Genomic DNA, 53,547 nt, shown 5'->3' on the forward strand with positions numbered 1-53,547 from the left:
TCTTTCCTCCATCACTCGAGTTCGTGTTTTCCCTAGGATGTTAACTTGAGGCTTAATCTTTCGCCTGTTGCGATGGGTGTTTATCAGGGCTGTGGTTTGTCGGCTTTATTACTGAAGTTTTTGAATCGTAAATCTTCTTCTACGGTAACGGTAAGCTTGAGTGGTTTGCCATTACGCAGTACAGAGACGGAAACCTTAGTGCCAGGTTTTGCTTCCGCTATGGCGTCCATCGCTGAGCGAACCCCTTCCAGGGCCTTATTATCTAGTTTGGTCAGAATATCTCCGGTCTGTAACCCCGCTTTGGCTCCTGGACCATTTGGGTCGAGATTTTCAATCACCAAGCCGCGCAGTTCTCCCAGATTCATCAGTCGGGCCGTCACCGGATCCACATCTACCGTCGATATGCCTACATAGCCGCGAGACACCCTGCCATTAGCGATGAGCTCGAGCATGATGCGGTGGGCCAACTGGTAGGGGATGGCGAAGCTGATACCCGCAGAGCTATCGGCATTATTCAGCTGATACGATGCGGCATTAATGCCGACCAGTTCCCCGTTAGTATTGACCAGCGCACCACCGGAGTTTCCTGAGTTGATGGCGGCGTCCGTTTGTAATAGATCCTGGCGTCCATTGCTGTCAGGACCCATGGTGCTGAGGCCTATGCGACCCGTGGCGCTGATGATGCCCTGGGTAATGGTTTGTCCTACGTTATAGGGGTTGCCTATGGCGAGAGCCACATCCCCGACCTGGGGGGCTTGCGACTCATTCTGGGGCATGACGGGAAGGGAGTCGGCTTTGATGACCAGCACGGCTAGATCGGTGGGCAGATCGGCGCCTACCAGCTCACCGGTAAAGAGCCGACCATCCTGCAGTGCCACTATGATCTGATCAGCATTGGCGATGACATGATAGTTGGTCAGTATATGTCCCTTCTCAGTCATGATGACCCCAGAGCCGAGGCTTTGGGGTCGTAACTCAGACGTTTGGGTCAGATTAGATTTTTGGAAACTGCGGGTATAGATATTGACCACAGCCGGACCAGCCAGACGGGCAGCCTTGGCATAGCTTAGCGGTGCCTGAGTACGTTGGGGTTGTGATTCGCTGGATGGTGAAATACGCAGGTCAGGGAATAGCAATAGCATGGTGGCGGCAACACCGGCACCTAAGAGTACTGACTTCGTCAGATAAGTTAAGGAGAGCGGTCGTTTCATGTTGTGTTTTCACCAGGCTTTAATAGGCCCAGAATACCACATCATACCTGTTAATGCGTGACGACCTGCGGCAGGGCCTGCCGCAGGTCGAGTCATGGTCTAGCGCAGGACGAGGTACAGGGAAGTACTGCCTCGTTTGATGTTAAGCGCCAGCACATCTTGGGATCCCTTGATGGCTTTGCTTAACTCATTCAGGTTAGCCGTGCGCAGTCGGTTCACTCCGACAATCACATCCCCCTTGCGTAAACCTACGGCCGCGGCGGGTGAACGAGCTTCAATCTCTTTCACTTCGACGCCAGCAGGCTGCACATTGGCTCCAGTATTGCCGAGTTGAGCACCGCGCAGGGCAGGGTGTAAGGTTGTCGCCTTGACTTCCCCAGCCTCCGCTTGCATCAGCGTAACTTTAGCGGTTTGCTCTTTGCCATCGCGGATGATGCCTAAATCCACCATTTTGCCTGCGCCCATGGTCGCAACTTTGGCGCGTAACTCGCCGAAGGAGCGAACATTATTACCGTTGATGCTGATTATGATGTCACCAGCCTTGATGCCGGCCTTGTCGGCAGCAGAGCCGGGCATGACTTGGCTGACAAAGGCGCCATTTTGCTTGTCATAACCAAAGGCTTTGGCCAGGTCCGTGGTGAGCTCACCGCCCATGATGCCCAGGACACCGCGACGGACTTCACCAAACTTGATGATCTGCTCTATCAAGTCCTTGACCATGTTGGAGGGAATGGCGAACCCAATACCAATATTACCGCCGTTAGGGCCAAGGATGGCGGTGTTGATACCGATCAACTCACCTTTCAGGTCGAGCAGGGCGCCGCCTGAGTTACCGGAGTTAATGGCCGCATCTGTTTGGATAAAGTTCTCCAGATTTTCGATGTTCAGGCCGCTACGGCCTAAGGCACTGACAATCCCTGACGTAACTGTTTGCCCCAGGCCAAAGGGGTTACCGATGGCGATGGTAAAGTCACCGACTCTGAGTTTATCGGAGTCGGCTAACTTGATAGCCGTGAGTTTATCGGCCTTGATCTGCAGCAGGGCTATGTCAGATTGCTGGTCTTCGCCCACTTTCTTGGCGACAAATTCACGCCCATCTTTCAAGGTGACTTTGATCTCATCGGCTTCCTGGATCACATGGGAGTTGGTGATCACATAGCCTTTATCGGCATCTAGGATGACACCCGAGCCCAAGGCCTGGAAGGGCTGCTCCTGTACCTGCTCGGGAGGCATATCAGGGCCGAAGAAGAAGCGGAACTGTTCAGGTATAGCTTGGCGGGTAACTTTCTTACCGGATACCGAGATATTCACCACGGCTGGGGTTACCTGTTCAAGAACCGGCGCCAGACTGGGGAGTTGTTGGCCATCAACGGCCAAAGGCAAGGCTGCTTGTACTGGGATAGAGGATAAGGCGAGACCCATGCTTAAGGCTATGGTGCTCAGGATCATGCGAGGTAAACGGATCATCAATTACAACTCCTAATAAAAGCCAGTAATCAAAACTTCACTACATTATGACTATCGGTTGTAAAAAATAGTTCCTAGCCCAGTTTATTTTGATCATTCAGCAGGCCGGAGCGCTCTCCTGAATAATCGAGAGGCTGAGTCTCAGGGACTGCTTCTACGCTGTTCATCAGGTTACTGTCGGTGGGTTCAGTACGAAACGCGCTCTGTTGCGGAGCCAGTTTCTGGCTTTGGTCACTCATGTGCTGAAACAGGCGCTGATACTGTTCGTCAAATTGTTCCATCATGACGGAGGTACTGGCGAAGTGGTCTGCCATTTCCCGTTTGTACAGTTCCAACTCCTTGCGATTCTTGGTGAGCTCTTTGTGTAACTTGGCGGCATCACCAGCCCGAGAAGTAGCGCGCCCAGCCACAAAGCCGAGAATGACGCCGATCAGCACAAAGAGAATGGTTGTGAATTCAGTCATGACTGCACCTTTGTATATACATGGCTATAAGTTGAAGACCTGCTAACTATACCTGCAGGAATGGCAGCAGGGTACTGTCTCACCGCAGACGCGCTCAATTGCTCACAACAAAAGACGGGGATTTTCTGTTGATGAGGGCCAATTGCGCTTTTATATGCTCTTGAACGCATGAATACCTTGCCAGAGTGTGCTTTTATTCGTCAAAATATTGCGCCTTCCGATGTAGGGGCATCTGCATCTGGAGGTGGGCTGGGCGACTTGCAAATTTCATGGGCAATGAAATCTGCAGGTGATTTCTTGGGCGACTTCACTTATAATCGCCCAGCCCACGTTACAGGCCGCCGATTTGGCGGTACTAGCAATCGCGATCTGACTTGTATTCGAAGGGATACGGGTGGTCTTTAATTTGTTATGTGCGGCATGAGCCGAGCATAATGTCATCTTTCAAACAGTAATTTGGGTTAACTGTAATGAAAACTTTCGTTGCCAAGCCAGAAACCGTAAAGCGTGACTGGTACGTTGTGGACGCCGAGGGTAAGACCCTGGGGCGCATTGCCACCGAGATTGCCAGCCGTCTGCGCGGTAAGCACAAGCCGGAATACACTCCTCACGTAGATACTGGCGATTACATCGTCGTTATCAACGCAGAGAAGGTTGCCGTTACCGGCAAGAAAGCTTCCGACAAGATGTACTACTCTCACTCCGGTTTCCCGGGTGGTATCAAGTCCATCAGCTTCGAGAAGTTGATCGACCGCAAGCCTGAGATGGTTATCGAAGCTGCTGTTAAAGGCATGCTGCCGAAGGGCCCGCTGGGTCGCGCCATGTTCCGTAAGCTGAAAGTTTACGCTGGTGGCGAGCACAACCACGCTGCTCAACAACCTCAAGTTTTGGACATCTAATTCGGGATCTGGCAAATGGCAGAAAATCAATACTACGGTACTGGCCGTCGCAAAAGCTCAACCGCTCGCGTGTTCGTAAAGCCAGGCAAGGGTAACATTGTTATCAACAAGCGCTCTCTGGAAGAGTACTTCGGTCGTCCTACTGCCCGCATGGTAGTTCGTCAGCCGTTGGAACTGGTTGAGATGACTGAAAAGCTGGATCTGTTCATCACCGTTGCTGGTGGTGGCATCTCCGGTCAAGCTGGTGCCATCCGTCATGGTATCACCCGCGCCCTGATGGAATACGACGAGAGCCTGCGTCCGATCCTGCGTAAGGCTGGCTTTGTTACTCGTGATGCCCGTAAGGTTGAACGTAAGAAAGTCGGTCTGCACAAGGCGCGTAAGCGTCCTCAGTACTCCAAGCGTTAATACCCCTTGGGTATACAAAAACCCGGCCCTATGGCCGGGTTTTTCTTTGGTTCATCGCTCACTCCCTTATTCACTTCGTTTCAGTTTCCGTCGCAAGCCTGTACATCAGTTTTTCACATGGTTAAGCAGGTTACAGGGGTGAATGCAATTGATTCTGCTGGAAATGGCGAATTAAATGACGAAGATTATGATCAAGCGTCTCGAGATCTGGTAGACTTACCGTCCTATTCTGTGGGCCGCAGCTCTATATCAGGGCCCTCACTATAATTCTGGCAATGCAGGCTGAGGCTTCCGTTGCTTTTCTGTTGTTCGTAAATGGAGGGGTCGATGGCTTTCGCTGCCAATAAACGCTCTATCATGACTCTATTTTCCGGGGCTAACGATATGTTCAGCCATCAGGTGCGTATCGTGCTGGCCGAAAAAGGGGTTAGCGTAGATATTTGCCAAGTTGATGTGAACAATCTGCCGGAAGAGCTGTTGGAGTTAAACCCCTATGCTTCCGTGCCAACCTTGGTTGACCGCGATCTGGTGCTCTACACTTCCCGCATCATCATGGAATATCTGGATGAACGTTTTCCTCATCCACCATTGATGCCTGTCTATCCGGTGGCTCGTGGTAACAGTCGCCTGATGATGCATCGTATCGAACTGGATTGGTATTCACTGGTTGCCAAGATTGTGGCCAATGGTGCTGATGCCGATGGCGCTCGCAAGGAGTTGCGGGAAAGTCTGCTGGCCATAGCGCCGATCTTCAACGAGTACCCTTACTTCATGAGTGAAGAGTTTAGCCAAGTTGACTGCTTCATGGCTCCGCTGTTGTGGCGTCTGCCGCAGCTGGGAATTGAGCTCAGCGGCAAGGGGGCGAAAGAGCTGAAGGGCTATATGACTCGCCTGTTTGAACGGGACTCCTTCCAGGCTTCGCTGACGGATGTCGAGCGTGAACTGCGGCATGGTATCTAGTCATGGCTCTTGATATGACCCCGAGTCGCCCTTACCTGTTGCGCGCCTTTTACGATTGGCTGCTGGATAATGAGATGACGCCCCATCTGCTGGTCAACGCTTCGTTGCCTCATGTGCGGGTGCCCCAGCAGTTTGTCCGTGATGGTCAGATAGTGTTGAATATCGCGCCGCAGGCGGTGATGGCCTACACACAGGACAATGAGGCAATTAGCTTCAGTGCTCGTTTTGGTGGTACACCCTTCCAGGTGTATGTCCCCATGGCTGCCGTTGTGGCTATCCATGCTCGCGAGAATGGTGTCGGCACCTTCTTCCCCGCGGAGGAAGCATATGCGGCGTGGGAGGAGGCTGGGTCGGCTTTAGCCGATGAGGTTGAAGGCGAGGCTTCGGTGCAGCCAGAGCCTGATCCTGCGCGTCCGGTCGGACGTCCCACTTTGCGGGTCATCAAGTAGCATAAAAAAACGGCGCCTCGGCGCCGTTTTCCATGGTCTCATTGCCCCATCAATATTTGATCACCTCATCAGCGGTTCCACCCATCTGTACATCGCCAGCAGAGGTCGCATTGCTGGCTGCGTTGCTCTCTGTGCTGATGGCGGGTGTGCTGCTAGCTGACCCGGATGAGCTGTCGCCCTGCACATACTCCAGCACCTTGACTACCTTCTTGACACCAGAGACATGTCTGGCGATGTTGATGGCCTTATCGGCCTCGCTGCGCGTTACTAACCCCATCAAGAATACTTCACCATTCTCGGTGACCACCTTGAAGCGGGTGCTATCCACACCCTTGGTGGTCAGCATCTGGGATTTGATCTTGGAGGTGATCCATGCATCCGCGCTCTGTACATCAAAGGGTATGGGCTTACGGATGCGCAGTTCATTGTAGACATGTCGCACCCCTCCCACTTTGGCGACCAACTGTTCGCTCTCTCGCTTGAATTGATCATAGGGTGTTTGACCAACCAGTAACACCATACCGTTCATGCTAGTTGCACTGATGCGGCTGGCTTTGGTGATGTCCTTGCGTTCAGTAATGACATTCGCAGCTTTCAGTTCAATATTCTGGTCATCGATAACAGAGCCAAAAGTCCGTCTATCATTGGCTACAACGGCTGTTGTGGCGGCGCCAGCGACAACTAGACCGGCACATCCATGCAACAGGGGAAGGGTGGCCAGTAGGCTCCATAACAGCTGTTTCTTCATGCAGGCTAGCTCCGATTATTGAGGGAACAGAGTGCGATCGATGAGATCGCACAGGCATTGGAGGCAAAGTAGATTGACCTCCAGGATACGTGAGATATTGGCTGAGGGGACGCGAACCTCCACGTCACTGGGGCCCAGCAGCCCGGCGATTTCCCCACCATCTCCCCCTGTCAGGGCTATGATGGTCATGTCCCGGCTCAGTGCCGCTTCCGCCGCTTTGATGAGCACCCGATTATTGCCATCGCCGGCCAGGACCAGCAATATGTCGCCCCGCTGTCCGAGGGCGCGGATCTGCTTGGCGTAAGCCTCATCGAAGCCACAATCGGCGGCTACTGCGCTGATGAGGCTGCTGTCTGCATTCAGTGCCAGCGCCGGCAGGGCGGGACGCTCAGTCTCGAAGCGATGAACCAGTTGGCTGACAAATAACTGCGCCAGTGCCGCCCCAGGCCCACTGCCACAAGCCAGTATCTTGTTGCCATTTAACAGACAGATGGTGAGCATCTGGGCTGCGGTCTGAATATCGTTCGGCAGGGCCTCGGCGGCTGCGATCTTGGTCTGGATACTCTCGGTGAAATTTACTTTGATGCGATCCAACTTAGCTCCCCTGAAAGGCGTTGATATACCATTGGCACTGCTCTGAGCCTTCATAGGCTACCACATCGAAGCGACAGGCTTGTTGTGACTCGTTGAAACCGTGAGTTTGCAGATAGTGGCTGGCCGTCATGCGAATTTTTTGTTGTTTGGTTCGGGTCACCGATGCCGCTGCTCCGCCGTAGCTCCTCCCGGCGCGAAAACGTACCTCCACGAACACCAGATAGTCATCCTGCTGCATGATGAGATCGATCTCACCGCCCCGGCAGCGGTAGTTGCGGGCAACCAGGCGCAGCCCCTGGTTTTGCAGAAACCGTAGGGCTGCGTCTTCATACTCGGCCCCTTTAGGGCTGAATAGTGGCTGTAGCAGCAGAGGCAGGCGCATTGGTTGCTGAGGTGCTGTTCTGGTAGGTCACCCAGCTCAGGTTGCGCACTATGCCTCCGGTGGGCGCTATGCTCAACTCCCCGGTCAGACCGGGCTGCTGTTGGTTGGGATCGGCGCGTAACTCGGATAGGTGTGGTACCAGTCGCGCCGCATCATAGCCCATGGCAAAGAAACGTAGCAGGTCATTATTCATCTGCGGCCACAGGGCGGTCACCTTATTGCGCAGCTCTGATTGTTTATCCAGCATCCAGGGCATGTCGCCAATCTGCATGCCGATAACATTTTGCCCCACACCCGGGTTATTCAGGCCGGGATTCCCTTTGGCGCCCAGATAGTAGGTGGGCGGCTCAGCAAAGGGACTCTGGCTGATGTCCAGAAACGATTTGATGATGCCGGCCTCCAGGGGCGAGGCATACAAATAGATGGCATCCACATCTTGGCGGTTAAAGGGTTGGGCGAAGACTTTCTGGCCCAGGGTGCGTTGCAGGGAGTCGATGCGTTGCTGGCTGGATGATACACCCATGGCTTGGCTGAGTACGGCCTGCAGGCTTTGGCGATCGGTGAATCGCGCAACCAGTGGTTGGGTGTCATGGGTCTGTTGCCAACGGCTGGTGAAGCCATCCACTACGCGCTGGCCCTGCGCGCCTTGCGGCGCCAAGATCAGGGGGAGACGCTTGTTATCCTGGCTGATCTTCAGGGCGGCCTGTTCGGCATCGGCGGCGGGGGAGAGTGCAAAGTAGAAGAGCGACGGGCTGTTGGGCGTGCCATTGGGTTCATTCAAGGCCAGAACCGGCAGCACAGGCTTGAGGCTGAGTAGCGATTCAACCTGCTCCTTGATCAAGGGGCCGACTATCATCTCGGCGCCATCGGCCTGGGCTTGCTGATACAGAGTCGGCATGGTCTGGCTGGCACTGTCATAGAAACGCATGTCGCCTTGCAGTCCCGCATCCTTGTAGCCGGTCAACAAACCGTTGCGCAGAGCGTCACCATGAGCGGCCAGATTGCCGCTCAGTGGAATGAATACCGCTATCTTGCCAGGCATGCCTGAGGGTGATACGGGGGTTTTCCCCTCTATGGGGGTACTTGGCAAGGTGGCAAATAGGGCGCTGGCGGGGTGGTTTGGATACTGCTTTTGCCACTGCAGGAATTGTGCCTGGAACTTAGCCTGGTCACTGCCGCTGCTCAGGCGTAGGCCCGCCAGGGCTAACCAACCGCGATAGGTATCACTGTTCGCCTTGGCTTTTTCTTGTTGCAGTGTCGCGCCATCCAGCCCGCTCAGTAGTGTCCACACCGCCTCGGAATTGTGCTTGAGGGCGTCGCCTTGCAGGAAGCGGCTTTGGGATACATAAGCCTGGCAGGCTGGTAGAGCAGAGCCTTGTTGTGCCAGTGCATCACCTTGCAGGCCATAGTAAATGGCGACGGCATCGCTGGAGAGGGGGCGCAGGTCAATCTTGCTCAAGCGACTCAAGGCTTCGGCATACTGCCCTTGTTTATTCAGCAATAGGGCCGCAACCAGCTGCTGTTCATGTTTTTGCCGTGGCGTATAGGCTTCCTTCGCCAATTGCTGCTGGATGGCGCTGGCTTGTTGCAGATCGCCCTTGGCGATCAGGCTGCGTGCCGCCAGGATTTCCCAACTGAAACGGTAAGCCGCATCAGTTTGGGCCAACTGCGCCAGATACCAATCCGGTTGCTGTTTCAACTCGGAAAAGGCGCTGGGCGGTAGCTCTTTGCCTACCTGCGATTCATCAGGCGTACTTGCGCAGGCCGACAGCAGCAGAGCAAGCAAAAACAGACGCAAGAACTGTGATACGCTAAAAAGCTTATTATGCAGAGACAAAGTATTTCCCCGACCGCAGTGTGGTGTGGTGCATAGTGTAATCGGGTCAATTTTCCGACACAATTGTTAGGCGAGAAGAAGCGATGCAATCTACCCCTTGTTTATACATAGTTCCAACTCCGATAGGTAATTTGAGTGACATTACTCAGCGAGCCATTGAGGTATTGGGCATGGTGGATGTGGTTGCGGCCGAAGATACCCGTCACTCGGGTATTTTGCTCCATCATCTGCAGATCAAGGCGTCGTTCTTTGCGCTGCACGATCATAATGAACAACAGCGTGCCGATGCGCTCATTGCCAAGGTGCAACAGGGGCAATCGGTGGCCTTGATCTCGGATGCCGGCACTCCGCTCATCAGCGACCCGGGTTACCATCTGGTGACCCGTTGTCGAGAGGCTGGGGTGAAGGTCGTACCTTTGCCTGGCCCCTGCGCCGCTATCACAGCCCTGAGCGCTGCCGGCTTGCCTACCGATCGTTTTGCCTTCGAAGGGTTTCTGCCCGCCAAGGAGAAGGCGCGGGATGACAAGCTGACCGAGCTACTGGACGACCCCCGGACTCTGGTGTTCTATGAATCGCCTCGTCGCTTGCTGGATACCATGAGTGCCATTGCCCGACTCTATGGTGAGCGTCAAGTGGTGGTGGCGCGCGAACTGACCAAAACCTTTGAGACGATTCACTCACTACCCGCCGGGGCCATGTGTGAGTGGCTGGCCGCGGATGAAAACCGCTGCCGTGGCGAGATAGTCCTGATGCTGGCTGGCGCCAGGCCGGATGCCGATGCACTTCCCAGCGAGGCGTTACGTACCTTGGCGCTGCTGCAAAAGGAGTTGCCGCTCAAGCGTGCAGCGGCCTTAGCCGCAGAAATTCATGGCGTGAAGAAGAATGCGCTCTATAAATATGCCCTGGAGCAGGCTTCTATTTGCGCTGATCCGGAGTAGGCCCTATAATCCGCCACGGAGTTGGCCAGGCAGTCGCCGCTTTGTCGTTGTGTCTTCGGGCAGACGGGCAAGGGGGAGGAAAGTCCGGGCTCCATAGGGCAGGGTGCCAGGTAACGCCTGGGAGGCGTGAGCCTACGACCAGTGCAACAGAGAGCAAACCGCCGATGGCCCGCAAGGGATCAGGTAAGGGTGAAAGGGTGCGGTAAGAGCGCACCGCGCGACTGGTAACAGTTCGTGGCACGGTAAACTCCACCCGGAGCAAGACCAAATAGGCCCCTATTGGCGCGGCCCGCGTTGGGGGCGGGTAGGTTGCTTGAGCCAGTGAGCGATTGCTGGCCTAGAGGAATGGCTGCCACCGAGGCAACTCGGAACAGAACCCGGCTTATATAGTGCCAACTCCCTCGATTCAAAAAAAACACCGGCTTCGGCCGGTATTTTTTTGGCTGTTTGCTAGAGAGCGAGCGGTTAATCGCGCAAGGCGAAGATGAAAAGCCAGATTAGAACAATTGCTCGCCACCTGGCCGGGGATCAATAACGCGAAGCCGCTCGCAAAATAGAAAATTCTGCATAACTGAATACTCTGCTGAAAAATAAGTCTCTTTTCGTGTCATCACCCTAGGAGCACCAGATATATCGCGGCTTGGCGCAGGTTGCTCCCTTGCAATGCGGGGGCCCCATCCTTACACTCTAGCGTGGATAAAAGTGGTTAATTGTGGAATAAAGTAGATTAGCAGGTAGGTAAATCTCATGTTACGTGGTGCTCATGCCATCACCCTGGATTCCAAGGGGCGACTGGCGCTACCAACCAAGTATCGAGATTGGCTTCGCGATGAGAGCGAGGGCCAGCTGATCTGCACCATAGATATCACCCATCCTTGCCTGCTCCTCTATCCATTACCAGAGTGGGAGGCGATTGAAAAAAAACTTAGGGCTCTTTCGACTATGGATCCGCTGGAGCGACGCCTGCAGCGCTTGTTGTTGGGTCATGCCAGTGAATGCGAACTCGATGGCAATGGACGTTTCCTATTGCCGGCCCCTCTGCGCCAACATGCCAAGCTGGACAAGCAGGTGATGTTGGTTGGGCAGCTGAACAAATTCGAGATATGGAGCGATGCCGCCTGGTTGGCTCAGGTCGACGAGGATCTTGGCGCCTTGCCAGATATGGACTGGTCGCAGTCAGACACTTTACGGGATTTCTCTCTCTAGCTATGGAACAGACTTTCAGTCATGTCACAGTGTTGCTGCATGAAGCCGTTGATGCACTGGCGCTCAAGCCTAACGGCATTTATGTGGATGGCACCTTTGGCCGCGGTGGTCATTCGCGCCTGATCCTCTCCCGTCTCGGTGCGGAGGGGCGCCTGCTGGGCATAGATCGGGACCCCCTGGCCATAGCCGAAGCCCGAACGATTAACGACCCGCGTTTTGAAATCATTCCCGGTGCTTTCTCCGGTTTGGCCGATTACCTGAGCGAACGGGGTCTGGCCGGCAAGGTGGATGGTTTGCTGCTGGATTTGGGGGTGTCATCACCCCAGTTGGATGATGCCGAACGGGGCTTCAGTTTTCAAAAAGATGGTCCTCTGGATATGCGCATGGACCCTACCTCCGGACTCAGCGCCGCAGCGTGGTTGGCCAAGGCGGATGCCGACGACATCGCCTGGGTGCTCAAGGAGTTTGGTGAAGAGCGCTTTGCCAAGAAAATTGCCCGCGCCATAGTCCACGATCGAGTGGAGCGTCCATTCGTGCGAACACGTCAGTTGGCCGAATTAATTGCGCGCCTGATCCCGACCCGTGAGAAGAATAAGCATCCGGCGACCCGCAGTTTTCAGGCAATCCGCATCTATATCAATTCCGAGCTGGAAGAGGTGGAGCGCGCGCTGCATGGCGCATTAAAGGTCTTGGCGCCGCAGGGTCGACTGGTGGTCATCAGCTTTCACTCGCTGGAGGATCGCATCGTTAAGCAGTTTATCCGCAAGCAGGAGAAGGGGCCGGAAGTGCCACATGGCCTGCCGTTGACGGAAGCTCAGCTAGCGGGAGGTCGCACCCTGAAGAGTATCAGTAAGGCCCAGAAACCCTCCGAGGCCGAGATTGAAGCAAATCCACGCTCCCGCAGTTCGGTATTGCGGGTGGCCGAGCGATTGGAGAGTTAAGCCATGGAGACGCGGGTCAATCTGGCATTGGAGATACTGCAGGATCTGGGGCGCCACAAATTTCAGATCCTGCTTGCCCTGGCCATACTGGGGTCGGCCATGACGACCATAGTGGTAACGAATGAGACTCGACTGCTGACCATTGCCCTCAATGAGATGATGGATGGTCGCGACAAACTGGATATTGAGTGGCGCCATTTGCTGTTAGAGCAAAATGCGCTGGCCGAGCACTCCCGAGTCAGTGATATCGCCAAGAGCAAGCTGCTGATGGCGCGTCCGGCTCCTCTAACGGAAAAGATTATTAACCAGCCATGAGTGTAAAACGCAAAGCCAACAAGAAAACCGAGTTCAGCATTCCCCAGTGGCGTTTTTTTACGGTACTGGGATTCATTTTGCTGGGTTTTCTCGGTTTGGTTGCCAGAACGGCCTGGATCCAGGTCATTCAGCCGGATCGTCTACGTCTGGAGGGCGATCTGCGCTCCTTGCGCACCACAGCGGATGCCACCGGGCGTGGCATGGTGACCGATCGCAATGGCGAGCAACTGGCGGTCTCCGTGCCCGTGCAGGCGGTGTGGGCCGATCCCAAGACGGTTCATGACAGTGGTGCTCTGGATAACAGCAAAGCCTGGCAGGCCTTGGCTGAGGTGTTGGGGCTGGATATCAAGGAGTTGACGTCGCGCATCGCCGATCCGCGACGCCGCTTTGTCTACTTACAGCGTCAGATCACCCCCTCTGTGGCCGAATATATTGGCAAGTTACGCTTGCCTGGTGTCTACCTGCGCCGGGAGAGTCGCCGTTACTACCCCAGTGGTGAGATCAGTGCTCACATAGTCGGCATGACCAACATAGATGGTAGTGGCATCGAAGGGGTGGAGCGCAGCTTCAACGAGTGGCTCACCGGTGTGCCAGCCGAGCGCAAGGTGCGCAAGGATCGCCAGGGGCGTGTCATCGAAAATATCGGTGTGGTGAAAGAGGGCAAGAAGGCCAACGACCTGATGCTCAGCATAGATCAGCGTCTACAGTCCCTGGCGTATCGCTCGCTCAAATATGCAACCGAGGTGAACAAGGCCACCTCCGGCTCCCTGGTACTGCTAGATGTGGTTACCGGGGAGGTGCTGGCCATGGTGAATACCCCCTCCTACAACCCGAACAATCGAGGCCAGTACCAAGGCTTCCGGGCTCGTAACCGGACCGTGACCGATACCTATGAGCCTGGTTCGACGGTGAAACCTCTGGTCGCCGTCAGTGCTCTGGAGCATGGCGTCACCAACTGGAGCGAGGTGTTTGATACCCGCCCCTTTAACATTGGGGGCAAGCGGGTTACCGATAGCCATCGTATGGCGCAAGGGGCCCTGGGTGACATTCTCAAATTCTCTTCAAACATAGGTATGGCACACATCGCCTTACGTATGCCGGCGCAACAAATACTGGATACCTTGAGTCAGTTTGGCTTGGGTTCGGACTCCGGTACGGGGCTGATGGGCGAAAGCTCTGGCATGTTACCCATTCGTCGTCGCTGGTCAGACATAGAGCGTGCCACCCTGGGCTTTGGTTATGGCCTGCGTGTGACACCGCTACAGCTGGCTTCGGCCTATGCCACGCTCGCCAACAAGGGGGTGCGCAAACCGGTATCGATCCTGAAGGTCACTGAGCCGCCGCAAGGTGAGCAGGTGGTGTCACGCAAGGATGCCGAGGCTGTGATGTTGCAGCTGGAGTCAGTGGTCGAGCAGGGGGGAACCGGGACCAAGGCCGAGGTGCCTGGATATCGGGTGGCCGGTAAGACAGGGACTGCCAAGGTCGCGATAGCCGGGGGTTATGGTAAGGATTATGTGGGGGCGTTTGCCGGTTTTGCACCAGTCTCGAATCCCCGCTTTGCCATGGTGGTGATCATCAACGAGCCCCATGGCAGTGCTTATTATGGCGGTATGGTCGCGGGCCCCGCCTTTGCCGAGGTGATGGCCGGAGCGCTGCAGCTTTACAATGTGCCGCCAGATGCACCGCAGACCCTGAGTGCAGCCAAACCCCAAGTCAATCTGGTGCGCCAGGAGGTTAAAGTTGTCCCTCACACTTGATCGGTTACTCGCACCGCTGGGCATCATGGCTCCTGCTGTGGCCCTGGGTGAGATGCAGTTGGATAGTCGGGCAGTGCAGCCTGGTGATCTGTTTATTGCCCTGAAGGGGCATGCGGTCGATGGCCGCAGCTACATTCCGGCCGCCATCCAGCAAGGAGCGGCTGCCGTTCTCTATGAAGCGGATGAAACCTTTATCGCCGATGTGGCGCAGCCTGTTCCCCTGTTTGCCATCGCCGATTTACCCGCCCGTCTCTCTGAACTGGCGGGGCGTTTCTATGGTGAGCCAGGTAAGCAGCTGCAACTGGTGGGCGTAACCGGCACCAATGGCAAGAGCACCACGACCCAGTTAATCGCTAACTGGCGTGCTTTGCTGGGTGGCACGGCCGGGGTGTTAGGCACCCTGGGTAATGGTTTGTTCGGTCATCTGACGCCCTGCGCCAATACCACGGCCAGCGCGGTGGAGATCCAGCGTGAGCTGGCGCGGCAACAGCAACAGGGCGCCGATCTGGTGGCCATGGAGGTCTCCTCCCATGGTCTAGTGCAACATAGAGTCTCGGCCTTACCCTTTGCCGTGGCGGCCTTTACCAACCTGAGTCGTGACCATCTGGATTATCACGGCACAATGGACGAGTATGCCGCCGCCAAGCGACGGCTGTTCACTCTGTTGCCTGCCGCATCGTGCGTCTTCAACGCCGATGACCCGGTCGCTCAGCAGTGGTTAGCCGAATTACCCAATGCCGTGGCCTACAGCCAGACTCGCTCCCTCACGCATCTACCCGGTCGTTATCTCTTTGCCGACCAGGCGCAGTTCCACGATCGTGGATTTTCAGCCGAAATTACCTCCTCCTGGGGAATGGGTGTATTATCCGCCCCTTTGCTTGGCGCCTTCAATGTGGCCAACATCCTGGCCGCGTTGGCTTGTCTGCTGGTGCTGGGCTATGACCTGAAGGCCCTGTTGGCCGCAGCCCCTCGGTTGCAGTCGGTCACCGGGCGTATGGAGTGCTTTGGTGGTGGCGACAAGCCCCTGCTGGTGGTGGATTACGCCCATACCCCGGATGGCCTGGAGCAGGCGTTGTTGGCGGCTCGTCAGCATTGTCTCGGTCGACTCTGGTGTTTGGTGGGGTGTGGTGGCGATCGTGACCGAGGCAAGCGCCCCATGATGGCCGCCATTGCCGAGCGGTTAGCGGATCGTTTCATCCTCACGGATGACAACCCCAGGACCGAGGCGCCAGAACAGATAGTGGCCGATATGTTGGCTGGGTTGGCTGCGCCGCAATTGGCCTTGATTGAACATCAACGGGAGGCGGCCATCCGTCGAGCGTTGAGTGAGGCCCAAGCCGGCGATCTCATCCTGATCGCCGGCAAGGGACACGAAGAGTATCAGATAGTGGGTAAGCAGAAGTTGATGTATAGCGATCGCGATACCGTGGTTCGACTCCTGGAGGTTGGCGCATGATCCCGCTTTCACTCCAGGAAATAGCCAATGCGCTGGATGCCACCCTATTGGGTGAGGATAGGCTCATTGAGGCCGTAACGACCGATAGTCGGCAGATAGCCCCTGGCGCGCTGTTTGTGGCCATCAAGGGGGAGCGGTTTGATGCTCACCACTTCTGTGCCGAGGTGGTGGCCAACGGCGCTGGAGCCCTGTTGGTCAGTGAGCCCCAGCCCCTGGCTTGTCCTCAATTGCTGGTCAACGATACCCGTTATGCGCTGGGCCAACTCGGGGCGCTCGTTCGTTCCCGTTTGCAACCCAAGGTGGTGGCAATCACGGGTAGCTGTGGCAAGACCACGGTCAAAGAGATGTGTGCCACGATTCTCAGTCTGCGCGGCCCGGTGCTGGCAACGCAAGGTAACCTGAATAACGAGATTGGCGTTCCCTTGACCCTGCTGCGATTGACTCCTGAGCATGCGTTTGCGGTCATGGAGCTGGGAGCCAATCATCCGGGTGAAATCGCCTGGACCACGTCGCTGGTGAAGCCGGATGTGGCGCTGATCAACAACGTGGCGGCGGCTCATCTGGAGGGCTTTGGCTCGCTACAGGGCGTGGCGCTGGCCAAGTCGGAGATTTTTACCGGGCTGGGTGAGCAGGGGATGGCCATAGTCAATGCCGACAGTGAGTTCTTTGGCTTCTGGCAGGCCGATCTCGAGCCCAACATGCACAGCTTCGGCATTGAGAACAGTGCCGCAGACTTCTTTGCTCGAGATATTCGTTGCGACGCGTTGGCGCGTTGCAGTTTCACCATGGTGACGCCCGTGGGTGAGGTGGATATCACCCTGCCGCTGCCTGGGCGGCATAATGTGGCCAATGCTCTGGCGGCGGCGGCCCTGGCTCAGGCCCTGGACACAGGCCTGATGACCATCAAGCGTGGCCTGGAGTCGTTGCAACCGGTCAAGGGGCGGCTCTGTCTGCAGGAGTTGTCTGGCCTGACCCTGATCGATGATACCTACAATGCCAGTGTACAGTCTGTGCTGGCGGCTATTGATATGCTGGCGACACTGCCCGGTTTTCGGGTGCTGGTTTTTGGCGACATGGGTGAGTTAGGGCAGGAGGCGGAAGCCTTGCATCGTGACGTGGGCGTGCACGCTAAAGCGGCGGGACTCGATGCCGTCTTTACCGTCGGTCGCTTGGCCGAGCATGCCGCCCAGGCCGCGGGTGGTCAGCACTTCGCCGATAAGGCTGCGCTGTTTGCTGCCTTGGCTCCGTTGCTGAGCCGCCCGGAACATCTCACTCTTCTGGCTAAGGGGGCTCGCAGCTCCCGGATGGAAGAGGTTATCGAATTTGTGAAAAACAGCAAGGAGCAGGCATGTTAGTCTGGCTGGCGGAATATCTGACGCCCTATTTCTCTCTCTTTAACGTGGTCTCTTACCTGACCTTCCGCGCCATCATGTCTATTTTGACGGGGCTGGGTTTTGCGTTGTGGATTGGTCCGCATCTGATCCGCCGTCTGCAGTTGCTGCAGATTGGTCAAGTGGTGCGTAACGATGGACCTGAGTCCCACTTCAGCAAGCGCGGCACGCCGACCATGGGGGGCCTGCTGATCCTTTCCTCCATCCTGGTGTCGGTGCTGCTCTGGGCGCGGCTCAACAACCCCTATGTTTGGGTCATGCTGTTTGTGCTGGTGGCGTATGGGGTGATTGGTTTTGTCGATGATTACCGTAAGGTGATCCGAAAAAACAGCAAGGGCTTGATCGCGCGCTGGAAGTATTTCTGGCAGTCAGCAGTGGCACTGGCCGTGGGCATCTATCTCTTCTGGTCAGCCGGTTCGGCTGCAGAGACCACGCTGGTCGTCCCCTTCTTCAAGAACCTGATGCCTGAACTGGGGCTGCTATTCATTCCCCTCTGCTATCTGGTGATTGTCGGCTCCTCCAATGCGGTGAATCTGACCGATGGTCTAGATGGCCTCGCCATCATGCCGACTGTCATGGTGGCGGCGGGTTTGGCGTTGGTGGCTTGGGCTACCGGTAACGTTAATTTCGCCAACTATCTGCATATTCCCTATGTGGTGCATGCCTCTGAGCTGGTGGTGGTCTGTACCGCCATAGTCGGTGCCGGATTGGGCTTTCTCTGGTTTAACACCTATCCGGCCCAAGTGTTCATGGGGGATGTCGGCTCGCTATCGCTGGGCGCGGTATTGGGGGCGATTGCCGTGCTCATCCGTCAGGAGTTCCTGCTGGTGATCATGGGGGGCATCTTCGTGCTGGAGACGGTTTCCGTCATCCTGCAGGTGGGGTCATATAAATTACGGGGCCAGCGTATTTTCCGCATGGCACCCATTCATCATCACTATGAGCTGAAGGGGTGGCCTGAGCCTCGGGTCATAGTGCGGTTCTGGATCATCACCCTGGTGCTGGTATTGCTGGGGCTGGTGACGTTGAAGTTGAGATAAGGCAAGCAGATGAGCAAGGTTATCATCCTGGGATTAGGCAAGACGGGTCTCTCGTGCGTGAACTACTTCCTGCGCCGCGGGGTAACGCCCATGGTGCTGGATACCCGAGCCAATCCGCCGGGCGCTCAGGATCTAGCGGCGGGAGTCGAACTGCGCTGTGGCCCGCTGGATGAAGTGCTGTTGACTCAGGCTGAGCTCATCATCGCCAGCCCGGGGATTGCCTTGGCGACCCCTGCACTGCAGGCAGCAGCCGCAGCGGGTGTGGAGATCATAGGGGATATTGAACTCTTTGTGCGCGAAGCCAAGGCGCCGATAGTCGCTATCACCGGCTCCAATGGTAAGAGCACTGTGACCACCCTAGTGGGCGAGATGGCGGTTGAGGGCAGTTTGGCGGTTGGTGTGGGGGGTAATATCGGCATACCGGCGCTGGATCTGTTACTGACGCCTGCGGATCTCTATGTGCTGGAACTGTCCAGTTTTCAGTTGGAAACCACTCATTCACTGCAAGCGGCGGCAGCCACCATCCTCAATCTCAGCGAAGATCACATGGATCGCTATGCGGGCATGGCCGATTATCTGGCCGCCAAGCAGAAGGTCTATGTCGGTGCCAAGCACATTCTGTGCAATCGCGATGATATGGCGACCGCTCCGGTTGCGGGTCAGCTATGGCAGAGTTTTGGTCTGGATGAGCAGGCATATGGTCGGGTGGTGCGTGATGGTCAGCTTTACTTGGCCGTAGCCGGTGAGCCGGTGCTGGCGGTGGAGAAACTGCACATAGTCGGTGCCCACAATCAGATGAATGCACTGGCCGCCATGGCGCTATGCGATGCGGTTGCCATCCCGCGTGCCGCCCAGTTGGCGGTGCTTGAACGATTTACCGGATTACCCCATCGTTGCCAGTTTGTACGCGAGCATCTTGGGGTGCGTTGGGTTAATGACTCAAAGGCAACCAATGTGGGCTCAACTTTGGCGGCGGTAGCGGGTCTGGCCGAGGCGGTGCAGGGTAAGCTCATCCTGATCGCGGGTGGTCAGGGTAAGGGGCAGGACTTCGCCCCACTGCAGGCGCTGCTAGGCACTCAGATCGATCAGATGCTCTGCTTTGGCCAGGATGCCCAGCTGCTCTGCGAGCTGGGGCCCCAAGCCGAGCGGGTAGCCGATCTGACTGCGGCAGTTCACAGGGCACAACAGTTAGCGCAACCAGGTGATTGGGTGTTGCTAGCTCCAGCCTGCGCCAGCCTGGATATGTTCAAAAATTTTGAAGTGCGTGGCCAGCAGTTTACGGCCTTGGTGGAGGCCCTATGACACTGATGGCGCGAGCGGGTATGAGTGTCTGGCGCTGGCTGGTGCCAGCGCGCCCCTCTTTCTATGATCGTCAATTGTTGGCCCTGGCCATCACCCTGATGCTCATTGGTATGGTGATGGTCTCATCTGCCTCCATTACCGAGGGGATCTCGCTGCGTAATGACGGCTTCTTCTTCCTCAAACGCCACCTCATCTTCCTGGTGCTCTGCGTGCTGGCGGCAACCGCCACGCTCTATGTGCCGGTGCAGAAGTGGCAGCAGTGGAGTGGCCATCTGCTGATCTTCTCTATCTTCCTGCTGTTTGTGGTGTTGGTGGCTGGCCATAGCGTAAATGGCGCCAGACGCTGGCTTCCTCTGGGGCCGTTTAATTTGCAGCCCGCCGAAATGGCCAAGTTGGTGCTCATCACCTATCTCTCCAGCTACCTGTTGCGGCGCATGGAGGAGGTGCGGGGGCAAATCTCCGGCTTCCTCAAGCCCTTGGGGCTGGTCTTCTTCATGGCGCTGTTTCTGCTGGCTCAGCCTGATCTAGGTTCTGTGGTCGTGCTGTTCGTGACTACCTTGGGGCTGCTGTTCCTTGCCGGAGCCAGACTTATTCAGTTCATCATGATGATCATGATGGGCGTAGCCGCCCTGGTGATGTTGATCCTGTTCGAGCCCTATCGGATGCGCCGGGTGACCTCCTTCCTGGATCCTTGGGCCGATCCCTTCGGCAGCGGTTATCAGTTGACTCAGTCGTTGATGGCGTTTGGTCGAGGTGGTTTCTTTGGTCAGGGATTGGGTAATTCGGTACAGAAACTGGAGTACCTGCCTGAGGCTCATACTGACTTTGTGTTTGCCATTTTGGGCGAGGAGTTGGGTTATTTTGGCGTCTTGGTGGTACTGGTGATGCAATTGGCATTGGCCCTCAAGGCCTTGCAGATCGGTCGTTTGGCGCTCAATGACAAACGCCTGTTTGAAGGTTATGTGGGCTGCGGCATTGGCATCTGGTTCAGCTTCCAGACCGTGATCAACGTAGGCGCTGCCGCCGGCATGTTGCCGACCAAGGGGTTGACGCTACCGCTTATCAGCTATGGCGGCTCCAGCCTCATCGCCATGAGTATTGCCGTGGCTTTGCTGTTACGGATCGATTTTGAGATGCGTCTGACGCGCAGCCAGGTGCCGCAACGGAGTACGGAATGAGCAAGAGACTGCTGATCATGGCGGGTGGCACAGGTGGACATGTCTTCCCCGGCTTGGCCGTGGCACATCAGCTGGCCGCAGAAGGGTGGCAAATCCACTGGCTCGGCACCGCCGACCGCATGGAGGCCCAACTGGTGCCTGCTCATGGCTATCCTATCTCCTTCATTGATATTCAAGGGGTGCGTGGCAATGGGGTGTTACGCCTGTTGATGGCCCCCTGGCGAGTAGTGAAGTCTGTGGTGCAGGCCAGCAGGATCCTCACGGCATTCCAGCCCGACTTGGTGTTGGGGATGGGCGGGTTTGCCGCCGGCCCCGGTGGCGTGGCCGCTTGGTTACGGGGTATCCCTCTGGTGTTACATGAGCAAAATGCCGCGGCGGGTATGACCAATCGCCTGCTCTCTCATCTGGCTAAGCGGGTGCTGATGGGATTTGCCGGTGCCTTTGCTACCTCCAGCAAGACGGCTGTGGTGGGTAACCCGGTGCGGGCTGAGGTGGTGGCTCTGGCTGCGGAGCATAGTCATACCATTCAGGGTGACAGACCCCTGCATGTGTTGGTGGTGGGCGGCAGTTTGGGGGCGCGACCGCTGAATGAAGTGGTGCCCGTTGCCTTGGCTTCATTAGAGAATATTGCCGTCCATCACCAGACCGGTAAGCACAACCAGGAAAAGGTAGCCATGGTCTACCGAGATTTGGGGGTGGCCGAGGTGGAGGTGAGTGAGTTTATCTCCGACATGGCGGCAGCCTATGGCTGGGCCGATCTGGTGATCTGTCGGGCCGGCGCGCTGACGGTGGCCGAGGTGGCCGCAGCGGGGTTGCCAGCCATCTTTATTCCATTGCCCCATGCGGTAGATGACCACCAGACCCGCAATGCCGAGAGTTTGACGCGCGTGGGCGCGGCGCGGCTGTTGCCTCAGGCCAAACTGACCGCCGAGAGTTTGGCTCGCCAGGTTAGCGAGCTTAACCAGAAGCGAAACACATTAACCGAGATGGCCCAGGCTGCGCGCCAGGCGGCCATCCTCGATGCCACTGCGCGGGTAGCCGCCGTGTGCAAACAACTAGTCGAATGATGAGAGAGTGACATGACCAAGGTTGAACTGGCAAAACTTCGCACCATGATCCCGGAAATGCGCCGGGTGCGCCGTATTCACTTCATCGGTATCGGTGGCGCAGGTATGGGCGGGATTGCCGAGGTGCTGGCCAACGAGGGTTATCAGATCAGTGGTTCAGACATCGCCAAGAACCGGGTCACCGAGCATCTCTCCTCTTTGGGGGCGACTATTTTCATCGGTCATGAAGCAAACCATGTGGCGGGCGCCAGCGTGGTCGTGGTCTCTACCGCCATCAAGAGTGATAACCCGGAAATCCAGGCCGCTCGTGAGCAGCGCATCCCCGTGGTGCGTCGTGCCGAGATGTTGGCGGAGCTGATGCGTTACCGCTATGGCATCGCGATAGCCGGAACCCACGGCAAGACCACCACCACCAGTCTGGTCTCCAGTATCTATGCCGAGGCCCAGCGCGATCCGACCTTCGTCATCGGCGGCTTGCTCAACAGTGCGGGCACCAACGCCCGGCTGGGTAGCAGTCGTTATCTGATCGCCGAGGCAGATGAGAGTGATGCCTCGTTTCTGCATCTGCAGCCCATGGTCTCTATCGTTACCAATATTGAAGCCGACCACATGGATACCTATGGTGGCGACTTCAATAAATTGAAGGCGACCTTCATCGAGTTTCTGCACAACTTGCCTTTCTATGGCTTGGCTGTGCTCTGTGTCGACGATCCCGTGATCCGCTCCCTGCTGCCGGAGATTGGTCGCGCGACTATTACCTACGGCTACAGTGATGATGCCGATGTGCAGGTGCTCGATTTTACCCAAGAGGGCCATTGCAGTCGTTTCAAGGTGCGGCGTCAGGATGGCTCTTTACTGGCTGTGACCCTCAACCTGCCTGGGCAGCACAATGCATTGAATGCGGCGGCGGCGATTGCCGTGGCCACCGAGGATGGGATTGACGATGACGCTATCACCCAAGCCTTGGCGCGTTTCGAAGGGGTGGGGCGACGCTTCCAGCAGTTTGGTGAGTTTGAAACCGGTAATGGTAAGGCCATGCTGGTGGATGATTACGGTCATCACCCCAGCGAGGTACGCGTTACCATCAATGCGGTGCGGGCGGGTTGGGCTGAACGGCGTCTGGTGATGATTTTCCAACCTCATCGCTACAGTCGTACCCGTGACCTGTATGATGATTTTGCCGATGTGCTCTCTAAGGTCGATGTCCTCATTATGCTGGATGTGTATGCCGCCGGTGAGGAGCCCATTCCAGGTGCGGATGGCCGCGCCTTGTGCCGGTCCATCCGTCAGCGTGGACAACTGGACCCGATTTTTGTCGCCACACCGGCCGAAGTGCCTTTCGTGTTGGCGGGGCTGCTCAAGGAGGGCGATCTGGTTTTGACTCAGGGGGCAGGCAACGTGGGGGCCTTGGCGCGCACTCTGGCTGAGATGAAATTGAATATAGAGCTAATGAAAAGTACTGGATCGGCATAAACTGTGGTCTGCCAGACAGAGTCGCGTCACTAAGACTCATGGATTTTGACCGGACGTGGTGGGTCTATATAATGGCGCACCTGATTTTTCCTCAGCTGATCGTCTATTGGCGGCTGAAAACAGGCTAGTACCTGGTGTGAGCCGGGTGGGGGAAGTTCCGTGACAGGAGTGGCCGCAGCAAGATGAGTGAAGTAGCGACACGCACCCGCGGTGAATTTCTGTTTGGGGTGGTGTTTTTCGTGGCGGTTGTCGCCGGGTTGAGCTCAACGGCTTCCGATCTGAAACGCTGGTTTTTTGAGGAAGACAGGATCCCGGTAGATGGGCTGGTGGTCCAGGGTAAGCTGGAATATGTCACAGTCGATGATGTGCGCAAGGCTCTGCTCAACGAGCCGGCCATCAGCAATTTTTTCAAGCTGAATGTGGATAACATTCAGAAGACGGTGGAGGCCTTGCCTTGGGTTTATCAGGCCTCTATCCGCAAACGCTGGCCCGCGCTGCTCTATGTCTATGTGGTTGAGCAGACGCCGCGGGCCCGTTGGGGCGAAGATCGGCTATTGAGTGACAAGGGGGGGATTTTTAAGGCGCCGCTGGAGCGCCTGAAGCGACCTCTGGTCAAACTCTCGGGCCCGGATGATATGGCGAACCGGGTGTGGGATGAATACAAACGATATGAACGCATATTAGCCCTGAACGGGTATCATGTTGCCGCATTGAATCTGACGGCTCGCCACTCCTGGGAGTTGCAGCTGACAGAGGGACCGGTGCTGATACTGGGTCGGGGAGATGCATTGACACGTTTACAGCGGTTTATCGATGTCTATCCGCAGCTTGAGGCACATGAGCGTATTGCTTATCTCGATCTGCGTTATGACACGGGAATCGCTGTGGGATGGAAACCAAACGAAGGGACTGGTAATGACCAAGACCGCAGACAGAAACCTAATAGTCGGACTTGATATTGGCACCACCAAGGTGGCCGTATTGGTGGGAGAGGTCTTGCCTGATGGTGAGATCAATATTATCGGGTTGGGCACCCATTCCGCGCGCGGAATGGACAAGGGTGGCGTTAACGATCTGGAGTCGGTGGTCAAATCGTTGCAGCGTGCGGTCGATGAGGCCGAGATGATGGCCGATTGCCACATCAGCTCTGTGTTCCTCGGCGTCTCTGGACGCCACATCGAATGCCGCAACGAGAAGGGTATGGTGCCTATCTCCGATGAGGAGGTGAGCCAGGAGGATGTGGATAACGTCATCCATACCGCCAAGTCGGTGCGTTTACCGGAAGATCACCGGGTGCTGCATGTGTTACCACAGGAGTACTCTATTGACTACCAGGAGGGGATTAAAAACCCCATCGGGCTCTCTGGTGTACGGATGGGAGCCAAAGTGCATCTCATCACCTGCCATAACGACATGGTGCGAAACATCGAAAAGTGTGTCGAACGGGTGGGATTGCGCGTCGACCAACTGATCTTCTCGGCCTTGGCTTCCAGTTATGCTGTGTTGACCGAAGATGAGAAAGAGCTGGGGGTCTGTGTGGTCGATATGGGCGGTGGCACCATGGATATTGCCATGTTTACCGCTGGCGCTCTACGTTACAGCAAGGTGATCCCTTACGCTGGCAACACGGTTACTAGTGACATTGCCTACGCGTTTGGCACCCCGCCTGTGGATGCTGAAGCCATCAAGGTGCGCTATGGCAGTGCCTTGGGTCGTCTGGTTAGCAAAGAAGATGCTATCGAGGTCCCTAGCGTTGGCGGACGTCCGGCTCGAAGCCTGCAAAGACAAACCCTGGCCGAGGTTATCGAGCCTAGATATAGCGAGTTGTTAGGCTTGGTGCAGGACGAGATAGTCAAGATGCAGACCGACCTGCGCGCTCAGGGGGTCAAGCATCAACTGGCCGCAGGCGTTGTGCTCACAGGCGGTGCCGCCCAGATTGAAGGCATAGTTGAATGTGCCGAACAGATTTTCCAGTGCCAGGTGCGTGTGGGTGAACCCGAAAACGTGCGTGGTCTGACGGACTATGTGCAGGCTCCGGTCTTCTCGACGGCAGTGGGTCTGCTGCAATATGGCAAGCTTCACCAGTCCAAAGGAAGCAGGGACAGCAACGTCAAAGTCAGTGTCGGTGGCCTGTTCCAGCGGGTCAGCAACTGGTTACGTGGCGAGTTTTAATTTTGCTAGCAAGCAAATAGTGTGGAGAGAGAATCATGTTTACTTTTGAACCGGTAGGAAGCCAGGGTGATGATGCCGTCATTAAAGTGATTGGTGTCGGTGGTGGTGGTGGTAATGCGGTAGAGCACATGGTGCGTGAAAGCATCGAAGGGGTGCATTTCATCGCCATCAATACAGATGCTCAAGCGCTACGCAATTCAGGCGCCGAAACCACGGTGCAGATTGGTAACAATATTACCAAGGGGCTGGGTGCTGGCGCTAACCCCGAAATTGGTCGCGAAGCCGCGCTGGAGAACCGTGAGGAGATCCGTCAGATGCTGGAAGGCTCTGACATGGTCTTCATTGCTGCCGGTATGGGGGGCGGTACAGGTACGGGTGCCGCGCCTGTGGTAGCAGAGGTGGCCAAGGAGCTGGGCATTCTGACGGTCGCCGTGGTGACCAAGCCCTTCAACTTCGAAGGCAAGAAGCGCATGAGCTATGCTTTACAGGGGATCGAAGAGCTTTCCAAGCATGTGGATTCACTCATCACTATCCCTAACGATAAGTTGCTGAAGGTGTTGGGTAAGGGCGTCAGCTTGCTGGAGGCCTTCAAAGCGGCCAACGATGTGTTGCTGGGTGCCGTTCAAGGTATTGCCGAGTTGATCACCCGTCCTGGCCTCATCAACGTTGACTTCGCCGATGTGCGCACCGTCATGCGTGAGATGGGAACGGCCATGATGGGTACCGGTTTTGCTCGTGGCGATGATCGTGCCGAAGAGGCCGCCGAGAAAGCCATCTCCAGCCCGCTGCTGGAAGATGTGGATCTGGCTGGCGCTCGCGGCATCCTGGTCAACATCACTGCCGGTATGGATGTCACCATGGAAGAGTTCGAGATCGTGGGTAATGCCGTCAAGGCCTTTGCCTCGGAAAATGCCACAGTGGTGGTGGGTGCCGTCATCGATCCGAACATGCAGGATGAACTGCGCGTGACCGTGGTTGCTACTGGTATTGGCCAGGATCGCAAGCCGGAGATCACGCTGGTGAAGAATGCGCAGAAGAGCGAGCGTCCGCTGCGTTCCCTGTTGCAAGAAACTCAAGCCCAGCAGTACGAAGAGCCGCGCTCCAAGGTGGTGAATGCCGAGCCAGCCCAGAGCCGTGCCGAGCCTGACTACCTGGATATCCCGGCGTTTCTGCGCAAACAGGCAGATTAAGTCAGGAACAAGTCAGAACTGTGACGTGATTAGCATTTGTGCAATGACTATGCTACGATCCTGCTCATAGGTTGGTCTGACCACCCGATTGATCGAGGTAACTATATGATTAGACAGCGTACTCTCAAGCAAAGCATACAGGCTACCGGGGTTGGATTGCACTCCGGGCGCAAGGTCTCCGTGACCTTCCGCCCCGCACCTGCCAACACGGGTATACTGTATGTGCGTAGCGATCTTGAGCCTGCAGTAACCATCAAGGCGGAAGCCTCGGCGGTGCGGGATACTATGCTGTGTACCGCCCTGGTCAACGAGCAGGGCGTGCGGATCTCCACGGTCGAACACCTGTCGGCCGCGCTCTCTGCACTGGGTATTGATAACCTGATCGTCGAGGTGGATGCGCCGGAATTGCCGGTAATGGATGGTAGTTCACACCCGTTTATCTACTTGCTGCAATCGGCTGGCATTGAAGAGTTGAATGCCGCTAAGCAATTCATTCGTATCAAGAAAACGGTACGAGTGGAAGAGGGTGATAAGTGGGCTGAGTTGCGACCCTATAACAAGGGCTTTCGCATGGACTTGCGCATCGATTTCCAACATCCGGTGTTTGATCCCCGCAAGCAGCGGTTGCGTATCGATTTTTCCGGGACAGCTTTCGTCAAGGAGTTAAGCCGTGCTCGCACCTTTTGCTTCATGAAGGATGTGGAGTACATGCACTCCAAGAACCTGGCTCTCGGCGGCAGTCTGGAAAATGCCGTCGTCCTGGATGAATATCGTGTGCTGAACGAAGAGGGCTTGCGTTATGACGATGAGTTCGTCAAACACAAGATGCTGGATGCGGTCGGTGACCTCTATATGTGTAACCACAATATTCTGGGTGACTTTGCGGCATACAAGACAGGACATGCGGTCAACAACATGTTGTTGCGCAACCTGCTGGCCGATGCCGAAGCGTGGGAGATGGTGACCTTTGAAGATGCGGTTGCCAAGTCCCCCATCACCTTCTTCGATCATCCACTGGTCTATGCCTGATTAGTTAGGCGTCATGTTACAAATTAAACAGGCACCGGTCTCTCTCCCCGGTGCCTGTTCTGTTTTAGCGTTATTCTCCCTTTCGCTACGCCTAAATGCTCTGCCACCCCGTGATAGTTGTGATACCCTCGATGGCCGTAAGGATCTGTGCGTTTGCACTGACCAGTAATTACCCATGCCCGCTTGAATAATGAGGATTAGCCCCCACATCACTTCAAGGAGTGTGATATTGGTTTGCTTTCGACTAACAGATAGTCTACCGGTGGCGGGTCTTGGCTCGCGATAAGGTAAGATAACTTGCCGTTTGAGATGCTTAAGCTAATCACTTTCCCTTTGCTCTCATGGCTCAGACGGCTGAGTACCCCGAGTGTCGCCGGATGTCGATGACTTCTTCGGCTCCCCGTCAACAGATGTGATCTGAGTGGCGTCTTGATTGAGTGGCTTGTTTCCCCTTATGTGGAACAATAAATACAACCAGAGAGTTGGTTCGGAATGATTACAAACTTATTGACCAAAATCGTTGGTAGCAGCAACGAACGCACCCTGAAAAAGCTGCGCAAAATTGTTAAACAGATTAATGCCATGGAGCCAAATTTTGAGGCCATGAGCGATGCCGATCTGAAAGCCAAAACGGTGGAGTTCCGAGCTCGTATCGAGCAGGGTGAAAGCCTGGAGCAGTTGCTGCCCGAGGCGTTTGCCACGGTACGTGAGGCGTCCAAGCGGGTCTTTGGCATGCGTCACTTCGATGTACAGTTGATGGGCGGTATGGTGCTCAACAACAATCAGATTGCGGAAATGAAGACGGGGGAGGGTAAGACCCTGACTGCGACTCTGCCGGCGTATCTGAATGCCCTGACTGGGCGCGGTGTCCATGTGGTGACGGTGAACGACTACTTGGCCCAACGTGATGCGGAGTGGAATCGTCCCCTGTTTGAATATCTGGGTCTGAGCATCTCCTGCAACCTGGCAGGTATGAGCCATACCGAGAAGCTGGCGGCCTATGCCGCTGATGTCACTTACGGAACCAACAACGAATTCGGTTTCGACTATCTGCGCGACAATATGGCGTTTTCCCCTGAGCAGCGCGTGCAGCGTCCGCTCTACTATGCGCTGGTGGATGAGGTCGACTCCGTGCTGATTGATGAAGCGCGGACACCGCTCATCATCTCCGGTGCCGCCGAAGATAGCTCCGAACTCTACCTCAAGATGAACGAACTGATCCCTCTGCTGCAGAAGCAGGACAAAGAGGATTCGGAAGAGTATCAAGGTGAGGGCCACTATACGGTCGATGAGAAGGGCCGGCAGGCATTTTTGACCGAAACGGGTCAACTCTATGTTGAAGAGTTGCTCAAGCAGAATGGCTTGATGGCAGAGGAGGACTCCCTCTTCTCTGCAGCCAATATCACCCTACTACATCACGTCAACGCCGCCTTGCGCGCTTATACTCTGTTCGAGCGTGACGTGGACTACATAGTCAAAGATGGCGAAGTGGTCATAGTCGACGAGCACACAGGTCGAACCATGACTGGGCGTCGCTGGTCAGAAGGCTTGCACCAAGCCATTGAAGCCAAGGAAGGGGTCAAGATCCAGAATGAGAACCAGACTCTGGCTTCCATCACCTTCCAGAACTTTTTCCGTCTGTATGAAAAACTGGCGGGGATGACAGGTACGGCCGACACTGAGGCCTTCGAGTTCCAGCAAATCTATGGTTTGAATACCGTCGTTTTGCCAACTAACCGCCCCATGGTGCGCAAAGACGCGGGTGACCTTGTCTATTTGACCGCCGAAGAAAAGTACGCGGCGATAGTTCAGGATATCAAGGATCGCGTGGCGGAAGGTCGGCCTGTGCTGGTGGGGACTATCTCCATCGAAAACTCTGAACTGATCTCCAATGTCTTGAATAAGCAGAATATCAAGCACCAGGTGTTGAACGCCAAGTTCCATGCCATGGAAGCGGATATCGTCGCGCAAGCGGGTCAGCCCGGCGCCGTAACCATTGCCACTAACATGGCGGGTCGCGGTACGGACATAGTGCTCGGTGGTAACTTGCAGGCTGAACTCGGCAAGCTGACTAATCAGACGCCTGAACAAATTGAGGCCGTTAAAGCCGAGTGGCAGAAACGTCATGATGAGGTCATTTCGGCTGGTGGTCTGCACATCATAGGTACCGAGCGCCACGAGTCTCGTCGTATCGATAACCAGCTACGTGGCCGTTCTGGTCGCCAGGGTGACCCAGGTTCCTCTCGTTTCTATCTCTCCATGGAAGATACGCTGATGCGCATCTTCGCTTCGGATCGTGTCACGGGCATGATGAAGAAGTTGGGTATGGAATATGGCGAGGCCATCGAACATCCTTGGGTGACCAAGGCGATTGAGAATGCGCAACGCAAGGTGGAAGGTCGCAACTTCGATATTCGTAAGAATTTGCTCGAGTTCGATGATGTGGCCAATGACCAGCGTAAAGTGGTCTATGAACAGCGCAATGCGTTGCTGGATGCCAGTAATATCAGTGAGACCATCCAGGTCATTCGCGCCGACGTACTCAATAGCATGATGAATGACTATATCCCGCCGCACTCCTTGGATGAGACCTGGGATATTGCTGGTCTGGAACAGCGTCTCAAGGGTGATTTTGCCCTGGAGCTGCCGATTGCCCAGTGGCTGGCGGAAGATGACAAGTTGTATGAAGAGCTGCTGCGCGAGCGCATCGTGACTGAGGCGGAAGCCGTCTATGGTCGCAAGAAAGCGCTGGTGGGTGAGGAGGTCATGCAGCAGTTTGAGAAGTCTGTGATGCTGCAGAGTTTGGATACCCTGTGGAAGGAGCATCTGGCGGCCATGGATCACCTGCGTCAAGGGATCCACTTGCGTGGTTATGCCCAGAAGAATCCTAAGCAGGAGTACAAGCGCGAGTCGTTTGAGCTCTTTACTCAGCTGCTGGAGACCCTCAAGCAAGATGTCGTCGCTATCCTGAGCCGTGTGCAGGTTCAGGAGCAGGATGTTGATGCCATCGAAGAGCAGCGTCGCCGTGCCGAAGCGGCTCCGCGCACCTACACTCATGCCGAGAGCAGTGCGTTGGCCGAAGAGGATACCGCCGAGGAAGCAGGTACTCCTGTTCAAGCCGTCCCCTTTGTCCGCGGTGACAAGATAGGGCGTAACGATGCCTGTCCATGTGGTTCAGGTAAGAAATATAAGCAGTGTCATGGCAAGCTAAGCTGATAGCGACTCTGACTCATTCATAAAGGCGGCCTTGGCCGCCTTTATTGTTGGTTGTCGTAGACGGTTTCATTCTACTTCTAGCTGAGCACCCTGCAGTCTGTCCAGGGCATACCTCTCATCGGGTGAAAGCCCCAACTCATCACACGCCTCATCGAAGCTCTTTCCCCATTGACACATGATGTGCTCAATCGCGGGTAGGTAATTGGCTAGTTGCTGATCCATAGGGACATCCTTCGATATTTTTACACTGTTATTGGCTATCTGAACCTAGCGCGAATGAGCAGTCGCTGACAACGAACCAGCCGGGGCTCTGTGAGCGCTATGTAGGCTACTACGTGTCAGGCTATGAAAGGAGCATCTGGCGCTTGGCAGCGGTAGCGGGCATGTTATAACATGCCAATATTAAGCACGTTATAGCGCGAGGAGAGTACAATGACAACATCGATCCATGGCCATGAAGTGATGCATTTGATGCTGGAGCTTGGCGGACAGTTTACTCAAGCGAGCCTGCAGGCGGCGATAGACGAACGTTTTGGTCAGGCGGCTCGGTTCCATACTTGCAGCGTTCAGGATATGGATGCCGCAAGCTTGATCGCTTTTTTGCGTGAGCGCGGTAAGTTTGTTGAGTCGGCCGAGGGATTCAATACCGAAGCCGAGCGGATCTGCAATCACTAAGGCATGAGATAACGGCAGCTTCGGCTGTCGTAATTGAATCTTTGCTCTGCTATATTCGCGGCAGTATATTGTTCTGCTAAATGCCCGAGTATAGCGAAGATGGATATTATCAGCGCCGCAGCCATGTTGTTCCTGATCATGGACCCCCTTGGCAACCTTCCTGTGTTTCTCTCCATACTGCGTTCCCTGCCCAAGGAGCGTCGGCGCAAGGTGATGGTGCGTGAGTTGCTCATCTCCTTGGTGGTGATGTTGCTGTTTCTCTATGCCGGACAAGAGATCCTCAACCTGCTCAACCTTAAGCAGGAGGCGGTGAGTATCGCGGGTGGCATAGTGCTGTTTCTCATTGCCCTGCGCATGATCTTTCCCAGTGAGGGGGGCGTGACCGGCTTACCCGAGGGGGAAGAGCCACTGATAGTACCCATGGCCATCCCCATGATTGCCGGCCCTTCTATCTTGGCGGCCTTGCTACTCCTGGCGCATCAATATCCGAACCAGATGACCGATTGGACTCTGGCGCTGCTGCTCTCCTGGGGGGCCAGCTCGATCATTTTGATGTTTTATGAGCAGGTGCATCGCATTCTGGGTGAACGGGTGCTGACGGCATTAGAGCGGCTGATGGGCATGTTATTGGTGATGATCTCGGTGCAGATGCTATTGGATGGCGCTTTGCACTACCTCTCTTGAGCATAACGTTATCGGGCCGCAACTTGCGGCCTGATAACTTTGCAGTATCAGGTGGCGAGGAGTACTCGCGCCGTCTTCGGCGGTATGGTGATCTGAATTTCCCCCTTCACCACTTCAAATTTTTCTCGGGTTTCCGGATCGGTAAAACGGTTGGCCAGACTGCCGGTTTGCCAGATGGGCAGCACCATGGTCCGGGCCTTGGTCGGGTGGCGGTTGAGAGCCGTAATGACGGCGTCACTGGCCAGGGTTCTGGCAAAGACGAAACTGTGCTCGCCAGCGTATAGGGTATGAATATCACCCCGTCGCAGTGCCGGATGGGTTTTGCGCAGCCGGATCATGCGACGGTAGTGATCATGCAGCAGGTGGTTCCACTCTGTGCTGTCCCAAGGGAAAGTCCGTCGACAATCGGGATCATTTCCTCCTTCCATGCCGATTTCATCACCATAGTAGACACTGGGCGCGCCTATGTAGGTGAATAACAGGGTCACAGCGGCGCGCATCAGGGCGATATCACCGCCCAGGATCGAGAGAAATCGCGCCGTGTCATGGCTATCCAGCAGGTTGAATTGGGCCAGCTGGTTGGCAAAGGGGATCTGGGCGCGGGCTTGCTTCAGCCAGTTATCCAGCTCCTCTGCCGAGATCTGGATTGGTTGATAGGCTATGTCCTTGCCTGCCAGAAAGGCGCGCACCGGGTGGGCAAACCCATAGTAATTCATGGCGCCGTCTTCCTGCTCGCCCTGCAGCCATTGGCTGGCTTCGGAGAAGTGTTCACCTAGCATGTAGGCATCAGGATTTTCCTGTTTGACCGCGCGGCGAATCTCTCGCAGATGGTAGGCGTTCCCCTGTGCCGTACCATGTTCGCCCAGCATGTGGGCTACGTCGAAACGCCAGCCATCAATGGCATAGGGGGGGCGCAACCAGTGTCTCAGAATGGCATTCTCGCCACGATAGACCACCTCCTGGACCTCAGGTGCGGCAAAATCGAGTTTGGGTAGATGAGATAGCCCCTTCCAGCCCACATGGCCGCCTTGGGCATCAAAGGTATAGAAACGGCGATAGGGGGAGCCTTCGTTGCCGTAGGCGCCCTCCTTCTGGCCTGTCCGATCAAACCAGGGGTGTTGATCTGAGGTGTGGTCGACGACGGCATCCAGAATGATCCGCATCCCTCTTTGGTGCAGGGTATTGGTCAGTTCGGCCAGTTTCTCATTGCTCCCCAGATGCGGATCGACCTGGTAGAAGTCCACTGTGTCGTATTTATGGTTACTGGGTGAGGTAAAAATCGGGTTGAGGTAGATAGCTGTAATACCAAGCGACTGCAGATAGTAGAGTCGATTCTGAATCCCTGCCAGATCACCGCCGAAGAACTCGGTCGCACCCGTTGAGGTGTGGCTCTGGGCGACGGCTTCTCCCCACTGCTTGGCTATGATGGGATGGCTGCCATCGCCATATTGATATTCATTGGTTTTGACGCTGATGGCTGGGTCTCCGTCGCAGAAGCGGTCGGGGAAAATTTGATAGAAAAGTTGATCCTGGATCCACTGTGGCGGCTTCTGTTGCAGGTTGTAGCGGAAGTGCTGCTGCCGCGTGGGAATATAGGGAGAGACGCCGGCGCCATGAACCCACCACTGTTGTTGAGCCTTGATGGCCTTGAAGGTATATACAGACAGGCCTTCTTTGGGTAGTGGGATCTCTCCTTGCCAGATAGCCAGCTCACCTTGCAACCCACTCTGGCGCATGGGGCATAACGCTTCCTCATTATCCATCTCATGGCGAATATAGAGTGCATCCAGGGCCAATTCTTTATGGGTGAACAGAGTCAGGATGAGGCGACTTGCACTGCATTTAAACCAAGGAGCAACTTGAGGGTGAAAAAAAAATGGCTCTGACATCGGCACTTCTCTATTAATTAGTCAGCATGGCAGCCAGTTCATTGCCCTGCTGATGTAACTCTTCCAGGCGATCCGCCAGTTGCTGCGGTTCGATCCCCAGATGCTGGGCAAGGGGAGTTGGAAATCTGGCTACAATCACCTGAGGGGGCACACCGGCATTCCATGCAAAAGAGACAAACATGGCTAGCCGGATCAGGATCGCCTCTGCGCTCACTGGTGTAAAGCTTAATGGATCAAGTTGTTGGGAGATTGCTCGTACGAAGGTGTCAGATAGGTTCCAACGTTTGGCCAGTTCGGCTCCCACCTGGCTATAGTCATACCCCAGCATCTCACGTTGTGCTTCTATCCGACTGTTACCCTGGCTTATTGATAGATTAATCAGACTGGCGTCGTCGGGCAAGGCTGATTGGATCAGCAGCTCACCAATATTGTGTAGCAGGGCACAGGTAAAGGCCGTCTCCGGTTCTATGCAGCGACTGTCTGCGGCCAGGGTTTTGGCGATGGTGGCCACTTGAAAGGTTTCAACCCAAAATTTGTTCTTGTCAAAGTTGGCGGGGGTCTTGAAGCTGGTCATGATACCAGAGGCCACGACCAAGGAGCGTAGGGCGTTGAACCCCAGGCGAATGACGGCCTGTTCAATCGAGGTAATGTCATTGCCGCGGCGATAGGCGGCTGAATTGGCCATTTTGAGTACCTTCGCACTGATCACCTGATCCATAGCGATTTTCTTGGCTATGTCCTCAATGCGGGAATTGTCATCCGAAAAGCTCTGCATCAACTCATGCAGCAGCTTAGGTATGACAGGAAGCTGCTTGATTTTGCTAAACAACAGTTCCATAGACATGGTGGTTTGCTCCTCCCCCTCCGCCTCGACACTCAACACACTCGAGCTCTGGAACCCAGTGCGAAAACCAGTAGATGACGTCTCAATGATTGCGTGTTGATGTTGTTGTGGTGGCAAAGTATTTCCCTGCGATGATAACGGTTATTGTTGGTTTGCGGGCTCACATGGGGCAAAAGTCTAGCCTTGGTGTGCACTTGCATTTCTCTCACCCAAGTTTAGTCGGTTCATGAGCAATGGCTGTTTTGTTTGTCACCATTTCATGCGCTAGGTTTTATTTATTCTGCATTACGCTCTTCGTTTTGGGGCACACAAGTTGTGCGGGTAAGACCAGAACGAGGCGTTGCACCTATGTGGTCCGTGTGGTCATGTCATCTAGACTCCGCCTCGGTGTGGCTAGCCTCTCGTCAAACAAGCCCGCAGGGATTGTGGCAGGCAATTTGCTAATCCATGGTTAGTGCCATCGATAAGGTGCTTTTGTTGCAAGCATTGCACTGGCGAGTGCTATAAGTGAAAGGGATGGTCGTATTGGATATGGCAATACCCGCAGGGCTCTCTGTCATGATGCGGTGTGAATTATGCGACGATTACCCGTGACAGGCGGAGGGCGTGCTAAGTAAATCTATGATGAACCCGGGTTTTGGCTCAGGGGGACGATGCATGTGAATTCCCGCCTCGTTATGGCGGGGAAATCCAAGTATGGCAATGGGTTGACGGGGAAATGCTCTCCGTTCGGGCAGCACATTTGCTGCATACATTTTCAATTTTTCGAAATATAATGCGCTAGTTACGAGGTATTCTGGTTAGTCAATGGGCAGCGTGGCCGCAGGGACTAATTCAGGGGGCAAGTGATAAGCAGTTCGGGTACTGTATCAGCTGATCAGGCTTCCCCTCGATTTGCTGGGACACCACTACTAGGTAAGGAGACGCTCAATGTCATTTAACAAAGGATTCGTCGCCCTCTCGTTGGTGGCGGCAATGACCGTCGGCAGTGCGGCGGCTCAGGAAGAGAAGGTCCTGCACGTCTATAACTGGAGTGATTACATAGCCGAAGATACGGTCGCCAACTTCGAGAAGGAGACGGGGATCAAGGTGGTGTATGACGTGTTTGACAGCAACGAGGTGCTTGAGGCCAAGTTGTTGGCTGGCACGACCGGCTTCGATGTAGTGGTTCCCAGTTCAGACTTTTTAGCTCGCCAAATCCAGGCGGGTGTGTTCATGCCTTTGGACAAGAGCAAGTTGCCTAACCTGAGCAATATGGATCCGGATATCATGAAGCTGCTGCAGGATAAAGATCCTGATAATGCTCACTCCATCCCCTACTTGGGCGGCACCACTGGTATTGGTTTCAACCCCAAGAAGGTGGCCGAAGTCATGGGCCCTGATTTCAAAATGGATAGCTGGGATGCGGTGTTCAAGCCGGAAAATCTCTCCAAGCTGAGCAAGTGTGGTGTCTCCTTCCTGAATGCACCGACAGAAATCTTTGCCACCGTACTGCATTACACAGGCAAGGACTCTAACAGCACCAGTGCGGCCGACTACAAGGAAGCGGGCAAGCTGCTGAGTACCCTGCGCCCCTACATCACCTATTTCCACTCATCCCAGTACATCAATGATTTGGCCAATGGCGACATCTGTGTGGCGATTGGTTGGTCGGGTGACGTGATGCAGGCGAAGGCGCGTGCGGCCGAAGCCAATAACGGGGTCGTGGTCGATTATGTCATCCCGAAGGAAGGGGCATTGATATTCTATGACATGTTGGCGGTGCCGGCAGATAGCAAGCATCCGGAAAATGCCATGGCTTTCATCAATTACCTGATGAAGCCGGATGTGATCGCCAAGGTCTCCAACTTTGTTTCCTATGCCAGTGGCAATAAGGCGTCCATTCCTCTGGTGGATGCGGCCATTCGCAATAACCCCAATATCTATCCCACTGATGAGATGAAGCCGAAGATGTTTACCCTGAAGGTCTTGCCGCAGAAGGTAAATCGAGAACTCACACGGGAATGGACCAAGGTCAAAACCGGTAAGTAATTTCATTCTAACGGGGGCGCTAAGACGCCCCCGGATTCTTCAGGGAGAAAAATGGCTGTGGTAGATCAAGTCGACAAGCCTGCCAGTAGTGTGGCTGTTCAGCATGGGACTCCTTTGCTGGAGATCCGCAATGTCACCAAGAGTTTTGAAGGCGTCAATGCAGTTGATGACGTCACTCTGACGATCAATAAAGGGGAAATCTTTGCCCTGCTGGGAGCGTCGGGTTGCGGTAAGTCGACACTGTTGCGTCTGCTGGCTGGCTTTGAAAAGCCCACCAAGGGTAGCATCATACTGGATGGCCAGGACATGGCGGACATCCCGCCCTACAAGCGTCCAATTAACATGATGTTCCAATCCTACGCTCTCTTCCCGCATATGACGGTGGAGCAGAATATTGCCTTTGGTCTGAAGCAGGATGGCCTACCCAAAGCCGAGATCCAGGCTCGGGTGCATGAGATGCTTGGGCTGGTACACATGGAATCCTTCGCCCATCGCAAGCCCCATCAGCTCTCAGGGGGGCAGCGGCAACGTGTGGCCTTGGCGCGCTCCTTGGCTAAACGCCCCAAGTTATTGTTACTGGATGAGCCTATGGGGGCGCTCGATAAGAAACTGCGCGAGAAGATGCAGTTGGAAGTAGTCGATATCATAGAGCGGGTGGGGGTGACCTGTGTCATGGTGACCCATGATCAGGAAGAAGCCATGACTATGGCCGGGCGCATTGCCATCATGGATCGCGGGGAATTTGTCCAGATTGGTGGTCCAGAAGAGATCTATGAACACCCTAATTGCCGGTTAAGTGCCGAGTTTATCGGTTCGGTAAATATTTTTGAGGGTGTGCTGGCGGAAGGGGGGGCTGATTACATGGTGATCCGTTCCGACTCGCTGACTCATCCCATTCATGTTAATCACGGCGCCTCGGTGGCGGATGGTCTGCATCTGATGGTGGCTCTGCGCCCGGAGAAGATCTATTTCAGCAAGGAGATCCCGGTTGATCACTTCAACTATGACAAGGGCGTAGTGGAAAACATCGCCTACATGGGGGACATCTCCATCTACCACGTACGCCTACCCAGTGGTCAGATCGTCATAGCGACCCTGCCCAATGTTGACCGCTTTCGCAAGGGACAACCGACCTGGGGTGATGAGGTGATCCTGCACTGGGAACCGGATTCTTGCGTTGTGCTGACCATATAGGATGCAGATGATGAAAACGAAGTCCGTGGTGCGCAATCGACGGTGGGGTGGTCGTCATCTGGTGATCGCCTTTCCCTATGCTTGGATGGTGCTGTTTTTTCTGATCCCCTTTGCCATCATCTTAAAAATCAGTTTGGCGGAGACTCAGGTTGCCATCCCTCCCTATACGGCACTGGTCGCGTATGCAGAAGAAAAGTTGACCTTTATTTTTAATATTGGGAACTACCTCTATCTACTACAGGATGAGATGTATCTGGACTCTTACCTGCAGTCCTTGCGGGTGGCATCCATCTCGACCCTGCTCTGCCTGTTGATCGGCTATCCTATTGCCTGGTCCATCGCTCACTCCTCGCCCTCCATGCGCAACGTGTTGTTGATGCTGGTGGTGTTACCGAGCTGGACCTCTTTCTTGATCCGCGTTTATGCCTGGATTGGTATCTTAAAAAACAATGGCTTGTTGAATAACTTCTTGATTTATATTGGTATTATTGACCAGCCAATCCAGATGTTGCATACGGATATGGCTGTCTATATCGGCATTGTCTATGCCTATTTACCCTTCATGATACTGCCTCTGTATACCGCTCTGATGCGGATGGATTACTCCTTGATTGAGGCGGCTTCTGACCTGGGGGCTCGTCCTTGGAAGACCTTTCTGACCGTGCTGCTGCCCTTGACTAAGAGCGGCATAGTTGCAGGATCCATGCTGGTGTTCATTCCGGCTGTGGGTGAGTTTGTGATCCCGGAGCTGCTGGGCGGTCCTGACTCATTGCTGATTGGTCGCGTGTTATGGCAGGAATTTTTCAACAACCGGGATTGGCCAGTCGCCTCTGCCGTGGCTGTGGTCATGCTGACCATACTGATGGTGCCCATCATCTGGTTCTATCGTTATCAGCGCCGTGAAATGGAGGAGGGGAGAGCATGAGTACACCCATTCCACAGATAAAGTCCCCGTGGCGAACTCTGGCCTTGTTATTGGGGTTCAGTTTTTTATATGCCCCTATCCTGATCCTGGTCTTCTACTCGTTTAACGAGTCGCGCCTGGTCACGGTCTGGTCTGGATTCTCAATTAAATGGTACTTCGAGCTATTTCGTGACAAGCAGATGATGGATGGGGTCATGCTGTCGCTTTCCATCGGTGTGATGACGGCAACCATGGCCGTCATCATAGGCACCATGGCGGCGTTTGTACTGACCCGTGTTGGTAGCTTCAAGGGCGAGACGAGTTTTGCCTTTCTTATCACGGCGCCTATGGTGATGCCTGAGGTGATCACCGGTCTGGCCTTGTTACTGCTGTTTGTCTCGCTGTCAGACACTTTTGGTTGGCCTTCCCAACGGGGGGTGATGACCATCTGGATTGCTCATGTAACCTTTACTGCGGCCTATGTCACTGTGATTATACGTTCGCGTCTGCGGGAGCTGGATCAGTCCATCGAGGAGGCGGCCCAGGACTTGGGGGCGACACCTATCAAGGTGTTTTTCCTTATCACCCTGCCCTCAATCGCCCCGGCGATTGCCGCTGGCTGGTTGTTAGGGTTCACCTTGTCAGTGGACGATTTGGTGATCACCAGCTTTGTCTCTGGGCCGAATGCCACAACCTTGCCTATGGTGGTCTTCTCCAGTGTGCGTCTTGGCGTTAGCCCCAAGATTAACGCCTTGGCGACGCTGATCATTCTGGTGGTTTCGACGGCCACCTTTATCACCTGGTGGCTGATGGCCAAGGCTGAGCGGCGGCGTAAACAAGAGATGGCGATGGCCAGTTAGTTCTACAAGAGCAATGGAATTAAGGCGCCTAATGGCGCCTTAATTCCATAAGCAGAGTCTATTTACAGAGTAAACTCCACATCAATCCAATGAGATAGGAAAAATGGTTGCATTTGTGCGGCTATTTCTGTAGATTGCGCTCCGCAGACAACGGCGTGTAGCGCAGCTTGGTAGCGCACTTCGTTCGGGACGAAGGGGTCGGAGGTTCGAATCCTCTCACGCCGACCACTTTATAAAACAAAATGCCACTCCTAGGAGTGGCATTTTGTTTTTTACTTTCAACGTGTGTTGATAAAAATGCCGCTATCCTTAGCGGCGGCGTCGGTCATTTTTTAGAGCCATCAACAAAAATAACAGCAACAAGATGGCTGAGATGATGGGGCCATAATCGAGGTAAGCTTGCCCATGGCCTGAGACAAAAAATGCAAAGGGCAACCCTACTACGAGCAACAAGGTACTGGTGAGTAGAAAAAACATATTCCGAATGCACTGTTTTAGTGAAGATTGTTTTACTGGCTAGATTATAAAAATAAACTATGTGATATAAAACCTATTCTGACCATTTCATATAAAGATAATGAGCCTTTCCTCAAGAGCTAGCTAGGCTTGAGTTGGCCGCCACAGAGATGAGAGCATCATGCAGTTAACGCTGTTTACGGATTACGCGCTGAGAACCTTGATCTATTTGGCCCTGCAGCCGGAGAGAGAGCTGTCGACCATCACAGAGGTGGCCGAAAAATTTCAGATCTCTCGTAACCACGTGGTCAAGATCGTCCATCAGCTCGGGGTTAAGGGTTATATTGAGACTGTTAGAGGTAAACATGGTGGCATTCGTCTGGCCCATACGCCAGAGGCCATCAATTTGCGCGATGTGGTCTCGGACATGGAAAATGTCTCCTGTCTGCTGGATTGCCAACGCGAAAACTGTCTGTTGAGTAGCGGCTGTCGTTTCCAGGGAATACTGCGTAAGGCCATCCGCGCTTTCTTGGCGGTGTTGGGTGAGTTTACGCTGCGGGATTTGGTCAAGGATCCGGAGCGTATGTGCGGCTTATTGGCACTGGATGTCCCGGTCAACTACCAGTCAACAGAGACCAAAAGCGAGTAACATTTTTCGGTTCGCGCGGACTAAAGTGGCCACCCTAGGGTGGCCACTTGCGTTAGTTTTTCCAGAAGGAAGGGAAGAAGAGGACGGCGACGGTCAGTATCTCCAGGCGACCCAGCATCATGCCAAAGGAGAGCACCCATTTGGCGGCGTCGGGTAGTGAGGCGAAGTTGCTCAGGGGGCCAATCTGCGCCCCCAGGCCAGGACCTACGTTGCTAACGGCTGTGATGGCGCCACTGATGGCCGTCAGTGGGCTCAAGCCCAACAGACCTAGCAGGGCAGACAGGACTATGATGACGGTGATGTAGCTCAGCACGAATGCCACCAGCGAGCGGATGATGTTATCGGTGACCGGGCGGCCATTGTACTTCTGGGGAAAGACCCCTGAGGGGTGCATCAATTGCCGCGCCTGCTTGTGAAACAGGGTTGCGGCTATCTGGATGCGGAAGATTTTCAGTCCACCGGCAGTGGAGCCGGAGCAGGCGCCAACCAGCAGTAAAAAGACAAACAGTACCGTGGTAAAGGGGGTCCAGACACCAAAGTCAGTCAGGCCATAGCCCGTGGTCGTCAGCACTGAGACTATGTTAAACATGCTGATGCGGATGGCGTCAGGTAGGCTGAACACGCCTTGATGCCAGATCCAGAGGCTCATCATGCTGGTGACGATGAGCACTAGCCAGAAGAAACCGCGCACCTGAGCATCCCGTAGCAGGACCGGTTGGCGGCGGCGCAGGCTCTGGACATACAGCAGGAAGGGCAGTCCGCCCAAAAACATGAAGGTCGTCGCCACCCAGTGTGCCGAGGACGAGAAGTGCGCCATCGAGGCATCGGAAGTGGAGAAGCCCCCCGTGCTGAGCGTGGTCATGGCATGGTTTATCGCCTCAAACAGTGTCATGCCGGAGAGCCAATAGCTGATGCAGCAGAGTGTACTCAGCACCAGATAAACCAACACTATGTTCTTGGCCACATTGGTGGCGCGCGGCGAATCCTTATCTGATTTGTCGGAGGATTCCGTCTGGAAGAGTTTCATGCCGCCTACGTTTAGCGCGGGTAGGACGGCCACGGCCAAGACGATGAAACCGATGCCGCCCAACCATTGCAGCAGTGAGCGCCAGAGCAGAATGCTGGGGGCCATGGTGTCCAGCCCGGATAAGACGGTAGAGCCGGTGGTGGTGACCCCCGACATGGTCTCGAAATAGGCATCGGTAAAGCTGATTTGATTGATAAAGACAAAGGGCAGGGCGCCAAACACACAGGTCACGGCCCACACAGCACTGGTGAGCACAAACATGTCCCGCACGCCGAGGCGAAATTTGGATTTATGGCCCCAGTGTAGACAGAGAAAGGCGGCAATGTGAGTGATGATGGCCGCCGCCAAAAACTCTGCCAAACCTGAGGTGCCGGTGAAAAAGGCCAGCAGGGTCGGCAGCCACATGAAGAGTGCCAGTTTGGAGAGGGTCAGGCCCAGGGTGAAGGTGATAGGTTTTAGATTAATCATGTCATCACATCATAAGAAGAAGGGACTGGGCTGGAACAGACGCTCCACCTCTTGGATGTGCTTCTTGTCCACGAGGAACATCACCACATGATCATCCTGGTGGATGACAGTCGTGTCGTGGGCTATCAGCACATCATCGCCGCGCACTATGGCACCTATGGTGGTACCTGGTGGTAGTTTTAATTCACCAATGGTCCGGCCCACCACCTTGGAGGTGCTTTCATCACCATGGGCAATGGCCTCAATGGCCTCGGCGGCGCCACGGCGCAGGGAGTAAACATTAGCGATATCGGCGCGACGGACATGGGTGAGCAGAGCGGAGATGGTGGCTTGCTGAGGGGAGATAGCTATATCGATGGCTCCGCCTTGTACCAGATCGACATAGGCTGCACGTTGGATCAGCACTATGGCTTTCCGGGCGCCTAGCTTTTTGGCCAGCATGGCCGACATGATGTTGGCCTCATCTTCGTTGGTGACGGCGATGAAGACATCAATCTGGTCAATATGTTCTTCTTGCAGCAGTTCCTGATTGGCAGAGTCGCCACAGAAGACGATGGTTTCATCCAACTGTTCAGAGAGCTGCTCGGCCCGATCCGGGTTGCGTTCAATCAGTTTGACGCTGTAACGTTTCTCCAGTTGCTTGGCAAGGCCGGCCCCGACATTGCCCCCGCCCACTATCATGATGCGGCGATAGGGATTTTCCAGGCGCTGCAGCTCTGACATCACGGCCCGAATGTGGCCGGCGGCGGCGACAAAGAAGATCTCGTCCCCGGCTTCGATGATGGTGGTCCCTTGGGGCCGAATGGTCTTGCCCTGGCGAAAGATGGCGGCCACTCGGGTCTCGATGTTGGGCATGTGCTCCTTGAGGGTGGCCAGAGCGTTACCGACCAGAGGCCCACCATAATAGGCCTTGACCGCCACCAACCCCACTCGACCGCCGGCGAAATCGGCGACCTGCAAGGCCCCCGGGTACTCAACCAGCCGGCGAATATAGTCGGTGACCAGTTGTTCAGGGGAGATGATGTGGTCAACTTTCAAGCCTTCATCGCCAAACAGGTTTTCTCGCTCCGAGAGATAAGCCTGGGAGCGGATCCGAGCAACCTTGTTGGGGACGTTAAACAGGGAGGCGGCCACCTGACAGGCGACCATGTTGGTTTCATCACTGTTGGTCACGGCGACCAGCATATCCGCGTCATCTGCGCCGGCTTCACGCAGGATCCGCGGGTGAGATGCGGGCCCGCAGATGACGCGCAAGTCGTATTTATCCTGCAGCTCACGCAGTCTTTCAATATTTTGATCGACTAGGGTGATCTCATTGTTCTCCCCCACCAGATTTTCCGCCAGGGTTCCGCCGACCTGACCTGCGCCAAGAATGATGATTTTCATAGGGTGCTCACTGCTTGATTAGTTTGGCGTAGAAAAAGCCGTCCATATTATTATCGCCTGGTAGCAGTTGCCAGCCGGGCTGTTCTCGGGTTTCTCCTGCCACTATGGCTTGCCATTGTGCATCGGGGTGGCTAGCCAGAAAGCGCTGGATCTGCTCCCGATTTTCATCCGGCAAGACTGAGCAAGTGGCATACAGCAGGGTACCGCCCGGTTTCAGCTTGTGCCAGAGCGCTTCGAGGATTTTTGCCTGTAACTTGACCAGCTCGCCAATGTCCTCGGGTCTGCGCAACCATTTGATATCGGGATGGCGGCGTATTACGCCGGTTGCCGAGCAGGGGGCATCCAGCAGGATGCGGTCAAACAGGGGCCCCTGCCACCACTCATCCGGGGTGCTGGCATCGCCGTGAATAACTTGGGCCTGGAGTCCCAGACGTTCCAGGTTTTCATGGATCCGGCTCAGGCGAGTGGCATCCGCATCGACGGCAACTAGTCCCGCCAGCTGGGGCTGACGTTCCAGCAGATGGGCGCTTTTGCCTCCTGGTGCCGCGCAAGCATCCAGGATCCACTCCCCGGCCTGCGGGTCCAGGAGTTGAGCGGCCTGCTGGGCCGCACCGTCCTGTACCGAGCAATCACCTGCGGCAAAGCCTGGCAATAGCTGTACATCGCAGGGGGTGCTCAACAGTATGCCTTGGGGGGCCAGATCCTGCGGCTGACTCTCGATGCCTGCGGCGCTCAGGCGAGCCAGATAATTATCACGCTGCTGATGGCGGCCATTAACCCGCAGCCACATGGGCGGGCGCTGATTATTTTGCTCGGCAATCTGTTGCCAGTTAGTTGGATAGGCTTGTTGCAGCTTTTTCAGCAACCATCCAGGATGGGCATAACGGGCCTGCTCTGTGCTGTCTACCTCACTCTCCAGTGTCTCCTGGTTGCGTTGTACATTACGCAGTACACCATTGAGGAGGCCTCGGAAACTCTCGCCCTTGAGCAGGCGGCATGCATTCACGGTTTCGGAGAGGGCGGCGTGGGCGGGGATCCGGGTATAAAGCAGCTGGTAGAGGCCGATCAGCAACAGATAATGGAGAGGACGCTGCTTGCCCTTGAGCGGTTTACTCATCAAACGTCCGGCAATGCTCTCCAAGCGCGAGAGCCAGCGCAGGGAGCCAAAACAGAGTTCCTGAAGTAGGGCGCGATCTTTGGGGGCAACGTGTTGTTGAGCTAGCGGCAGGACTGAAGAGAGAGATTGACCTTGCTCCACCACCTGAAAGAGCACTTGGGCGGCATTGGCACGAGTTTTCATGAAAAGCTTCCTGATATAACCGGGCTTAAGCCCGGTTGGCTTATCGGAGTTGTTGGCCTGGCATAAACCAGTCACGGCGTGAGTTCAGTAGTTCATGGGCTTGCATGGGCTTCTTGCCCGCTGGCTGCAGCGTCAACAGGCGCAGAATGCCATCGCCGGTAGCGACATCAATTCCGTCCCGAGTCGCCTGGAGTATGGTGCCTGGTGCTTGCCCTGCCGATAAGGGTAAGACACGGGCCTGCCATACCTTGATCGTCTGTTGCTCGACGTCGAAGTAGCTGACGGGCCAGGGATTAAAGGCCCGGATACAGCGTTCCAGTTGAGCTGCGGGAAGGTGCCACGCCAGGCGAGCCTCCTCCTTGCTCAATTTTTGGGCATAGTTGGCGGCGCTATTATCTTGTGGTGTCGCTTCAGCCTTGTCTTCTGCTATGGCGCGTACGGTTGTCAGCAGGGCGGAGGGGCCCAGTTGTGCCAGCTTGGCATACAGGCTGGCCGAGGTCTCTTCGCTGGTGATCGGACATGCGACTTTGTGTAGCATGGCGCCTGTGTCCAGCCCTTCATCCATCTGCATTATGGTGACGCCGGTTTCGGCATCACCAGCCCAGATCGCGCGCTGGATGGGGGCGGCGCCACGCCAACGAGGCAGCAAAGAGCCATGTACGTTGATGCAGCCCAGACGTGGCGTATCCAGCACCACTTTTGGCAGGATCAAGCCGTAGGCCACCACTATCATCAAGTCCGCGCCTAATTCAGCCAACTGTTGTTGGGGGGCGGTCTGACGCAGGGATTCTGGTTGTAGAACGGCCAGGTTATGCTGTGCGGCCAGGCTCTTGACTGGGCTGGCGCAAAGCTTATTGCCCCGTCCCGCCGGGCGATCGGGCTGGGTATAGACAGCCACCACGTTGAGCTTGGCGTCTAGCAGGGCTTGCAGGTGCTGCGCTGCAAAATCGGGAGTACCGGCAAAAATAATTTTCAGATCTTGCAATCCACACCTCAGAGGTTGTTACCACGTTCCAGCTTGTCCATTCGTTGCATCTTCTGTTTGATACGCTGGCGCTTCAGGGGGGAGAGATAATCGACAAATAGCTTGCCCACCAGATGGTCCATCTCATGCTGAATGCAGATGGCCAGCAGACCATCGGTTTCCAGCTCAAAGGTGTTACCTTGTAGATCCTGGGCTGTAATTTTGACTCGTTCGGCTCTTTGTACAAGAGCTCGGCACTCGGGGACGGAGAGACACCCCTCTTCGATGCCGGTGCTGCCTTCTTTCTCCAGCATGACTGGATTGATAAGAACGAGGCGCTCGTTTCGATCATCTGAGAGATCAATGACTATAATTCGTTTATGAATGTTGACTTGTGTCGCAGCAAGACCAATTCCCTCTTCTGCATACATGGTTTCAAACATATCATCAACGATAGTGTTTAGTCTGGCATCGAATGAGCCTACATCAGCTGCTATAGTACGCAGACGTTCGTCGGGGAAACGCAAAACTTCTAAAACCGCCATAGATTCGCTTTATCTTGATATTGTGAGTCGGTGGATATAGGCGTAATTCTAGACATTTACGCGGCTAATTAACAGTTACAAGGGCGGATACAAGCAAGGATGGCTATGAGATATCGTCAATTAGGGCTTTTCTTCGCTGGCTTGATGCTAGCAGTGAGTGCAGTTGCAGACGTGTTGCAACTCAAGGAGGGGTATCCCGAGACCTATGTGGTCAAGAAGGGGGATACCCTATGGGATATCTCGGGTCATTTTCTAAAGAGTCCGTGGCTCTGGCCGCGCCTGTGGCAGGTTAACCCCCAGGTACGGGACCCCCACTGGATCTACCCAGGGGATGTACTTAATCTGGTTTGGATCAATGGTGAGCCGCGTTTGGTGCAGAAGCACATGGTCAAGTTGTCACCCACTGTACGGATGTCGCCTAAAGTGGATCCGGTGCCGACTCTGCCGCTTTCCCGAATTGCGCCTTTCTTGACCGCTTACCACATCTTCAGCGCCGAGAGTGACATGAAGCTGTTGCCCTACATAGTGGGTAACAACTCCAATGCCATTGGCCTGTTGGAGAAGGCCGACTTTTTCGTGCGCGGTTCCCTGCAGGAGGGGCGACAGTACGGCATCTATCGTCCAGGGCAAATCCTGAAGGATAAAGTGACTGGCGAAGCATTGGGGCGTGAGGCAACCCTGACCGGTATAGCGTTGGCTGGTGCCAAGCAGGAGGGAGGATTGACAGCCGCTGTGTTGTTGAAAAACAAACAGGATGTGCAGCAGGGCGATCGGCTTATTTTGATGCCGGAGCAGGAGAATCTGGATGCCTACTTCACCCTGCAAGCCGGGCAGATCAGCAAGCCAGGTTACATCATCGAGATCCCGTCCAAGGTCTCCATAGTGGGCAAATACGATGTGGTGACCCTGAACAAGGGCCGTCGTGATGGTGTGAGTTCGGGCAATGTCTTCTCCATCTACCGTCCTGGTGCGGAAGTCACGGAGCGTAGCGCCGATGATCTTGCCTACAAGCTGTTTAGCCCGGTGGGGAAAAAACTGTTTGATGGTGAGGGAACCCATCTGCCTGAACAGTTAGTGGGGCAGCTGATGGTCTTTAAGGTCTATGACAAAACGAGCATGGCTATGATACTTAAGACCAATGACACGGTTCGTAAAGGGAATCTGATAGGGAATCCCTGATCATGATGGCCGGGGCCAAAGCTGAACTGACCGCCTGGTTAAGTTTGGATGCGGTGCCCGGCCTGGGCCCAATCAAGGCTGGCCGTCTGCTTGCTCGCCATTCTGCTAAATCACTCTGCAAACTCTCCTCTTTGGAACTCAGTGCCTTGGGCTTCTCTTCTGCCCAAGCCGGTGCACTGCACTTTCCTGATAGCAAACAGCTAGATACGGTATGGCGCTGGCTCGACGGGCCGAATCGACATCTGCTGACTTGTGTTGACCCGGTTTATCCAGAGGGGCTGCGCGAGATCCCTGCGGCCCCCATACTGCTCTTTGTTGAGGGGGAGCCTGCTGTTTTGCAACGAGCACAGATTGCCATGGTTGGGACTCGCCATCCTTCACCAGGCGGTTGTGCCACGGCCGCCATGCTGGCGAAAGATCTGGTTGATGCGGGTATGGTCATTACCTCGGGCCTGGCACTCGGTATCGATGGAGTGTGTCATCAGGCCGCCCTCAAGGCCGGAGGGCGTACCATAGCTGTTTTGGGCTCGGGTCTGGCCTGCTGTTATCCCCGTCGGCACCAGGCTCTGGCGCAACAAATAGTGGCAGCGGGTGGGGCGCTGGTCTCCGAACTGTGGCCAGATGTGGCGCCCAGGGCGGAGAACTTTCCCAGGCGCAACCGGATCATCAGTGGGCTGTCGTTGGGGACTGTGGTGGTGGAGGCCGCCCAGCAGAGTGGTTCTCTCATTACCGCCCGTTATGCCCTGGAGCAGGGGCGGGAGGTCTTTGCCGTTCCGGGGGCGATTCAGAATCCTCATGCAGCTGGTTGCCATCATTTAATTCAGCAAGGGGCAAAACTTGTCTGCAGTGCTGCCGATATACTAGAAGAGGTTGATGTTCATCTTGGGGCGGGAGAGAGCCGAGTTCATCCATCTCTTTTAGCTTATGGGGGTTTGCCAAGTTCAGCATTGTTGGATAACGTAGGGTATGAGGCCACTGCGGTTGATGTTATCGTGCAGCAGAGTGGCCAGCCCGTGGATGCTGTGTTGTGTGAGCTGCTTGAGCTGGAAATGGCGGGTTGGATTACCTCCGTTCCCGGCGGTTATGTGAGGACGAGGAGGGACTGACGATGTTTGATGTACTGATGTACCTGTTCGAAACTTATGTCCAGAGTGATGCTGACCTGATGGTGGATCAGGATGAGCTGACCGAGGAGCTGACGCGAGCCGGATTTCACCAAGATGAAATCTACAAGGCTCTTGATTGGCTCGAGCATCTGGCCGTGTTGCATGATGATGAGCGTGCCTCGCGTGCCCTCTGTGCGCCAGATTCGTTCCGGATCTACGCGCCAGTTGAGATGAATAAACTCAGCAGCGAGTGTCGGGGTTTTCTGCTGTTCTTGGAGCAGATCCGCGTCCTGAGCAGCGAGACTCGGGAGATTGTCATCGAGCGGTTGATGGACTTGGATAATCCAGAGATTGAGCTGGATGATCTCAAGTGGGTGGTGTTGATGGTGCTCTTCAATGTGCCGGGCAATGAGAACGCCTGTCATCAAATGGAGGAGTTGCTGTTTGACGAGCCAGAAGGGCTCATTCACTGACAGGGACATGGCTCGCTGCTACAATTGCCATCCATGATGGGAGGCGAGCATGTCCAAGATAGACCCAACACTCTTTTCTGCCCATGCGCATGCTCTCGAGCGCGAGTATCATCAGTGCCCCGAGTGTGGAGCTGAATTGGTCGTGCGACATGGTAAGTCGGGGCCCTTTTTAGGGTGTTCCGGCTATCCAACTTGTCAATATATCCGCTCCTTGTCTCAACCTAGTGTGGCTATCGAAAAGGTGCTAACTGGTTCCAGTTGCCCCGCTTGTGGCCATGAGCTGGCCATTAAAAAAGGCCGCTATGGTCTGTTCATCGGTTGTACCCACTTTCCGACTTGTCTACACATCGAGTCTCAGGATGATATGGCTGCCATGCCTCTTGAGGTGCCTTGCCCATCTTGTGGGGGGGGGAACTTGGTTGGCCGCACGTCCCGTCACGGTAAACTTTTCTACGCCTGTGATGCATTCCCTCGCTGCAAGTATGTGGTCAATGAGCCGCCTGTGGCTCGGCCATGTCCGGAGTGCGGCTGGGGTATCCTGGTTGAGAAATCGACTCGTCAGGGGAAGAAACTGAGCTGTCCGCAAAAGTTGTGCCATTATCAAACTGACATATAATGCCGCTGCTATATCACCTTTACCCAACCATGTAGAGAGAGAAGGAAACCTCACCATGCCAAAACCGTTTGTTGCCATTCTGATGGGTTCAGATTCAGACTTCCCGGTCATGCAATCCACACTGGACGTCCTCCGCTCCTTTGATATCTCATGCGAGGTAAAAGTAACCTCGGCTCATCGCACTCCCGCAGCGACTCATGCCTATGTTACCGATGCTGAAGCTCGTGGCTGTAAGGTCTTCATCTGTGCTGCCGGCTTGGCTGCTCACCTGGCAGGTGCCGTGGCCGGGATCACCACCCGTCCGGTTATTGGTGTGCCGATCGATGGTGGTCCGCTGAAGGGAATGGATGCCCTGCTCTCGACTGTACAGATGCCGGGTGGCGTACCCGTGGCTACGGTAGCCATAGGTAAAGCGGGTGCAAAAAATGCCGGTTATCTCGCAGCCCAGATACTGGCTGTAGCTGACGATGAGTTAGCCGAGAAGGTGCGTAGCGAGCGGCAGAAGTGTGCCGAAGAAGTGATGGCCAAAGATGCCGCGCTGCAGGCACAATTAAAGTAAGAGCCTACCTGCCCGCGTAGGCCGGGCAGGTTCCACTCCCCAGATTCTGTGATAAACATGAGCACCAACCCCTTCCATGATGCGTTATGCCATCTACAGCATGGTGATGTGATTGCCTACGCAACTGAGGCTGTTTTTGGCCTAGGCTGTGACCCGGATAATCTTCAAGCAGTGACTAAGTTACTAGCCATCAAGAATAGACCGATAGAGAAGGGATTGATCCTGGTTGCGGCAAGCTGGGAGCAGTTGCTTCCTTATATTGCCGTGGACAGCATACCCGCAGCGTGTTTGGCAAAGGCACAAGCTAGTTGGCCCGGCCCTTATACTTGGGTCATGCCTGCGGATCCTTCGACCCCGTCTTGGTTGACTGGACAGTTTGACTCTTTGGCGGTTCGTGTTTCATCACATCCGCAAGTTCAGCAGCTATGCCGGGCGTTTGGCAAGCCGCTAGTTTCCACCAGCGCTAACTTGAGTGGCATGCCGCCGTGCCGCACCGCAGCTGAGGTTGCGCTGCAGTTGGCTGGTAAGGTGGACTATATTCTGCATGGCGTCGTAGGGGGGGCAACTAACCCTTCGACTATTCTGGATGTGTTAACGGGTCATGTTTTTCGACCCGCTTAAGGATCTGTGCAGGACTTGTTCCGTCCCAAGATAAAGCGTTAAATCGAGTCATCTACAGATTTTAATAGGATGTAACATGGATCGTTATGCCGTTTTTGGTAATCCGATATCCCATAGTAAATCCCCTTTCATCCACACCCTGTTTGCTAGGCAGACTCAGCAAGAGCTCAGTTATGAGCGTATTGAGGCGCCGCTCGATGGTTTCACCGAGGCTGTGCAATGCTTTTTTGCGCAGGGGGGGAGAGGTTGTAATGTTACTGTCCCATTTAAGGAGGAGGCGTTCCGGCTGGCCACGCAACTCTCGGCGCGAGCCAAGTTGGCTGGCGCTGTGAATACCTTAAAGCTCACCGATGATGGCCTATTGCTAGGCGATAACACGGATGGCGCTGGCTTGGTGCAGGATCTGAAATTTCATCAGGTCAACTTATCTGGTGCGCGCATCTTGTTACTGGGTGCAGGCGGTGCTGCGCGAGGTGCTCTGGGGCCCCTATTGGCCGAGCAGCCTCACTCTCTGGTGATCGCCAATCGTACTGTCGAAAAGGCTATAGCTTTGGCTGAGCTATTTGGTGGGCATGGAAAGATCACCGCCGCTACTTTTGCCGAATTAACCGGCCCCTTTGATCTCATCATCAATTCGACTTCCGCCAGTCTTGCTGGGGAGCTCCCCGCTATCTCGCCAGCGCTGATCCACCCGACGATAGCAGTCTACGACATGATGTACGGAGCGACTGACACGGCTTTTAACCACTGGTCCCGGGTTCATGGTGCCGGACAGGTGATCGATGGTCTGGGTATGTTGGTGGCGCAGGCCGCAGAGAGTTTTGCTATTTGGCGAGGCATTCGTCCTGGTACCAGACAGGTGATCAGTGAGATGCGACGCAACATGGGGGTGCTATGAATCAGTCAATTCTGTTCAATGACGATGTGGCATGGCAGGAGCAAGAGCAGCGCTTGGTATTTTCCGCCCAGGCTTACGGTGCAACCGTGACCTGCTATCTGAGTCGTCACCGCCTTGAACTGGTGAGTGGACTGGATCTACCACGCCCTGCCGATCTGCTATTTACTTTTGAGAGTGTGCGTTTTGATATTGAAGAGTTGGCCGAAGTGAAGATAGGGGCGCAAGAATTTGCCGAAGATGGTGCAATTTATCTGGATTGAAGATACGAGCTGCCAATCATGGCAGCTCGTCAATGAATTCGTCTTTCAAGCGCACATAATTACCTGCTGAACGCAACAGCGAGCTTTTTTCCTCCGGGCTGAGAGCTCTATGCTGGCGAACGGGGTTCCCCATATAGAGGTAGCCGGAAAGCAGATGTTTCCCAGGGGGCACCAGAGTCCCTGCTGCAATCAGCACATCATCCTCCACAATGGCACCATCCAATATAATGGCTCCCATCCCAACCAGCACGCGATTACCGATCTGACAGCCATGCAGCATGGCCTTATGACCAATGGTGACATCAGCGCCAATGAGTAGCGGATGTCCATCCGGTTGCTGTTCACTTTGACGAGTGACGTGTAGCACGGCGCCATCCTGTACATTACTGCGCGGGCCTATGGTGATGTAATTGACATCTCCGCGGATTATGGTGCCGGGCCAGATACCCACATCATCAGCCAATGCCACTCTTCCTATTACGCAAGCGGCTTCATCTATATAGACGCGGGAAGATAATGAAGGGGAATAACCTTTATATGAACGAATATTGCGCATCTTGATCCTCCTAAAAGCCATGGAATTATACGGCAAGCCCAGCAATTCGGCATGGTTTTGTGGGTTTGCTGTGGATAAGCTGTTGCTTAATATGAATAAGATATTAATTAGAGTTTTTCAGTGAAAAGCTCTTGCGCTCGGAATCGAACTCCCTATAATGCCGCCTCGTTGACACGGCAAAGCAGGCACTCCACGGAGTAGCAGCAAGCGGTGTTAACCGGGCCGAAACGCCCCGGAGCGAGTGCAGTAAAATGTGCTTGACTCTGAAGCTGGGAAGCGTAAGATGCGCATCCCACGGCAGCAAGGCTGCCAT

Annotated in this window: 51 protein-coding genes, 1 tRNA gene, 1 other RNA gene and 1 pseudogene; 38 read left to right on the plus strand and 16 right to left on the minus strand. The window is 55.0% G+C overall.

Features of this window, described 5'->3' with window-relative positions:
- Positions 1 to 83 precede the first annotated feature (83 nt).
- The 3 genes from degS to ACZYTD_RS16225 form a co-directional block, all read right to left on the minus strand.
- A complete protein-coding gene (gene degS / locus ACZYTD_RS16215; protein WP_463893612.1) occupies positions 84 to 1,211 on the minus strand; it encodes an outer membrane-stress sensor serine endopeptidase DegS in 1,128 nt (375 codons plus the stop codon).
- 99 nt (positions 1,212 to 1,310) lie between these two features.
- Positions 1,311 to 2,678 (minus strand): Do family serine endopeptidase, encoded by a 1,368-nt coding sequence (locus ACZYTD_RS16220; RefSeq protein WP_463893613.1) that lies wholly within the window; start codon positions 2,676 to 2,678, stop codon positions 1,311 to 1,313.
- Positions 2,679 to 2,752: 74 nt separating this feature from the next.
- Entirely contained in the window at positions 2,753 to 3,142 is a 390-nt protein-coding gene (locus tag ACZYTD_RS16225; protein ID WP_463893614.1) for a Z-ring associated ZapG family protein, read from the minus strand.
- Positions 3,143 to 3,612: 470 nt separating this feature from the next.
- Here ACZYTD_RS16225 and rplM point away from each other — a divergent pair, with 470 nt between their 5' ends.
- The 4 genes from rplM to ACZYTD_RS16245 all read left to right on the plus strand — a co-directional run bounded on the left by rplM (position 3,613) and on the right by ACZYTD_RS16245 (position 5,858).
- The gene (gene rplM / locus ACZYTD_RS16230; protein WP_460881517.1) at positions 3,613 to 4,041 is read left to right on the plus strand and encodes a 50S ribosomal protein L13; all 429 of its coding nucleotides are present in this window, start codon (positions 3,613 to 3,615) and stop codon (positions 4,039 to 4,041) included.
- 15 nt (positions 4,042 to 4,056) lie between these two features.
- On the plus strand, positions 4,057 to 4,449 hold the full coding sequence (gene rpsI, locus ACZYTD_RS16235) for a 30S ribosomal protein S9 (RefSeq protein WP_463893615.1): 393 nt from the start codon (positions 4,057 to 4,059) through the stop codon (positions 4,447 to 4,449).
- A gap of 327 nt (positions 4,450 to 4,776) precedes the next feature.
- Positions 4,777 to 5,409 carry a stringent starvation protein SspA gene (gene sspA / locus ACZYTD_RS16240; protein WP_463893616.1) on the plus strand — a complete coding sequence of 211 codons (633 nt, stop codon included), beginning with the start codon at positions 4,777 to 4,779 and terminating at the stop codon, positions 5,407 to 5,409.
- Between the two features lie 14 nt (positions 5,410 to 5,423).
- Positions 5,424 to 5,858: a ClpXP protease specificity-enhancing factor gene (locus tag ACZYTD_RS16245; protein WP_463893686.1), complete on the plus strand. Its 435-nt coding sequence runs from the start codon at positions 5,424 to 5,426 to the stop codon at positions 5,856 to 5,858.
- Positions 5,859 to 6,036: 178 nt separating this feature from the next.
- Here ACZYTD_RS16245 and dolP read toward each other — a convergent pair.
- The 4 genes and pseudogenes from dolP to ACZYTD_RS16265 all read right to left on the minus strand — a co-directional run.
- Positions 6,037 to 6,606: pseudogene (dolP, locus tag ACZYTD_RS16250) on the minus strand (division/outer membrane stress-associated lipid-binding lipoprotein); the annotation flags it as partial.
- A gap of 15 nt (positions 6,607 to 6,621) precedes the next feature.
- The gene (locus tag ACZYTD_RS16255; protein WP_463893618.1) at positions 6,622 to 7,200 is read right to left on the minus strand and encodes an SIS domain-containing protein; all 579 of its coding nucleotides are present in this window, start codon (positions 7,198 to 7,200) and stop codon (positions 6,622 to 6,624) included.
- 1 nt (position 7,201) lies between these two features.
- Positions 7,202 to 7,582, minus strand: a complete 381-nt coding sequence (locus tag ACZYTD_RS16260) for a YraN family protein (RefSeq protein ID WP_463893620.1) — start codon at positions 7,580 to 7,582, stop codon at positions 7,202 to 7,204.
- A complete protein-coding gene (locus ACZYTD_RS16265; RefSeq protein ID WP_463893621.1) occupies positions 7,542 to 9,419 on the minus strand; it encodes a penicillin-binding protein activator in 1,878 nt (625 codons plus the stop codon). Before ACZYTD_RS16265 ends, ACZYTD_RS16260 begins: the two co-directional genes overlap by 41 nt.
- Positions 9,420 to 9,502: 83 nt before the next feature.
- Between ACZYTD_RS16265 and rsmI the strand changes: the two genes are divergently transcribed.
- The 18 genes from rsmI to secA all read left to right on the plus strand — a co-directional run bounded on the left by rsmI (position 9,503) and on the right by secA (position 31,090).
- Entirely contained in the window at positions 9,503 to 10,357 is an 855-nt protein-coding gene (rsmI, locus tag ACZYTD_RS16270) for a 16S rRNA (cytidine(1402)-2'-O)-methyltransferase (RefSeq protein ID WP_463893623.1), read from the plus strand.
- 17 nt (positions 10,358 to 10,374) lie between these two features.
- An RNA gene (gene rnpB, locus ACZYTD_RS16275) (RNase P RNA component class A) lies at positions 10,375 to 10,761 on the plus strand.
- A gap of 343 nt (positions 10,762 to 11,104) precedes the next feature.
- Positions 11,105 to 11,563, plus strand: coding sequence for a division/cell wall cluster transcriptional repressor MraZ (mraZ, locus tag ACZYTD_RS16280; RefSeq protein WP_463893625.1), 459 nt, complete (start codon positions 11,105 to 11,107; stop codon positions 11,561 to 11,563).
- Between the two features lie 2 nt (positions 11,564 to 11,565).
- On the plus strand, positions 11,566 to 12,504 hold the full coding sequence (gene rsmH, locus ACZYTD_RS16285; RefSeq protein WP_463893627.1) for a 16S rRNA (cytosine(1402)-N(4))-methyltransferase RsmH: 939 nt from the start codon (positions 11,566 to 11,568) through the stop codon (positions 12,502 to 12,504).
- Between the two features lie 3 nt (positions 12,505 to 12,507).
- Positions 12,508 to 12,819 (plus strand): cell division protein FtsL, encoded by a 312-nt coding sequence (gene ftsL / locus ACZYTD_RS16290; RefSeq protein WP_463893629.1) that lies wholly within the window; start codon positions 12,508 to 12,510, stop codon positions 12,817 to 12,819.
- Positions 12,816 to 14,576, plus strand: coding sequence for a penicillin-binding transpeptidase domain-containing protein (locus ACZYTD_RS16295; protein WP_463893631.1), 1,761 nt, complete (start codon positions 12,816 to 12,818; stop codon positions 14,574 to 14,576). The genes ftsL and ACZYTD_RS16295 overlap by 4 nt, the downstream gene beginning before the upstream one ends.
- 25 nt (positions 14,577 to 14,601) lie before the next feature.
- Positions 14,602 to 16,032: a UDP-N-acetylmuramoyl-L-alanyl-D-glutamate--2,6-diaminopimelate ligase gene (murE, locus tag ACZYTD_RS16300; RefSeq protein ID WP_463893688.1), complete on the plus strand. Its 1,431-nt coding sequence runs from the start codon at positions 14,602 to 14,604 to the stop codon at positions 16,030 to 16,032.
- On the plus strand, positions 16,029 to 17,387 hold the full coding sequence (murF, locus tag ACZYTD_RS16305) for a UDP-N-acetylmuramoyl-tripeptide--D-alanyl-D-alanine ligase (RefSeq protein WP_463893633.1): 1,359 nt from the start codon (positions 16,029 to 16,031) through the stop codon (positions 17,385 to 17,387). Before murE ends, murF begins: the two co-directional genes overlap by 4 nt.
- Entirely contained in the window at positions 17,381 to 18,463 is a 1,083-nt protein-coding gene (gene mraY, locus ACZYTD_RS16310; protein WP_463893635.1) for a phospho-N-acetylmuramoyl-pentapeptide-transferase, read from the plus strand. Before murF ends, mraY begins: the two co-directional genes overlap by 7 nt.
- 9 nt (positions 18,464 to 18,472) lie before the next feature.
- Positions 18,473 to 19,765, plus strand: a complete 1,293-nt coding sequence (gene murD / locus ACZYTD_RS16315) for a UDP-N-acetylmuramoyl-L-alanine--D-glutamate ligase (protein ID WP_463893636.1) — start codon at positions 18,473 to 18,475, stop codon at positions 19,763 to 19,765.
- Entirely contained in the window at positions 19,762 to 20,943 is a 1,182-nt protein-coding gene (gene ftsW, locus ACZYTD_RS16320; protein ID WP_463893638.1) for a cell division protein FtsW, read from the plus strand. Before murD ends, ftsW begins: the two co-directional genes overlap by 4 nt.
- A complete protein-coding gene (murG, locus tag ACZYTD_RS16325) occupies positions 20,940 to 22,010 on the plus strand; it encodes an undecaprenyldiphospho-muramoylpentapeptide beta-N-acetylglucosaminyltransferase (protein ID WP_463893640.1) in 1,071 nt (356 codons plus the stop codon). Before ftsW ends, murG begins: the two co-directional genes overlap by 4 nt.
- Before the next feature lie 12 nt (positions 22,011 to 22,022).
- Positions 22,023 to 23,483 carry a UDP-N-acetylmuramate--L-alanine ligase gene (murC, locus tag ACZYTD_RS16330; RefSeq protein ID WP_463893642.1) on the plus strand — a complete coding sequence of 487 codons (1,461 nt, stop codon included), beginning with the start codon at positions 22,023 to 22,025 and terminating at the stop codon, positions 23,481 to 23,483.
- 182 nt (positions 23,484 to 23,665) lie between these two features.
- A complete protein-coding gene (locus ACZYTD_RS16335) occupies positions 23,666 to 24,439 on the plus strand; it encodes a cell division protein FtsQ/DivIB (protein ID WP_463893643.1) in 774 nt (257 codons plus the stop codon).
- Positions 24,399 to 25,655, plus strand: coding sequence for a cell division protein FtsA (gene ftsA, locus ACZYTD_RS16340; protein WP_463893645.1), 1,257 nt, complete (start codon positions 24,399 to 24,401; stop codon positions 25,653 to 25,655). Before ACZYTD_RS16335 ends, ftsA begins: the two co-directional genes overlap by 41 nt.
- 35 nt (positions 25,656 to 25,690) lie before the next feature.
- Complete coding sequence (gene ftsZ, locus ACZYTD_RS16345) at positions 25,691 to 26,845, plus strand: cell division protein FtsZ (RefSeq protein ID WP_463893647.1); 1,155 nt, start codon at positions 25,691 to 25,693, stop codon at positions 26,843 to 26,845.
- A 105-nt stretch (positions 26,846 to 26,950) separates the two neighbouring features.
- Positions 26,951 to 27,874, plus strand: coding sequence for a UDP-3-O-acyl-N-acetylglucosamine deacetylase (gene lpxC / locus ACZYTD_RS16350; protein ID WP_463893648.1), 924 nt, complete (start codon positions 26,951 to 26,953; stop codon positions 27,872 to 27,874).
- 492 nt (positions 27,875 to 28,366) lie between these two features.
- Positions 28,367 to 31,090 carry a preprotein translocase subunit SecA gene (gene secA / locus ACZYTD_RS16355; RefSeq protein WP_463893649.1) on the plus strand — a complete coding sequence of 908 codons (2,724 nt, stop codon included), beginning with the start codon at positions 28,367 to 28,369 and terminating at the stop codon, positions 31,088 to 31,090.
- Between the two features lie 66 nt (positions 31,091 to 31,156).
- Here the strand turns inward: secA and ACZYTD_RS16360 are convergent, their stop codons facing one another.
- The gene (locus tag ACZYTD_RS16360) at positions 31,157 to 31,312 is read right to left on the minus strand and encodes a hypothetical protein (RefSeq protein WP_463893651.1); all 156 of its coding nucleotides are present in this window, start codon (positions 31,310 to 31,312) and stop codon (positions 31,157 to 31,159) included.
- A 210-nt stretch (positions 31,313 to 31,522) separates the two neighbouring features.
- Here ACZYTD_RS16360 and ACZYTD_RS16365 point away from each other — a divergent pair, with 210 nt between their 5' ends.
- Both ACZYTD_RS16365 and ACZYTD_RS16370 read left to right on the plus strand, forming a co-directional pair.
- The gene (locus tag ACZYTD_RS16365; RefSeq protein WP_463893652.1) at positions 31,523 to 31,765 is read left to right on the plus strand and encodes a YecH family metal-binding protein; all 243 of its coding nucleotides are present in this window, start codon (positions 31,523 to 31,525) and stop codon (positions 31,763 to 31,765) included.
- Between the two features lie 99 nt (positions 31,766 to 31,864).
- Positions 31,865 to 32,449, plus strand: coding sequence for a YhgN family NAAT transporter (locus tag ACZYTD_RS16370; protein WP_463893654.1), 585 nt, complete (start codon positions 31,865 to 31,867; stop codon positions 32,447 to 32,449).
- Between the two features lie 47 nt (positions 32,450 to 32,496).
- Here ACZYTD_RS16370 and malZ read toward each other — a convergent pair whose 3' ends face one another.
- The gene (malZ, locus tag ACZYTD_RS16375) at positions 32,497 to 34,338 is read right to left on the minus strand and encodes a maltodextrin glucosidase (RefSeq protein ID WP_463893655.1); all 1,842 of its coding nucleotides are present in this window, start codon (positions 34,336 to 34,338) and stop codon (positions 32,497 to 32,499) included.
- Between the two features lie 13 nt (positions 34,339 to 34,351).
- Positions 34,352 to 35,182 (minus strand): HDOD domain-containing protein, encoded by an 831-nt coding sequence (locus tag ACZYTD_RS16380; RefSeq protein ID WP_463893657.1) that lies wholly within the window; start codon positions 35,180 to 35,182, stop codon positions 34,352 to 34,354.
- Positions 35,183 to 36,112: 930 nt separating this feature from the next.
- Here ACZYTD_RS16380 and ACZYTD_RS16385 point away from each other — a divergent pair.
- From ACZYTD_RS16385 to ACZYTD_RS16410, 6 genes are all read left to right on the plus strand, one after another.
- Positions 36,113 to 37,213 (plus strand): extracellular solute-binding protein, encoded by a 1,101-nt coding sequence (locus ACZYTD_RS16385; protein WP_463893658.1) that lies wholly within the window; start codon positions 36,113 to 36,115, stop codon positions 37,211 to 37,213.
- Positions 37,214 to 37,264: 51 nt separating this feature from the next.
- Complete coding sequence (gene potG / locus ACZYTD_RS16390; protein ID WP_463893660.1) at positions 37,265 to 38,407, plus strand: putrescine ABC transporter ATP-binding subunit PotG; 1,143 nt, start codon at positions 37,265 to 37,267, stop codon at positions 38,405 to 38,407.
- Positions 38,408 to 38,414: 7 nt separating this feature from the next.
- Complete coding sequence (gene potH, locus ACZYTD_RS16395) at positions 38,415 to 39,332, plus strand: putrescine ABC transporter permease PotH (RefSeq protein ID WP_463893661.1); 918 nt, start codon at positions 38,415 to 38,417, stop codon at positions 39,330 to 39,332.
- Complete coding sequence (locus ACZYTD_RS16400) at positions 39,329 to 40,171, plus strand: ABC transporter permease subunit (protein WP_463893662.1); 843 nt, start codon at positions 39,329 to 39,331, stop codon at positions 40,169 to 40,171. The genes potH and ACZYTD_RS16400 overlap by 4 nt, the downstream gene beginning before the upstream one ends.
- Before the next feature lie 151 nt (positions 40,172 to 40,322).
- Positions 40,323 to 40,399, plus strand: a tRNA-Pro gene (locus tag ACZYTD_RS16405).
- 409 nt (positions 40,400 to 40,808) lie between these two features.
- Positions 40,809 to 41,276 (plus strand): Rrf2 family transcriptional regulator, encoded by a 468-nt coding sequence (locus ACZYTD_RS16410; RefSeq protein WP_463893664.1) that lies wholly within the window; start codon positions 40,809 to 40,811, stop codon positions 41,274 to 41,276.
- Between the two features lie 52 nt (positions 41,277 to 41,328).
- On the opposite strand, the gene ACZYTD_RS16415 is transcribed toward ACZYTD_RS16410, so the two are convergent.
- The 5 genes from ACZYTD_RS16415 to def are packed head-to-tail and all read right to left on the minus strand — an operon-like array spanning position 41,329 to position 46,966.
- Complete coding sequence (locus tag ACZYTD_RS16415) at positions 41,329 to 42,771, minus strand: TrkH family potassium uptake protein (protein WP_463893665.1); 1,443 nt, start codon at positions 42,769 to 42,771, stop codon at positions 41,329 to 41,331.
- A 9-nt stretch (positions 42,772 to 42,780) separates the two neighbouring features.
- Entirely contained in the window at positions 42,781 to 44,157 is a 1,377-nt protein-coding gene (trkA, locus tag ACZYTD_RS16420) for a Trk system potassium transporter TrkA (RefSeq protein ID WP_463893667.1), read from the minus strand.
- A gap of 7 nt (positions 44,158 to 44,164) precedes the next feature.
- Positions 44,165 to 45,457 carry a 16S rRNA (cytosine(967)-C(5))-methyltransferase RsmB gene (rsmB, locus tag ACZYTD_RS16425; protein WP_463893669.1) on the minus strand — a complete coding sequence of 431 codons (1,293 nt, stop codon included), beginning with the start codon at positions 45,455 to 45,457 and terminating at the stop codon, positions 44,165 to 44,167.
- 40 nt (positions 45,458 to 45,497) lie between these two features.
- A complete protein-coding gene (gene fmt / locus ACZYTD_RS16430; RefSeq protein WP_463893670.1) occupies positions 45,498 to 46,442 on the minus strand; it encodes a methionyl-tRNA formyltransferase in 945 nt (314 codons plus the stop codon).
- Between the two features lie 8 nt (positions 46,443 to 46,450).
- On the minus strand, positions 46,451 to 46,966 hold the full coding sequence (def, locus tag ACZYTD_RS16435; protein ID WP_463893671.1) for a peptide deformylase: 516 nt from the start codon (positions 46,964 to 46,966) through the stop codon (positions 46,451 to 46,453).
- A 144-nt stretch (positions 46,967 to 47,110) separates the two neighbouring features.
- Here def and ACZYTD_RS16440 point away from each other — a divergent pair, with 144 nt between their 5' ends.
- From ACZYTD_RS16440 to ACZYTD_RS16475, 8 genes are all read left to right on the plus strand, one after another.
- Positions 47,111 to 48,145, plus strand: coding sequence for a LysM peptidoglycan-binding domain-containing protein (locus ACZYTD_RS16440; RefSeq protein ID WP_463893690.1), 1,035 nt, complete (start codon positions 47,111 to 47,113; stop codon positions 48,143 to 48,145).
- Positions 48,146 to 48,150: 5 nt separating this feature from the next.
- On the plus strand, positions 48,151 to 49,251 hold the full coding sequence (dprA, locus tag ACZYTD_RS16445) for a DNA-processing protein DprA (RefSeq protein WP_463893692.1): 1,101 nt from the start codon (positions 48,151 to 48,153) through the stop codon (positions 49,249 to 49,251).
- A 2-nt stretch (positions 49,252 to 49,253) separates the two neighbouring features.
- The gene (locus ACZYTD_RS16450) at positions 49,254 to 49,724 is read left to right on the plus strand and encodes a DUF494 family protein (RefSeq protein ID WP_463893673.1); all 471 of its coding nucleotides are present in this window, start codon (positions 49,254 to 49,256) and stop codon (positions 49,722 to 49,724) included.
- A gap of 49 nt (positions 49,725 to 49,773) precedes the next feature.
- Entirely contained in the window at positions 49,774 to 50,340 is a 567-nt protein-coding gene (locus ACZYTD_RS16455; protein WP_463893675.1) for a DNA topoisomerase family protein, read from the plus strand.
- Positions 50,341 to 50,395: 55 nt separating this feature from the next.
- Positions 50,396 to 50,899 carry a 5-(carboxyamino)imidazole ribonucleotide mutase gene (gene purE, locus ACZYTD_RS16460; RefSeq protein ID WP_463893676.1) on the plus strand — a complete coding sequence of 168 codons (504 nt, stop codon included), beginning with the start codon at positions 50,396 to 50,398 and terminating at the stop codon, positions 50,897 to 50,899.
- 57 nt (positions 50,900 to 50,956) lie between these two features.
- The gene (gene tsaC, locus ACZYTD_RS16465) at positions 50,957 to 51,520 is read left to right on the plus strand and encodes an L-threonylcarbamoyladenylate synthase type 1 TsaC (protein ID WP_463893678.1); all 564 of its coding nucleotides are present in this window, start codon (positions 50,957 to 50,959) and stop codon (positions 51,518 to 51,520) included.
- A 76-nt stretch (positions 51,521 to 51,596) separates the two neighbouring features.
- Complete coding sequence (aroE, locus tag ACZYTD_RS16470; RefSeq protein ID WP_463893680.1) at positions 51,597 to 52,418, plus strand: shikimate dehydrogenase; 822 nt, start codon at positions 51,597 to 51,599, stop codon at positions 52,416 to 52,418.
- On the plus strand, positions 52,415 to 52,678 hold the full coding sequence (locus ACZYTD_RS16475) for a DUF1488 family protein (RefSeq protein ID WP_463893682.1): 264 nt from the start codon (positions 52,415 to 52,417) through the stop codon (positions 52,676 to 52,678). Before aroE ends, ACZYTD_RS16475 begins: the two co-directional genes overlap by 4 nt.
- 16 nt (positions 52,679 to 52,694) lie before the next feature.
- Here ACZYTD_RS16475 and ACZYTD_RS16480 read toward each other — a convergent pair whose 3' ends face one another.
- Complete coding sequence (locus ACZYTD_RS16480; RefSeq protein ID WP_463893684.1) at positions 52,695 to 53,234, minus strand: gamma carbonic anhydrase family protein; 540 nt, start codon at positions 53,232 to 53,234, stop codon at positions 52,695 to 52,697.
- Between the last annotated feature and the right edge of the window lie 313 nt (positions 53,235 to 53,547).

It is taken from the genome of Pseudaeromonas sp. HNCC25DJ180 (genome assembly GCF_055413345.1).

Coding starts and splice junctions, on each gene's coding strand:
- def (WP_463893671.1), bottom strand. CDS start 46,966: ATGGCGGTTTTAGAAGTTTTGCGTTTCCCCGACGAACGTCTGCGTACT.
- murE (WP_463893688.1), top strand. CDS start 14,602: ATGGCTCCTGCTGTGGCCCTGGGTGAGATGCAGTTGGATAGTCGGGCA.
- rsmH (WP_463893627.1), top strand. CDS start 11,566: ATGGAACAGACTTTCAGTCATGTCACAGTGTTGCTGCATGAAGCCGTT.
- ftsL (WP_463893629.1), top strand. CDS start 12,508: ATGGAGACGCGGGTCAATCTGGCATTGGAGATACTGCAGGATCTGGGG.
- ACZYTD_RS16415 (WP_463893665.1), bottom strand. CDS start 42,771: ATGATTAATCTAAAACCTATCACCTTCACCCTGGGCCTGACCCTCTCC.
- ACZYTD_RS16360 (WP_463893651.1), bottom strand. CDS start 31,312: ATGGATCAGCAACTAGCCAATTACCTACCCGCGATTGAGCACATCATG.
- ACZYTD_RS16440 (WP_463893690.1), top strand. CDS start 47,111: ATGCTAGCAGTGAGTGCAGTTGCAGACGTGTTGCAACTCAAGGAGGGG.
- ftsA (WP_463893645.1), top strand. CDS start 24,399: ATGACCAAGACCGCAGACAGAAACCTAATAGTCGGACTTGATATTGGC.
- ACZYTD_RS16475 (WP_463893682.1), top strand. CDS start 52,415: ATGAATCAGTCAATTCTGTTCAATGACGATGTGGCATGGCAGGAGCAA.
- ACZYTD_RS16260 (WP_463893620.1), bottom strand. CDS start 7,582: ATGCGCCTGCCTCTGCTGCTACAGCCACTATTCAGCCCTAAAGGGGCC.
- rsmI (WP_463893623.1), top strand. CDS start 9,503: ATGCAATCTACCCCTTGTTTATACATAGTTCCAACTCCGATAGGTAAT.
- rpsI (WP_463893615.1), top strand. CDS start 4,057: ATGGCAGAAAATCAATACTACGGTACTGGCCGTCGCAAAAGCTCAACC.
- ftsW (WP_463893638.1), top strand. CDS start 19,762: ATGACACTGATGGCGCGAGCGGGTATGAGTGTCTGGCGCTGGCTGGTG.
- murG (WP_463893640.1), top strand. CDS start 20,940: ATGAGCAAGAGACTGCTGATCATGGCGGGTGGCACAGGTGGACATGTC.
- ACZYTD_RS16335 (WP_463893643.1), top strand. CDS start 23,666: ATGAGTGAAGTAGCGACACGCACCCGCGGTGAATTTCTGTTTGGGGTG.
- aroE (WP_463893680.1), top strand. CDS start 51,597: ATGGATCGTTATGCCGTTTTTGGTAATCCGATATCCCATAGTAAATCC.
- ACZYTD_RS16220 (WP_463893613.1), bottom strand. CDS start 2,678: ATGATCCGTTTACCTCGCATGATCCTGAGCACCATAGCCTTAAGCATG.
- potG (WP_463893660.1), top strand. CDS start 37,265: ATGGCTGTGGTAGATCAAGTCGACAAGCCTGCCAGTAGTGTGGCTGTT.
- trkA (WP_463893667.1), bottom strand. CDS start 44,157: ATGAAAATCATCATTCTTGGCGCAGGTCAGGTCGGCGGAACCCTGGCG.
- murF (WP_463893633.1), top strand. CDS start 16,029: ATGATCCCGCTTTCACTCCAGGAAATAGCCAATGCGCTGGATGCCACC.
- murC (WP_463893642.1), top strand. CDS start 22,023: ATGACCAAGGTTGAACTGGCAAAACTTCGCACCATGATCCCGGAAATG.
- murD (WP_463893636.1), top strand. CDS start 18,473: ATGAGCAAGGTTATCATCCTGGGATTAGGCAAGACGGGTCTCTCGTGC.
- lpxC (WP_463893648.1), top strand. CDS start 26,951: ATGATTAGACAGCGTACTCTCAAGCAAAGCATACAGGCTACCGGGGTT.
- dprA (WP_463893692.1), top strand. CDS start 48,151: ATGGCCGGGGCCAAAGCTGAACTGACCGCCTGGTTAAGTTTGGATGCG.
- rsmB (WP_463893669.1), bottom strand. CDS start 45,457: ATGAAAACTCGTGCCAATGCCGCCCAAGTGCTCTTTCAGGTGGTGGAG.
- ACZYTD_RS16385 (WP_463893658.1), top strand. CDS start 36,113: ATGTCATTTAACAAAGGATTCGTCGCCCTCTCGTTGGTGGCGGCAATG.
- ACZYTD_RS16410 (WP_463893664.1), top strand. CDS start 40,809: ATGCAGTTAACGCTGTTTACGGATTACGCGCTGAGAACCTTGATCTAT.
- ACZYTD_RS16455 (WP_463893675.1), top strand. CDS start 49,774: ATGTCCAAGATAGACCCAACACTCTTTTCTGCCCATGCGCATGCTCTC.
- sspA (WP_463893616.1), top strand. CDS start 4,777: ATGGCTTTCGCTGCCAATAAACGCTCTATCATGACTCTATTTTCCGGG.
- ftsZ (WP_463893647.1), top strand. CDS start 25,691: ATGTTTACTTTTGAACCGGTAGGAAGCCAGGGTGATGATGCCGTCATT.
- malZ (WP_463893655.1), bottom strand. CDS start 34,338: ATGTCAGAGCCATTTTTTTTTCACCCTCAAGTTGCTCCTTGGTTTAAA.
- tsaC (WP_463893678.1), top strand. CDS start 50,957: ATGAGCACCAACCCCTTCCATGATGCGTTATGCCATCTACAGCATGGT.
- secA (WP_463893649.1), top strand. CDS start 28,367: ATGATTACAAACTTATTGACCAAAATCGTTGGTAGCAGCAACGAACGC.
- ACZYTD_RS16370 (WP_463893654.1), top strand. CDS start 31,865: ATGGATATTATCAGCGCCGCAGCCATGTTGTTCCTGATCATGGACCCC.
- rplM (WP_460881517.1), top strand. CDS start 3,613: ATGAAAACTTTCGTTGCCAAGCCAGAAACCGTAAAGCGTGACTGGTAC.
- ACZYTD_RS16225 (WP_463893614.1), bottom strand. CDS start 3,142: ATGACTGAATTCACAACCATTCTCTTTGTGCTGATCGGCGTCATTCTC.
- ACZYTD_RS16245 (WP_463893686.1), top strand. CDS start 5,424: ATGACCCCGAGTCGCCCTTACCTGTTGCGCGCCTTTTACGATTGGCTG.
- ACZYTD_RS16400 (WP_463893662.1), top strand. CDS start 39,329: ATGAGTACACCCATTCCACAGATAAAGTCCCCGTGGCGAACTCTGGCC.
- ACZYTD_RS16480 (WP_463893684.1), bottom strand. CDS start 53,234: ATGCGCAATATTCGTTCATATAAAGGTTATTCCCCTTCATTATCTTCC.
- ACZYTD_RS16450 (WP_463893673.1), top strand. CDS start 49,254: ATGTTTGATGTACTGATGTACCTGTTCGAAACTTATGTCCAGAGTGAT.
- mraZ (WP_463893625.1), top strand. CDS start 11,105: ATGTTACGTGGTGCTCATGCCATCACCCTGGATTCCAAGGGGCGACTG.
- ACZYTD_RS16295 (WP_463893631.1), top strand. CDS start 12,816: ATGAGTGTAAAACGCAAAGCCAACAAGAAAACCGAGTTCAGCATTCCC.
- degS (WP_463893612.1), bottom strand. CDS start 1,211: ATGAAACGACCGCTCTCCTTAACTTATCTGACGAAGTCAGTACTCTTA.
- ACZYTD_RS16380 (WP_463893657.1), bottom strand. CDS start 35,182: ATGTCTATGGAACTGTTGTTTAGCAAAATCAAGCAGCTTCCTGTCATA.
- purE (WP_463893676.1), top strand. CDS start 50,396: ATGCCAAAACCGTTTGTTGCCATTCTGATGGGTTCAGATTCAGACTTC.
- ACZYTD_RS16365 (WP_463893652.1), top strand. CDS start 31,523: ATGACAACATCGATCCATGGCCATGAAGTGATGCATTTGATGCTGGAG.
- mraY (WP_463893635.1), top strand. CDS start 17,381: ATGTTAGTCTGGCTGGCGGAATATCTGACGCCCTATTTCTCTCTCTTT.
- potH (WP_463893661.1), top strand. CDS start 38,415: ATGATGAAAACGAAGTCCGTGGTGCGCAATCGACGGTGGGGTGGTCGT.